The 57306-nt window shown below is 61.2% G+C and carries 54 protein-coding genes and 1 pseudogene (2 of these 55 running past the window's edge); 34 read left to right on the forward strand and 21 right to left on the reverse strand.

The annotated features are described in order from the left end of the window. Both AERO9A_RS19880 and AERO9A_RS19885 read right to left on the reverse strand, forming a co-directional pair. Positions 1-396, reverse strand: the 5' portion of a protein-coding gene (locus tag AERO9A_RS19880) for an O-antigen ligase (protein WP_159973632.1). 987 nt of this gene lie to the left of the window's left edge; the window shows 396 of its 1383 coding nt (coding positions 1-396); the start codon lies at positions 394-396; its stop codon lies beyond the left edge, outside the window. A gap of 113 nt (positions 397-509) precedes the next feature. After that, positions 510-956, reverse strand: coding sequence for a pilin (locus AERO9A_RS19885; protein WP_159973633.1), 447 nt, complete (start codon positions 954-956; stop codon positions 510-512). 222 nt (positions 957-1178) lie between these two features. On the opposite strand from AERO9A_RS19885, the gene pilB reads away from it, so the two are divergent. The 4 genes from pilB to lnt all read left to right on the forward strand — a co-directional run bounded on the left by pilB (position 1179) and on the right by lnt (position 6612). Next, positions 1179-2882, forward strand: coding sequence for a type IV-A pilus assembly ATPase PilB (gene pilB, locus AERO9A_RS19890; protein ID WP_159973634.1), 1704 nt, complete (start codon positions 1179-1181; stop codon positions 2880-2882). Positions 2883-2884: 2 nt separating this feature from the next. Beyond that, on the forward strand, positions 2885-4105 hold the full coding sequence (locus AERO9A_RS19895) for a type II secretion system F family protein (protein ID WP_159973635.1): 1221 nt from the start codon (positions 2885-2887) through the stop codon (positions 4103-4105). Next, positions 4106-4975, forward strand: coding sequence for an A24 family peptidase (locus AERO9A_RS19900; RefSeq protein WP_159973636.1), 870 nt, complete (start codon positions 4106-4108; stop codon positions 4973-4975). It abuts the gene before it with no gap. Positions 4976-5091: 116 nt separating this feature from the next. Next, positions 5092-6612, forward strand: a complete 1521-nt coding sequence (gene lnt / locus AERO9A_RS19905; protein ID WP_178111195.1) for an apolipoprotein N-acyltransferase — start codon at positions 5092-5094, stop codon at positions 6610-6612. Positions 6613-6687: 75 nt separating this feature from the next. On the opposite strand, the gene AERO9A_RS19910 is transcribed toward lnt, so the two are convergent. After that, positions 6688-7482: a YdcF family protein gene (locus AERO9A_RS19910; protein ID WP_159973638.1), complete on the reverse strand. Its 795-nt coding sequence runs from the start codon at positions 7480-7482 to the stop codon at positions 6688-6690. 24 nt (positions 7483-7506) lie between these two features. Further along, positions 7507-7935, reverse strand: a complete 429-nt coding sequence (locus AERO9A_RS19915; RefSeq protein ID WP_159973639.1) for a hypothetical protein — start codon at positions 7933-7935, stop codon at positions 7507-7509. Positions 7936-8113: 178 nt separating this feature from the next. Here AERO9A_RS19915 and leuS point away from each other — a divergent pair, with 178 nt between their 5' ends. The 6 genes and pseudogenes from leuS (at position 8114) to lipA (ending at position 15266) form a co-directional block, all read left to right on the forward strand. After that, positions 8114-10726 carry a leucine--tRNA ligase gene (leuS, locus tag AERO9A_RS19920; RefSeq protein WP_159973640.1) on the forward strand — a complete coding sequence of 871 codons (2613 nt, stop codon included), beginning with the start codon at positions 8114-8116 and terminating at the stop codon, positions 10724-10726. A gap of 55 nt (positions 10727-10781) precedes the next feature. After that, a complete protein-coding gene (gene lptE / locus AERO9A_RS19925) occupies positions 10782-11393 on the forward strand; it encodes an LPS assembly lipoprotein LptE (protein ID WP_159973641.1) in 612 nt (203 codons plus the stop codon). A 35-nt stretch (positions 11394-11428) separates the two neighbouring features. Next, complete coding sequence (gene holA, locus AERO9A_RS19930) at positions 11429-12463, forward strand: DNA polymerase III subunit delta (protein ID WP_159973642.1); 1035 nt, start codon at positions 11429-11431, stop codon at positions 12461-12463. A gap of 128 nt (positions 12464-12591) precedes the next feature. Continuing rightward, a pseudogene (gene arfA, locus AERO9A_RS19935) lies at positions 12592-12738 on the forward strand (alternative ribosome rescue factor ArfA); the annotation flags it as partial. An 81-nt stretch (positions 12739-12819) separates the two neighbouring features. Next, the gene (locus AERO9A_RS19940) at positions 12820-14079 is read left to right on the forward strand and encodes a lytic murein transglycosylase (RefSeq protein ID WP_159973644.1); all 1260 of its coding nucleotides are present in this window, start codon (positions 12820-12822) and stop codon (positions 14077-14079) included. 134 nt (positions 14080-14213) lie between these two features. After that, positions 14214-15266 carry a lipoyl synthase gene (gene lipA / locus AERO9A_RS19945; protein WP_159973645.1) on the forward strand — a complete coding sequence of 351 codons (1053 nt, stop codon included), beginning with the start codon at positions 14214-14216 and terminating at the stop codon, positions 15264-15266. 58 nt (positions 15267-15324) lie between these two features. Here lipA and lipB read toward each other — a convergent pair whose 3' ends face one another. The 11 genes from lipB to AERO9A_RS20000 all read right to left on the reverse strand — a co-directional run bounded on the left by lipB (position 15325) and on the right by AERO9A_RS20000 (position 25505). Then, positions 15325-15942, reverse strand: coding sequence for a lipoyl(octanoyl) transferase LipB (lipB, locus tag AERO9A_RS19950; RefSeq protein ID WP_159973646.1), 618 nt, complete (start codon positions 15940-15942; stop codon positions 15325-15327). Between the two features lie 5 nt (positions 15943-15947). Then, on the reverse strand, positions 15948-16226 hold the full coding sequence (locus AERO9A_RS19955) for a DUF493 domain-containing protein (RefSeq protein ID WP_159973647.1): 279 nt from the start codon (positions 16224-16226) through the stop codon (positions 15948-15950). Positions 16227-16289: 63 nt separating this feature from the next. Next, positions 16290-17465: a D-alanyl-D-alanine carboxypeptidase family protein gene (locus tag AERO9A_RS19960; protein WP_159973648.1), complete on the reverse strand. Its 1176-nt coding sequence runs from the start codon at positions 17463-17465 to the stop codon at positions 16290-16292. Between the two features lie 154 nt (positions 17466-17619). Beyond that, a complete protein-coding gene (locus AERO9A_RS19965; protein WP_159973649.1) occupies positions 17620-18633 on the reverse strand; it encodes a septal ring lytic transglycosylase RlpA family protein in 1014 nt (337 codons plus the stop codon). Beyond that, entirely contained in the window at positions 18630-19640 is a 1011-nt protein-coding gene (gene mltB / locus AERO9A_RS19970) for a lytic murein transglycosylase B (RefSeq protein WP_159973650.1), read from the reverse strand. Before mltB ends, AERO9A_RS19965 begins: the two co-directional genes overlap by 4 nt. Positions 19641-19658: 18 nt before the next feature. Continuing rightward, positions 19659-20762, reverse strand: a complete 1104-nt coding sequence (gene rodA / locus AERO9A_RS19975; RefSeq protein WP_178111196.1) for a rod shape-determining protein RodA — start codon at positions 20760-20762, stop codon at positions 19659-19661. Between the two features lie 38 nt (positions 20763-20800). Beyond that, the gene (mrdA, locus tag AERO9A_RS19980; RefSeq protein ID WP_159973652.1) at positions 20801-22690 is read right to left on the reverse strand and encodes a penicillin-binding protein 2; all 1890 of its coding nucleotides are present in this window, start codon (positions 22688-22690) and stop codon (positions 20801-20803) included. A 9-nt stretch (positions 22691-22699) separates the two neighbouring features. Further along, a complete protein-coding gene (gene rlmH / locus AERO9A_RS19985; protein WP_159973653.1) occupies positions 22700-23167 on the reverse strand; it encodes a 23S rRNA (pseudouridine(1915)-N(3))-methyltransferase RlmH in 468 nt (155 codons plus the stop codon). A 9-nt stretch (positions 23168-23176) separates the two neighbouring features. After that, positions 23177-23530 (reverse strand): ribosome silencing factor, encoded by a 354-nt coding sequence (rsfS, locus tag AERO9A_RS19990; RefSeq protein ID WP_256666034.1) that lies wholly within the window; start codon positions 23528-23530, stop codon positions 23177-23179. Between the two features lie 62 nt (positions 23531-23592). Next, complete coding sequence (gene nadD, locus AERO9A_RS19995; RefSeq protein ID WP_159973655.1) at positions 23593-24240, reverse strand: nicotinate-nucleotide adenylyltransferase; 648 nt, start codon at positions 24238-24240, stop codon at positions 23593-23595. Further along, entirely contained in the window at positions 24240-25505 is a 1266-nt protein-coding gene (locus AERO9A_RS20000) for a glutamate-5-semialdehyde dehydrogenase (protein ID WP_159973656.1), read from the reverse strand. The genes nadD and AERO9A_RS20000 overlap by 1 nt, the downstream gene beginning before the upstream one ends. 494 nt (positions 25506-25999) lie before the next feature. On the opposite strand from AERO9A_RS20000, the gene AERO9A_RS20005 reads away from it, so the two are divergent. From AERO9A_RS20005 to AERO9A_RS20015, 3 genes are all read left to right on the forward strand, one after another. Continuing rightward, entirely contained in the window at positions 26000-27619 is a 1620-nt protein-coding gene (locus AERO9A_RS20005; RefSeq protein ID WP_159973657.1) for a DUF4041 domain-containing protein, read from the forward strand. Positions 27620-27778: 159 nt separating this feature from the next. Next, positions 27779-28495 carry a DNA-3-methyladenine glycosylase gene (locus AERO9A_RS20010; RefSeq protein ID WP_159973658.1) on the forward strand — a complete coding sequence of 239 codons (717 nt, stop codon included), beginning with the start codon at positions 27779-27781 and terminating at the stop codon, positions 28493-28495. After that, a complete protein-coding gene (locus AERO9A_RS20015) occupies positions 28492-29808 on the forward strand; it encodes a bifunctional DedA family/phosphatase PAP2 family protein (protein WP_159973659.1) in 1317 nt (438 codons plus the stop codon). The genes AERO9A_RS20010 and AERO9A_RS20015 overlap by 4 nt, the downstream gene beginning before the upstream one ends. 2 nt (positions 29809-29810) lie before the next feature. Here the strand turns inward: AERO9A_RS20015 and AERO9A_RS20020 are convergent, their stop codons facing one another. The 3 genes from AERO9A_RS20020 to AERO9A_RS20030 all read right to left on the reverse strand — a co-directional run bounded on the left by AERO9A_RS20020 (position 29811) and on the right by AERO9A_RS20030 (position 31529). Beyond that, positions 29811-30395, reverse strand: a complete 585-nt coding sequence (locus AERO9A_RS20020) for an LON peptidase substrate-binding domain-containing protein (RefSeq protein WP_159973660.1) — start codon at positions 30393-30395, stop codon at positions 29811-29813. 61 nt (positions 30396-30456) lie between these two features. Then, a complete protein-coding gene (locus tag AERO9A_RS20025; protein ID WP_159973661.1) occupies positions 30457-31173 on the reverse strand; it encodes an LrgB family protein in 717 nt (238 codons plus the stop codon). Continuing rightward, positions 31170-31529, reverse strand: a complete 360-nt coding sequence (locus AERO9A_RS20030; RefSeq protein WP_159973662.1) for a CidA/LrgA family protein — start codon at positions 31527-31529, stop codon at positions 31170-31172. Before AERO9A_RS20030 ends, AERO9A_RS20025 begins: the two co-directional genes overlap by 4 nt. Positions 31530-31769: 240 nt before the next feature. Here AERO9A_RS20030 and AERO9A_RS20035 point away from each other — a divergent pair, with 240 nt between their 5' ends. The 5 genes from AERO9A_RS20035 (at position 31770) to AERO9A_RS20055 (ending at position 35823) form a co-directional block, all read left to right on the forward strand. Next, positions 31770-32225, forward strand: coding sequence for a MaoC family dehydratase (locus AERO9A_RS20035; RefSeq protein ID WP_159973663.1), 456 nt, complete (start codon positions 31770-31772; stop codon positions 32223-32225). A 111-nt stretch (positions 32226-32336) separates the two neighbouring features. After that, positions 32337-34061 (forward strand): C13 family peptidase, encoded by a 1725-nt coding sequence (locus AERO9A_RS20040; RefSeq protein ID WP_159973664.1) that lies wholly within the window; start codon positions 32337-32339, stop codon positions 34059-34061. Between the two features lie 30 nt (positions 34062-34091). Then, positions 34092-34733 (forward strand): oxidoreductase, encoded by a 642-nt coding sequence (locus AERO9A_RS20045; protein ID WP_159973665.1) that lies wholly within the window; start codon positions 34092-34094, stop codon positions 34731-34733. 4 nt (positions 34734-34737) lie between these two features. Then, positions 34738-35055, forward strand: a complete 318-nt coding sequence (locus tag AERO9A_RS20050; RefSeq protein ID WP_159973666.1) for a DUF5629 family protein — start codon at positions 34738-34740, stop codon at positions 35053-35055. Positions 35056-35343: 288 nt separating this feature from the next. Continuing rightward, the gene (locus AERO9A_RS20055; RefSeq protein ID WP_159973667.1) at positions 35344-35823 is read left to right on the forward strand and encodes a YbaK/EbsC family protein; all 480 of its coding nucleotides are present in this window, start codon (positions 35344-35346) and stop codon (positions 35821-35823) included. A gap of 85 nt (positions 35824-35908) precedes the next feature. Here AERO9A_RS20055 and AERO9A_RS20060 read toward each other — a convergent pair whose 3' ends face one another. The 3 genes from AERO9A_RS20060 to mpl all read right to left on the reverse strand — a co-directional run bounded on the left by AERO9A_RS20060 (position 35909) and on the right by mpl (position 38356). Next, positions 35909-36205, reverse strand: a complete 297-nt coding sequence (locus AERO9A_RS20060) for a YceK/YidQ family lipoprotein (protein ID WP_159973668.1) — start codon at positions 36203-36205, stop codon at positions 35909-35911. Next, positions 36198-36827, reverse strand: coding sequence for a flavin prenyltransferase UbiX (gene ubiX / locus AERO9A_RS20065; protein WP_159973669.1), 630 nt, complete (start codon positions 36825-36827; stop codon positions 36198-36200). Before ubiX ends, AERO9A_RS20060 begins: the two co-directional genes overlap by 8 nt. A gap of 176 nt (positions 36828-37003) precedes the next feature. After that, positions 37004-38356, reverse strand: coding sequence for a UDP-N-acetylmuramate:L-alanyl-gamma-D-glutamyl-meso-diaminopimelate ligase (gene mpl / locus AERO9A_RS20070; protein ID WP_159973670.1), 1353 nt, complete (start codon positions 38354-38356; stop codon positions 37004-37006). A gap of 211 nt (positions 38357-38567) precedes the next feature. Between mpl and AERO9A_RS20075 the strand changes: the two genes are divergently transcribed. The 16 genes from AERO9A_RS20075 to AERO9A_RS20150 all read left to right on the forward strand — a co-directional run. Further along, positions 38568-39023 carry a GNAT family N-acetyltransferase gene (locus AERO9A_RS20075; RefSeq protein ID WP_159973671.1) on the forward strand — a complete coding sequence of 152 codons (456 nt, stop codon included), beginning with the start codon at positions 38568-38570 and terminating at the stop codon, positions 39021-39023. Between the two features lie 79 nt (positions 39024-39102). Continuing rightward, the gene (locus tag AERO9A_RS20080; RefSeq protein ID WP_159973672.1) at positions 39103-39930 is read left to right on the forward strand and encodes a zinc-dependent peptidase; all 828 of its coding nucleotides are present in this window, start codon (positions 39103-39105) and stop codon (positions 39928-39930) included. A 77-nt stretch (positions 39931-40007) separates the two neighbouring features. Further along, positions 40008-40535: an inorganic diphosphatase gene (gene ppa, locus AERO9A_RS20085; protein ID WP_159973673.1), complete on the forward strand. Its 528-nt coding sequence runs from the start codon at positions 40008-40010 to the stop codon at positions 40533-40535. A 169-nt stretch (positions 40536-40704) separates the two neighbouring features. Then, positions 40705-43080: an EcoAI/FtnUII family type I restriction enzme subunit R gene (hsdR, locus tag AERO9A_RS20090; protein ID WP_159973674.1), complete on the forward strand. Its 2376-nt coding sequence runs from the start codon at positions 40705-40707 to the stop codon at positions 43078-43080. Continuing rightward, the gene (locus AERO9A_RS20095; RefSeq protein ID WP_159973675.1) at positions 43077-44492 is read left to right on the forward strand and encodes a radical SAM protein; all 1416 of its coding nucleotides are present in this window, start codon (positions 43077-43079) and stop codon (positions 44490-44492) included. The genes hsdR and AERO9A_RS20095 overlap by 4 nt, the downstream gene beginning before the upstream one ends. Positions 44493-44498: 6 nt before the next feature. Further along, a complete protein-coding gene (locus AERO9A_RS20100) occupies positions 44499-45962 on the forward strand; it encodes a class I SAM-dependent DNA methyltransferase (RefSeq protein WP_159973676.1) in 1464 nt (487 codons plus the stop codon). Between the two features lie 22 nt (positions 45963-45984). Beyond that, a complete protein-coding gene (gene rhuM, locus AERO9A_RS20105) occupies positions 45985-46956 on the forward strand; it encodes a Fic family protein (RefSeq protein ID WP_159973677.1) in 972 nt (323 codons plus the stop codon). Further along, on the forward strand, positions 46953-48596 hold the full coding sequence (locus AERO9A_RS20110; protein WP_159973678.1) for a restriction endonuclease subunit S: 1644 nt from the start codon (positions 46953-46955) through the stop codon (positions 48594-48596). The genes rhuM and AERO9A_RS20110 overlap by 4 nt, the downstream gene beginning before the upstream one ends. Beyond that, the gene (locus AERO9A_RS20115; RefSeq protein WP_178111162.1) at positions 48596-49591 is read left to right on the forward strand and encodes an Abi family protein; all 996 of its coding nucleotides are present in this window, start codon (positions 48596-48598) and stop codon (positions 49589-49591) included. Before AERO9A_RS20110 ends, AERO9A_RS20115 begins: the two co-directional genes overlap by 1 nt. A 375-nt stretch (positions 49592-49966) precedes the next feature. Next, a complete protein-coding gene (locus AERO9A_RS20120; RefSeq protein WP_159973679.1) occupies positions 49967-51598 on the forward strand; it encodes a methyl-accepting chemotaxis protein in 1632 nt (543 codons plus the stop codon). A 2-nt stretch (positions 51599-51600) separates the two neighbouring features. Beyond that, the gene (locus tag AERO9A_RS20125; RefSeq protein ID WP_159973680.1) at positions 51601-52092 is read left to right on the forward strand and encodes a chemotaxis protein CheW; all 492 of its coding nucleotides are present in this window, start codon (positions 51601-51603) and stop codon (positions 52090-52092) included. A 4-nt stretch (positions 52093-52096) separates the two neighbouring features. After that, positions 52097-53344: a protein-glutamate O-methyltransferase CheR gene (locus AERO9A_RS20130; RefSeq protein ID WP_159973681.1), complete on the forward strand. Its 1248-nt coding sequence runs from the start codon at positions 52097-52099 to the stop codon at positions 53342-53344. Positions 53345-53360: 16 nt separating this feature from the next. Beyond that, positions 53361-54008 carry a chemotaxis protein CheW gene (locus AERO9A_RS20135; RefSeq protein WP_178111197.1) on the forward strand — a complete coding sequence of 216 codons (648 nt, stop codon included), beginning with the start codon at positions 53361-53363 and terminating at the stop codon, positions 54006-54008. Beyond that, complete coding sequence (locus AERO9A_RS20140) at positions 54005-56242, forward strand: hybrid sensor histidine kinase/response regulator (protein ID WP_159973683.1); 2238 nt, start codon at positions 54005-54007, stop codon at positions 56240-56242. The genes AERO9A_RS20135 and AERO9A_RS20140 overlap by 4 nt, the downstream gene beginning before the upstream one ends. Then, entirely contained in the window at positions 56239-57234 is a 996-nt protein-coding gene (locus tag AERO9A_RS20145) for a chemotaxis response regulator protein-glutamate methylesterase (protein ID WP_159973684.1), read from the forward strand. Before AERO9A_RS20140 ends, AERO9A_RS20145 begins: the two co-directional genes overlap by 4 nt. A 29-nt stretch (positions 57235-57263) precedes the next feature. Then, a protein-coding gene (locus AERO9A_RS20150; protein WP_159973685.1) for a PleD family two-component system response regulator crosses the window boundary here: on the forward strand, positions 57264-57306 show its beginning. Its footprint extends 980 nt past the window's final position; only the first 43 of its 1023 coding nucleotides appear in the window; its start codon is at positions 57264-57266; its stop codon lies beyond the right edge, outside the window.

Here is a 57306-nt window from a genome sequence, read left to right on the forward strand (position 1 = left end):
CAGCACGCCTCCAACCACCGCAGCGATATACATAACTATCCACTGCTTTGACTCATCCGCGAGCAAGCGAGCAAGCAATAGTGAGAGGATGGCCAGACCAACCTGTAACGCCCACTCACGCGCAGCCCAGAGCGGAGTATCAGCCAATACAACCGACACCAGCCCCAGTAAAAATATGACCAATAGAGGCCTGATAAATGGCCCACCGATACATGACTTAGGGAGTAACGCAAAACAGCATGAGAGAATCAGCAAAAATAGCTGGGCAATACGCTGTTGGTCATGCCATGCGTAGCCCAATAACAAAAATACCGAGCTTGCAGAAAATAAAAAGAAGAAAACACAAAATAAAAAAACAAACCCCCGGAATAAACCAGACCCTTCACAATAACCCACCCCCAAATCACCCCCTCAAGCAACAAGCCAAAATAAAAATAAAACGCCCCGCACGAGCGAGGCGTTATAGGCTTCTGCCAAAAAACAGAAGCCACTCTCAAACAACCAGTCTATCAAGAACCAGAACGGCAGTTGGCAGGAAGTTGGGACTTATTAGAGTTGGTTCCAGTGCAAGCCCACTGAATAGCCTGTGTCGGAATAGTGCCAGCAGTAAGCGCAGCACCATTGGAGGTAGGGGTAAGAGTAATGCTGCCACCGCCAGCAGCCGCAGTGAGAGCAACCTGAATTGCACCAGCGTTGCTAATAGTAACGCCGTTAGCGGCAACGTTTGCAGTGGCTGCAGAGGTCGTCGGATAGCCTGTTGCGAAGGCTTGACCAGCAGCAGCATTTTCCGCAACAACGGTCTTAGCCGCAGAGGCAGCAACCAGCGCTTCACTAACTCGGGCGCGAACAGTGTAGTCCTGATAAGCAGGCAGAGCGATAGCAGCCAGAATACCAATGATCGCAACCACGATCATCAATTCGATCAGGGTAAAACCCTTTTGCATTTGAGCTTTCATACGTCTTCTCCGAAATTGAGTAGGCCCGTTGACCTACCATGGAGAAAGCACAGGGCGTGCCAACTCTTAAACCCCGCCCCAAAGCAGCGTTCAAGCAGCAACTCTCGCATAGAACCACACAACCCCCGACACTAACTGCCATTTTTTGTCACTCACCACAGCAGCGTTTGGCAGGCCGCCTGCAACTGGGCTATAAGGCTGAGATTGAGCGTGGAGCCCGCAATGAACGACAGCATTTCCCTTTCCGGCCTGGCCAGGCAATTGGCGCAAGCCGGGCTGATGGATGAAAAAGCCGCCCAGCAAGCCCAGCAGCAAGCCCAGCGCAACAAACTGTCGCTGGTGACCTACCTAGTGCAGAACAAACTGGTCAAAAGCCGCGCCCTGGCCGAGCTGGCTTCCGAGCAATTTGGCGTGTCCTTCTTCGACCTCAACACCATCGATAAAGAGAGCCAGCCGCGCGACTTGGTCAGCGAGAAACTGATACGCCAGCATCGTGTGATTCCCCTATGGCGGCGCGGTAACAAGCTCTTTGTCGGGCTCTCCGACCCGACCAACCATCAGGCCGTCACCGATATCCAGTTCAGCACCGGGCTCAATACCGAGGGCATTCTGGTCGAGGATGACAAGCTCGGTGATGCCATCGACAAGTTCTTCGAGTCAGCCAATAGTGGCATGGAGGATCTCGCCGATGTCGACCTCGACGGGCTGGATGTAGAAGCGGTCGACGATGACAAACCTGCAGGCGAAGCCGGAACCGATGCCGACGATGCGCCGGTGGTGCGCTTCGTCAATAAGATGCTGCTGGACGCCATCAAGGGCGGGTCTTCCGACCTGCACTTCGAGCCCTACGAGAAGACCTACCGTGTGCGCTTTCGTACCGATGGCATCCTCCATGAGGTGGCGCGCCCACCGATCCAATTGGCGCCGCGCATTTCCGCACGCCTCAAGGTGATGGCCGCACTGGATATTTCCGAGCGACGCAAGCCGCAGGATGGCCGGATCAAGATGCGCGTGTCGAAAAACAAAGCCATCGACTTTCGCGTCAACACCTTGCCCACCCTGTGGGGCGAGAAGATCGTGATGCGGATTCTCGACCCCACCAGCGCGCAAATGGGCATCGACGCCCTGGGCTATGAGGAAGCACAGAAAGAGCTCTATATGAACGCCCTCAAGCAACCGCAGGGCATGATTCTGGTCACCGGCCCCACCGGCTCGGGCAAGACGGTGTCGCTGTATACCGGCCTGAATATTCTCAATACGCCAGATGTGAATATTTCCACCGCCGAAGACCCGGTGGAGATCAACCTCGAAGGGATCAACCAGGTCAACGTCAACCCTAAGCAGGGCATGGACTTTACCCAGGCGCTACGCGCCTTCCTGCGTCAGGACCCGGACATCATCATGGTTGGCGAGATTCGCGATCTGGATACCGCCTCAATCGCCGTCAAGGCGGCGCAGACCGGCCATATGGTGATGTCGACCCTGCACACCAACAGCGCCGCCGAGACCCTGACGCGCCTGCGCAATATGGGCGTGCCGTCGTTCAACATCGCCACCTCGGTCAACCTGATCATCGCCCAGCGCCTAGCCCGCAAGCTGTGCAGCACCTGCAAGAAGGAAGTGGACGTACCGCGCGAGGTCCTGCTGGCCGAAGGTTTCCCCGAAGACAAGATCGGCACCTTCAAGATCTATGGCCCGGTTGGCTGCGATAACTGCAAAGACGGTTACAAAGGCCGTGTCGGTATTTATGAAGTGGTTAAAAACACGCCCAACCTGCAGCGCATTATCATGGAGGAAGGCAATTCAATCGATATCGCCGCACAGATGCGTAAAGACGGCTTTAATGATTTACGCACCTCCGCTTTGCTCAAGGCCATGCAAGGGGTTACCAGCCTTGAGGAAGTCAACCGCGTCACCAAGGATTAACCATGGCGGAAAAAGCTATCAAGAACAGCGCCTTCAAGTGGGAAGGCAAGGACAAGCGCGGCGCTGTGGTTTCCGGGGTTATCAACGGACAAAACCCCGCCCTTGTGAAGGCGCAACTGCGCAAGCAAGGCATCAACCCAACCAAGGTGCGCAAGCAGTCGAGTTTTTCCTTGGGCGGGGCTGGTAAAAAGATCAAGCCCATGGACATCGCCCTGTTTACCCGGCAGATGGCGACCATGATGAAGGCAGGCGTGCCCTTGCTGCAGTCGTTCGACATCATTGCCGAAGGCTTCGACAAACCCAATATGCGTAAGCTGGTCGACGAGGTAAAACAAGAGGTCGCCGCCGGTAACAGCTTCGCAGCCTCCCTGCGCAAGAAGCCGCAATATTTCGACGAGCTGTATTGCAACCTGGTGGAGTCCGGCGAACAGGCCGGTGCACTGGAGCACCTACTGGATCGGATTGCCACTTATAAGGAGAAAACCGAGGCACTCAAAGCCAAGATCAAGAAGGCGATGAATTACCCCATTGCCGTAATCGTGGTGGCAATCATCGTATCCGCTATTCTGCTGATCAAGGTGGTGCCGCAATTCGAAACCGTCTTTTCTAGCTTCGGTGCAGAACTGCCAGCCTTTACCTTGATGGTGATTGGTCTTTCCAATTTCCTGCAGGCCTGGTGGTTTATCTTCCTGATCGGAATGTTCGCGGCTGCCTTCGCCTTCAAGGAGGCAATGAAACGCTCGCAAAAATTCCGTGACTCAGTGGATCGTGCCGTCCTCAAACTGCCGATTGTGGGCGATATCCTCTACAAGTCCGCCGTCGCGCGTTTTGCCCGCACACTCTCGACCACTTTCGCTGCGGGTGTTCCGCTGGTCGATGCACTGGACTCCGTATCCGGGGCCACCGGCAACGTGGTGTTCAAGAACGCCACCAACAAGATCAAGGCCGACGTTTCCACAGGCATGCAGCTCAACTTTTCGATGAAAACCACCGGCACCTTCCCCTCCATGGCCGTGCAGATGACCGCCATCGGCGAGGAATCCGGCGCGCTGGATGAGATGCTGAGCAAAGTGGCCTCCTTCTATGAAGAGGAGGTGGACAATATGGTCGACGGCCTGACCAGCCTGATGGAACCCATGATCATGGCCGTATTGGGCGTGCTGGTTGGCGGCCTGATCATCGCCATGTACCTGCCGATCTTCCAACTGGGCGCCGTGGTTTAAATGCTCGCTCTAGACTTTCTGGCCAGCTCCCCGCTGGCCTTTGTTTTCTGTGCGCTATTGCTAGGCCTGCTGGTTGGCAGCTTTCTCAATGTCGTGGTCTATCGCCTCCCACTGATGCTCCAGCGTGACTGGCAAAGCCAGGCACGTGAAGTGCTGGAGCTGCCCGCCGAGCCCAAGCAGGCCACGTTCAACCTGATACTGCCCAATTCCAGTTGCCCTCACTGCGGCCACGAAATTCGTCCCTGGGAGAATATTCCGGTCGTCAGCTATCTGTTCCTGCGTGGCAAGTGCGCAAGCTGCAAGGCACCGATCAGCAAGCGCTATCCGTTGGTGGAACTGGCCTGTGGGCTGCTCTCGGGCTATATCGCCTGGCATTTCGGCTTCACCTGGCAGGCCGGTGCCATGTTGGTACTGAGCTGGGGGCTGCTGGCGATGAGCCAGATCGACGCCGATCATCAGATTCTGCCGGATGTGCTGGTACTGCCGCTCTTATGGCTGGGGCTGATCGTCAATGACTTCGGTGTGTTCACCAGCCTTGAAGAAGCCCTGTGGGGGGCGATTGCCGGTTACCTGAGCCTGTGGTCGGTGTACTGGCTGTTCAAGCTGATCACCGGCAAGGAGGGCATGGGGTATGGCGACTTCAAGTTATTGGCCATGCTCGGCGCCTGGGGTGGCTGGCAGGTATTGCCGCTGACCATTCTGCTGTCTTCGCTGGTGGGCGCCGTGCTCGGGGTCATTATGCTGCGCCTGCGTGGCAACGCTACCAGTACGCCAATTCCCTTCGGCCCCTATCTGGCCATCGCAGGCTGGATCGCCCTGCTCTGGGGTGATGCCATTACCTCTCGCTACCTGCAGTTCGCCGGGTTCTGATCGAGGTGGCTCGGGCTTGCCCGAGCCACCACTCAAGCAATAAACCCGCGCAGACTTTCCCCGCGCCGCGATCCGCTCTACCCTTGCGCCACTTCAATCCCCAGGATGCTTCCATGCTGCAATGGATAACCCGCCCGGGCTGGCCCGGCCATCTGCTCGCGATGGCGGGCGGTGCACTCACCACGCTGGCGCTGGCGCCCTTCGATATCTGGCCGCTGGCCGTTGTTTCCATCGCCCTGCTCTACTTCGGTCTGCGTGAACTACGCCCAGGCCAGGCTGCGCTGCGCGGCTGGAGTTATGGCTTTGGCCTGTTCGCCTCTGGCACCAGTTGGGTCTATGTCAGCATCCACGATTACGGCGCGGCATCGCCTGCGCTGGCTGGCGTGCTGACGCTGGGTTTCGTCGCAGGCCTTGGCCTGTTCTTCGCCCTGCCCGGCGCGCTCTGGGCACGCTGGTTCAGGCGCAGCGAGGCGCCGCTGCCGGATGCCCTGGCCTTCGCCGCATTGTGGGTGGCTCAGGAAGTCTTTCGAGGCTGGTTCCTGACCGGGTTTCCCTGGCTTTATGCCGGCTACAGCCAACTCAGCGGTCCACTGGCGGGCCTGGCACCTGTTGGCGGGGTCTGGCTGCTGTCGTTCGTGCTGGCGCTATCGGCAGCGTTGATCGTCAATCTCAACGCCCTGCGCCCGAAGAAGCCATTCTACGTCGCGGCTGTGATACTTCTGCTTGCACCCTGGGGGGCAGGTGTCACCCTGCAGGATCACGCTTGGACCCGCGCCAAAGACCAGCCACTGAAGGTTGCCGCCATTCAGGGCAACATCGCGCAGCATCTCAAATGGGATCCCACGCAACTCAATGCACAACTGGCGCTGTATCGTGACCTCAGCTTCAGCGCCAAACCCGTGGATATACTGGTCTGGCCAGAAACCGCCATTCCGATGCTGAAGGATCAAGCGCAAGGCTTTATCGGCGTGATGGATCGCTTCGCCCGCGAACGCAACTTGGCACTGATCACCGGTGTACCGGTGCGCCAACCCAACGCACGCGGCGAGATGCGTTACTACAACGCCATCACCAGCTTTGGTGAAGGCCAGGGCACCTACCTCAAGCAGAAACTAGTGCCCTTTGGCGAGTACGTGCCATTGCAGGAGGTGCTGCGTGGCTTGATCGCCTTCTTCGATCTGCCGATGTCCGACTTCGCCCCTGGCCCTTCGGATCAACCTCCGCTTTTGGCCAAGGGTTACCGTCTGGCGCCGCTGATCTGCTACGAGGTGGTGTACCCGGACTTCGCCGCGCAGTTCGCCGCACAGAGCGACATCCTGCTGACGGTGAGCAACGATACCTGGTTCGGCACCTCCATCGGCCCCTTGCAGCATTTGCAGATGGCGCAGATGCGGGCGCTGGAGGCCGGCCGCTGGATGATCCGCGCCACCAATAACGGCGTGACCGTGCTGATCGACCCACACGGCCGCGTAACGGAGTGGCTGCCACAGTTCGAACAGGCCGTGCTCTATGGTGAAGTGCAAGCCATGCAAGGGCTTACGCCTTATCTGCAATGGCGCAACTGGCCGCTGGCCATCCTGTGTGCATTGCTGCTGGGTTGGGCGCTGCTGGCCAGTCGCATGGCCAAGACGCTGTAAGAGCGACTGCAGTGCCCGTGTCACTCAGTGCAATCCGGGGAGTCGCCGTGCCATGACTCCCGGATTGCATCCGGGCTACTCGTTTTTACTGGCTACTTGAGGCTGTGGGCCATAGACGATGGGGTACGCCAGTAAGCCGATGACCTCATTGAGCAGCATACTGCTCTGCCAAATCGCCCTCGACTCCGGTAACCAGCCGCCCAACGGGCGTTCATAACTGGCGCTGAAATACCCCATAGGCGCCGTGACAACTTCGAACCCCGCCTGCTCGAAACTCCAGCGTGCCCGAGGCATATGCCAAGCCTGAGTCACCAGCACCACCCGGCGGATCCCTTGCGGCTGCAAGAGCTTGGCGCTGAATTGCCCATTCTCCCAGGTGGTTCGACTCTCCTCCTCCAGCCAGCGAATAGGCAGGCCGTAGTCACGCCCCATGCTGTCTGCCATCAGCGCAGCCTCGCTCGGCGGCTGCCCATAATGCAAACCGCCCGTAGCCGCCAAAGGCAGCCCAGAAGCACGGGCCAAGCGTGCGGCATAACGCAAGCGCTCCAGCGCCCAGATGCCGGGCTGATCCACGCTGCCCCAGCCAGGATCATTTTGCTCCCGCCCTGCCCCCAGGATGACGATGGCATCGGCCCGCTGCGCCAGCGTCGACCACTGCGACTCGGCCAATGCAGGCTCGCGCTCCAGCCATTGCGCACCCCACTGAGTCAACGCGGGCAAGCTCATCAAGCAGAGGCCGCCCAGCCCGGTAAAAAAGCACACGGCGGACACACGAGGGAAACGGCGACGCAGCCACCAACCTAAAAGGATCAGTAACAGCAGCACGCCAGGCGGCATCAACAATTGTTTGAGAATGTAGCGAATGGGCATCAGGCACCTCCAAGGTGCCCAAGCCTATCGGGGATTGCCGCTACGGAACAGCTTCGAGCCACAGGCCAGGCAGGCCTGCGCATCCTGCCCACGGTGCCAACTCACCGCCGTGCCGCATAACGCACAGCACAGCGCCTGACGGCGCTTGATCAAAGGCTTTGGCTTGGTAACACGTACGCCGCCGACAGGCTTGGCAGCACGCAACGGTTGCCTCTGAATCAGCGCCAGTTCCTCAGCCGCCGCGTGCCAGCCCCGTAACCACTGCAGATCATGATTGAGATAGGCGTGGATCAACTCCAGCTCGGCTGTACTCAAGCCATCAAGCTCAAGATCATGCCGTGGCTCGGCATGTAGTCGGCTGGCGGTTTCAGCCTCTTCAAGCGCCAGAGCAAGGCGCTGCAGCAGCCGCTCATAAAGACTGCTGGCGCGCTGCGCTTGTTGTGTATCGACCATCGAACACCTCTCCAGCCGCTGTAGCGCGGGGTATTGAATAAAGCGTAGTGGAGGCACTGCAAGCGGCCTGCCAGCGCGACAAACGGCGGGAGCAGCACAATCTGGGTTTCCCTCGATAGACGGCGCTCATGTATGCTACGACGTTTTCCGCAAGCCCCATTCCTTCAGCGCCAGAGCCATGCACGAACAGTACTCGCCCCGTGAAATAGAAGCCGCCGCGCAGTCCCACTGGGACGCGCAGAATTCCTTCGTCGTCAGCGAACAGCCCGGCAAGGACACCTTCTACTGCCTGTCGATGTTCCCCTACCCCAGCGGCAAGCTACACATGGGGCACGTGCGCAACTACACCATCGGCGACGTGATCGCGCGCTACCAGCGCATGCAGGGCAAGAACGTGCTGCAGCCGATGGGTTGGGACGCCTTCGGCATGCCGGCGGAAAACGCGGCGATGAAGAACCAGGTGGCGCCGGCCAAGTGGACGTACGAGAACATCGCCTACATGAAGTCCCAGCTCAAATCGCTGGGTTTGGCCGTCGACTGGACGCGTGAAGTCACCACCTGCAAGCCGGATTACTACCGCTGGGAACAGTGGCTGTTCACCCGCCTGTTCGAGAAGGGCGTGATCTACCGCAAGAACGGCACCGTCAACTGGGACCCGGTGGACCAGACCGTACTGGCCAACGAGCAGGTCATCGACGGCCGTGGCTGGCGTTCGGGCGCGCTGATCGAGAAGCGCGAAATCCCGATGTATTACTTCAAGATCACCGCTTACGCCGAAGAGCTGCTGAGCAGCCTGGATGAGCTCGATGGTTGGCCCGAGCAGGTCAAGACCATGCAGCGCAACTGGATCGGCAAGAGCTTCGGTGCCGATATCGTGTTCGACTACGACGTCGCCAGTATCGGCATCGACGGCCAGCTCAAAGTCTACTCGACCCGCCCCGACACCCTGATGGGCGCGACCTACGTTGCCGTGGCCGCCGAGCACCCGCTGGCCCAACGCGCCGCCGAAGCCAACCCAGCCATCGCCGCCTTTATCGCCGAGTGCAAGGCTGGATCGGTTGCGGAAGCCGACATGGCCACCATGGAGAAAAAGGGCCTGGCCACCGGCCAGTTCGTCATCCATCCGCTGACCGGCGACAAGCTGCCGGTATTCGTCGCCAACTACGTGCTGTGGGGCTACGGCGAAGGCGCGGTGATGGCCGTGCCGGCGCATGACGAGCGCGACTTCGAATTCGCCAACAAATACGATCTGCCGATCAAGCAGGTCTACACCGGCGAAAGCAAGGACTACGACGCCAGCACCTGGCAGGACTGGTACGGCGACAAGGCCGGGCTGACCAGCATCAACTCCGGCAAGTACGACGGCCTGGACTTCAGCGCTGCCTTCGACGCCATCGTCGGCGACCTCGAAGCCAGCGCGCACGGCGCCCGCAAGACCCAGTTCCGCCTGCGCGACTGGGGCATCAGCCGCCAGCGCTACTGGGGCTGCCCCATTCCGATCATCCACTGCGACACCTGCGGCGACGTGCCGGTGCCGGAAGACCAACTGCCGGTCGTGCTGCCCGAAGACGTGGTGCCGGACGGCGCTGGTAGCCCACTGGCGAAAATGCCCGAATTCTACGAGTGCACCTGCCCGAAATGCGGCGCACCGGCCAAGCGCGAAACCGACACCATGGACACCTTCGTGGAAAGCTCCTGGTACTTCGCCCGCTACGCCAGCCCGAACTACGACAAGGGTATGGTCGACCCGGCTGTGGCCAATCATTGGCTGCCGGTGGATCAGTACATCGGTGGCATCGAGCACGCCATCCTGCACCTTTTGTACGCGCGCTTCTTCCACAAGCTGATGCGCGACGAAGGTTTGGTGTCATCGAATGAGCCGTTCAAGAACCTGCTGACCCAGGGCATGGTGGTCGCCGAGACCTATTACCGCACCCTGGAAAACGGCGGCAAAGACTGGTTCAACCCGGCCGACGTGGAAGTCGAGCGTGACGCCAAGGCCAAGGTCATCGGCGCCAAGCTCAAGAGCGACGGCTTGGCCGTGGAAATCGGCGGCACCGAGAAGATGTCCAAGTCGAAGAACAACGGCGTCGACCCACAGGACATGATCGACGCTTACGGCGCCGACACCTGCCGCCTGTTCATGATGTTCGCCTCGCCGCCCGACCAGAGCTGCGAATGGTCGGATGCCGGTGTCGAAGGCGCCAACCGCTTCCTGCGCCGCGTCTGGCGCCTGGCTCACGGCCATGTCGCCGCGGGCCTGCCGGGCAAGCTGGATGTCAGCAGCCTCAACGACGAGCAGAAGGCCGTGCGCCGCGCCATCCACCTGGCGATCAAGCAGGCCAGCAACGATATCGGCCAGCACCACAAGTTCAACACTGCCGTCGCCCAGGTGATGACGCTGATGAACGTGCTGGAAAAGGCTGCCACTGCGACCGAACAGGATCGCGCGCTTCTGCACGAAGGCCTGCAAGTCGTCACCCTGCTGCTGGCACCGATCACCCCGCATATCAGCCACGAGCTGTGGCAGCGTTTGGGTCACAGCGATGCGGTGATCGACGCAAAATGGCCGCAGGTCGATGAAGCCGCACTGGTGCAGGACAGCCTGACCCTGGTGGTGCAGGTCAACGGCAAGCTGCGCGGCCAAATCGAGGTAGCCGCCAGCGCCAGCCGCGAAGAAGTGGAAGCCATGGCCCGCGCCAACGAGAACGTGCTGCGCTTCACCGAAGGGCTGAGCATCCGCAAGGTCATCGTGGTGCCGGGCAAGCTGGTCAACATCGTCGCCAACTGATTAAGCTCGGCGCCAGACTTCGGCTGGCGCCGTGATCCGCCAAGGGGATATGAGAATGATGAAACGGAATCTGCTGGTCATCGGCCTGGCCGTACTGCTCAGCGCCTGTGGTTTTCAACTGCGCGGTACGGGCACCACCCAGTTCGCCTTGACCGAGTTGAGCGTCAGCGGGCGCAATGCCTATGGCGAAAACGTCAAGCAACTGATCGAAGCGCTGGAAAACAACGGCGTCAAGGTATACCCCGGTGCCCCGTACAAGCTGGTATTGAGTCGTGAAGACGAGAATCGTCGCTCCGCCAGCTACACCAGCAACGGCCGTAATGCCGAGTACGAGCTGAGCATGACGGTCGAGTACGAAATCCGTGGCGCGAAGAACCTGCTCCTAACCAGCAACGAGATCGAAGTTCAGAACTACTACCAGCAGGACAGTAGCAACCTGATCGGCTCAGACCAACAAGCAGGGCAACTGCGTGGCGAACTGCGCCGCGAACTGATTCAGCAACTGGTACAGCGCCTGAGCATGATTACCCCGGAGCAGCTCGACCAACTTCAGCAAACCGCCGAGGCCCGCGCCAAGGCCGAAGCCGAGGCCGAAGAAGCCGCGCGTAAGGTACGTGCAGCGCAAGTCGCACCGCAGCAGTCGCCTATCGAACTGCCACGTCAGTGATGCCTGCGGGCCGTTTAAAGCGGCCCGATTCCCCCATGAAGCTTTCTCCCGCCCAGCTCGCCAAGCATCTGCAAGGTACGCTTGCGCCCATTTACGTCATCAGCGGTGACGAACCCCTGCTGTGCCAGGAGGCCGCTGATGCCGTGCGTAGTGCCTGCCGCCAACAGGGTTTCGCCGAACGTCAGGTATTTAACGCCGAAGCCAATTTCGACTGGGGCAACCTGCTGCAAGCCGGTGCCAGCCTCTCGCTGTTCGCCGAAAAACGCCTGCTGGAATTGCGCCTGCCCTCAGGTAAACCCGGCGACAAAGGTGCCGCGGCCCTGCTCGAATACCTTGGCCGCCCGCCGGAAGACACCGTACTGCTGCTCAGCCTGCCCAAGCTCGATGGCAGCACGCAGAAGAGCAAGTGGGCCAAGGCCTTGATCGACGGAGCCCACTCGCAGTTCATCCAGATCTGGCCGATCGATGCCCACCAGTTACCGCAATGGATTCGCCAGCGACTTGCCCAGGCGGGGCTTAGCGCCAGCCCTGATGCAGTGGAGATGATCGCCGCACGCGTCGAGGGCAACCTGCTGGCCGCCGCCCAGGAAGTGGAAAAACTCAAGCTCTTGGCAGAAGGCAACCAGGTGGATGCCGAGACCGTTCAGGCGGCGGTGGCCGACAGTGCGCGCTTCGATGTCTTCGGCCTGATCGATGCGGCCCTCAACGGCGAAGCCGCGCACGCCCTGCGCATGCTCGAAGGGCTGCGTGGCGAGGGCGTGGAAACGCCAGTAATCCTCTGGGCGCTGGCGCGGGAGATTCGCCTGCTGGCCAGCATCGCCCATCAGAAGAGCCAAGGCATCCCCCTCGACAAGGCCTTCGCCAGTGCCCGCCCGCCCGTCTGGGACAAGCGCCGCCCGCTCGTGTCCAAAGCGCTGCAGCGCCACAGCAGCAAACGCTGGGGCCAGTTGCTGCAACAGGCACAACTGATCGATGCGCAAATCAAGGGCCAGGCTGCTGGCAACCCTTGGGGTGAACTGGCCCTACTGACCCTGCAACTGGCCGGGCAACGCCTGCGCCTTTCTTCGTAGGGCGGGTGCAACCCGCCATTAACCAGACGGCGGGTTACACCCGCCCTACAGGCCTGGACATTTTCTGTACAGCGGCGCATAGTCCGCGCCGCCTGCATCAGTGCAGGCAGCCTACATGAGGACATGCCATGAGCAAGAAAACCGGCAAACGGCCGAACAAGGCCAAATCCATCGTCGCCCAACCACTGTTCCGCTGCCGCCAGGAGCGACCACAGAAAGGCAAAGGCAGCTACCGCCGCGAAGCCTCCCACAACTGGGAGGCTTCTTGCTTTATGCGCCCTGCGATTTCGCTGATGGCCCTGTACCAGGCGAGAGCATGCTAAGGTAGCCACCTGCTTAGATGCCCTGAGATAGACATGCCATCCCAGCTTTCCCGTTCGCCCCTGGCCCTGCTCCCACTTCTGCTGCTGGCCGCCTGCGCCAAAGCGCCCGCCGAGAACCTGCCGCTCACGAGCAGCGCACCAACAACGCAGATCAGCAGCGTCCCGGCCCTTCTTAGCTTCGCCGATTGGCGCCAAGCCCTACGCGCCGAGGCACTGAGCAAAGGCATCGACGCGGCGGTGTTCGACCACGCATTCAGCGGCATCATCCCCGACCCAGCAGTGATGAAGGCCGACAGTAGCCAACCGGAGTTCACCCGCCCGGTGTGGGAATATCTCGATGGCGCTGTGTCAGCCAGCCGTATAGGCCGAGGACGCGTCCTGCTCGCCCAACACAATCTAATGCTGCGCGAGATCGAACAGCGTTATGGCGTCGATGCACCCGTTCTGGTCGCGGTCTGGGGCCTGGAAAGCAATTTCGGCAACAACATCGGCAGCAACAGCGTGATCCGTTCGCTCGCCACACTGGCGTATGAAGGACGCCGCCAGGGTTTCTGGCGCAACCAATTGCTGGCCGCGCTGCAAATTCTGCAGCACGGCGATATCCCCAGTGAACGCATGATCGGCTCCTGGGCTGGAGCCATGGGCCAGACCCAGTTCATGCCCACCACTTACAACGAACACGCAGTGGACTTCGACGGTGACGGCAAGCGTGACCTATGGACGTCCTCCGGCGATGCTCTGGCTTCGGCTGCCCATTATCTACAAACCTCCGGCTGGCAACGCGGCCAGCCTTGGGGCTTCGAAGTACGCCTGCCCAAGCAGTTCGATTACTTCCATGCCGACCCGGAGCAACGCCGCACCCTGGCCGAATGGCAAGCGCTCGGCGTAGTGCCTGTTGGCGGCGGCAAGAGCGTGAGCCCAGACAGCCGCGCCACTTTGGTACTACCGGCGGGTCACCGTGGCCCGGCGTTCCTGCTGCTGGACAACTTCCGCAGCATCCTCAGATACAACAACTCCACCTCCTACGCCCTGGCCATCGGTCTACTCGCGGACAACTTCCTCAAACCCAGCGAAATCCAAGCCAGTTGGCCACGCGATGAGCGCCAACTGGGCCGCAGTGAACGCATCGAGCTACAGGAACTGCTGGCCAAGAACGGCTTCGACCCTGGCCCGGCCGACGGCATCATCGGCGCCAATACGCGTAAAGCGATCCGTCTGCTGCAACTGCAACAGGGTGAACCCGCTGACGGCTATCCGAACCTGGAATTGCTGGAACTGCTGCGCACGCGCTGAGCCTCCCTGCCACACACCCTGCGATGCATTGCGGCGACGATCAGCCGACATCGGCCACCCTGCCGCTGTGATAGACTGCGCGGCGGCCAAAAGCCGCTCGCCCTACGGAGCCTCTACCGGAGCCCTGATTTCCGATGTCCGACACCTCCTCGTCCAAAACCGTCGCCAGCGGCGAAAAATTCCGCACCGCCCAAGGCATCACCGCGATCAAGGATGGCCAGAAGCGCCGCGCTTCAGCCGAACCACAGGTCTTCGAACCCAAGCCCAAATGGCTGCGGGTCAAGGCGCCGGGCGGCAGCCGTTTCGAAGCGGTCAAGCGTAACGTCGGCGAGCATCGCCTGAGCACTGTGTGCCAGGAGTCGCACTGCCCGAACATGGGTGAATGTTGGTCCAACGGCACGGCAACCATCATGCTGATGGGCTCGGTATGCACCCGCGCCTGCCGCTTCTGCGCTGTGGACACCGGCAACCCCAATGGTTGGCTGGATCTGGAAGAGCCGCAGAACACCGCCAAGTCGGTGGAGCTGATGGCCCTGCGTTATATCGTGCTGACCTCGGTGGACCGCGATGATCTGGACGACGGCGGCGCCAGCCATTACGCGGCGTGCGTGCGCGCGATCAAGGAGAACACGCCACAGGTGGTGGTCGAGGCGCTGACCCCGGACTTCGACGGTGACCATCAGGCCATCGAGCGCGTGGTGGACTCTGGCCTGGAAGTGTTCGCGCAGAACGTCGAAACGGTCAAACGCCTGACTCACGTAGTGCGTGACCCGCGTGCAGGCTATGAGAAGACCCTCAAGGTACTCGAACACGCCAAGAAGCATCGCCCGGACGTGCTAACCAAGACCAGCCTGATGCTCGGCCTCGGTGAAACCGACGAGGAAATCCTGGAAACCATGGATGACCTGCGCGCCATCGGCGTGGACATCCTCACCCTCGGCCAGTACCTGCAACCCACGCGCAACCACCTCAAGGTGCAGCGCTGGGTCAGCCCTGAAGAGTTCAATCGCTTGCGTGACATCGGCCTGGAGAAAGGCTTCATGGAAGTCGCAGCAGGCCCACTGGTGCGCTCCAGCTACCGCGCCGACCGGGTGTTCGAGAAGAACAACCTGGGCCTTGCCGCACCGGTTCCGGTGCCAGGGCAAGAAGTTAACGCCAGCCTGATTCCGGCACTGAATCTGAACTGACGACTATCGCTGGATAAACGAAAGGGGCGTCCATGACGCCCCTTTGCGTTTCTGCTGCTCAGCGATATCCCAACCTGCCGCGCAGCGCCTGTTCCAACCGTTGTGCCACCTGATCGAACACTGGCGGCGCTGGCAGCAGATCGCGCATCTGCACCATCTTCAGCCCAGCATAGCCGCAGGGGTTGATGCGCTGAAAAGGCATCATATCCATGTCGACGTTGAGCGCCAGGCCATGGAAAGAACAGCCACGGCTGACGCGCAACCCCAAGGACGCGATCTTGTCACCGGCCACGTATACGCCCGGTGCATCGGCCTTGGGCGCCGCCTCGATGCCATAGCTGGCCAGCAGCTCGACCAAACTCTGCTCCATGGCCGTGACCAGCTCACGCACGCCCAGATCGAGACGACGCAAATCGAGCATCAGGTAGGCCACCAGTTGCCCCGGCCCGTGATACGTCACCTGGCCGCCACGCTCGACCTGCACCACTGGGATATTGCCCGGCGCCAGCAGGTGCTCGGCCTTGCCAGCCTGGCCCTGAGTAAACACCTGGGGATGCTGCAGCAGCCAGATTTCATCCGGCGACTGCCCATCGCGCTCACGCGTTAGCTGACGCATAGCCTCCAGCGTCGGCTGATACTCAACCAAACCCAAGTGGCGTACAACGAGTTCGGCCATGGCCGTCACAGCACCATGTGCACGCGGCCAGTGGCGCGCAGGTCGACATGAATGGCCTGTAGCTGCTCAACGCTGGTGGCGGTAATCAGCACCTGCACGGAGAGGAAGTTGCCGTTGCGGCTATCGCGTAGTACCAGCGTCGAGGCATCCAGATCCGGCGCATGGCGCTGGATCACCTCGATCACCAGATCAGAGAAACCCTCGCCCGCAGTCCCGATGACCTTGATCGGATAGCGCTCGCAGGGAAATTCGATTTTTGGGGCTTGAACGTCAGTATCGGTCATGGCGTCAGCGGGCTTGAAGCCCGTCCATAAAGAAGGCCGCCCCTGATGGGGCGGCCGAAGGGATCAGTTGAAGAAGCTGAAGAAGAACAGGCGGATGCTGTCCCACAGACGACGCAGGAAACCACCCTCCTCGACCGACTCCAGAGCGACCAGGTCGGCGCTGTGCACCACTTCGTCACCCAGCTTGACCTCAACCTTACCGATCACGTCACCCTGAGCAATGGGAGCCATCAGTTGCGGATTGAGCGTCATGCTAGCCTGCAGCTTGTCCAGTTGGCCCTTAGGCATGGTCAGCGCCAGATCCTGTGCCAAGCCAGCCTTGACCTGGCTCGACTGGCCTTTCCAGACCGCCGCCTGAGCCAGTTCGCTGCCCTTCTGGTAGAAGGTGCGGCTCTCGAAGAAGCGGAAGCCATAAGTCAGCAGCTTCTGCGTTTCAGCGGCACGAGCTTGCTCGCTATTGGTGCCGAACACAGCGGTGATCATGCGCGCGCCGTCACGCACGGCAGAGGCCACCAGGCAGTAACCGGCTTCCTGGGTGTGGCCGGTCTTCAGACCGTCAACGGTCTTGTCGCGCCACAGCAGCAGGTTGCGGTTAGGCTGCTTGATGTTGTTCCAGAGGAAGTCCTTCTGCGAGTAGATGGCGTAGTGGTCGGCATCTTCGTTGATGATTGCGCGCGCCAGGATGGCCATGTCATGAGCACTGGAGTAGTGCTGCGGATCCGGCAGGCCGGTGGCGTTCATGAAGTGGGTGTTCTTCATGCCCAGGCGCTCGGCAGTCGAATTCATCATGTCGGCGAAAGCATCTTCACTGCCGGCGATGTATTCGGCCAAGGCGATACTGGCATCGTTGCCGGACTGAATGATCACACCGTGCAGCAGGTCGCCAACGCTGGCCTGGCTGTTGACCGGCAGAAACATGGTCGAGCCGCCCGAACCAGCACCGCCGGTGCGCCAGGCGTGCTCGCTGATGGTGACCATGTCCTTCTCGCCGATCTTGCCGGTTTGAATTTCCAGCGTGGCGATGTAGGCCGTCATCAGTTTGGTCAGGCTGGCGGGCGGCAAGCGCTCGTCGCCGTTCTCACCCACCAGCACCTGGCCGGTGGCGGCGTCCATCAGCACGTAGGCGGTAGCCGCCAGTTGCGGCGGTGCCGGTACGACCTGAGGGGTGGCCCAGACCAGTGGCGAAGCCAACAGGGTCAGGAAGAGGAAGGCACGTTGCGCGAAGCTGGTGATATTCATCCGTCTCTCGAAAGTCGTTGCGTGGATTGTGAAGCGGCTCCGAGGGAGCCTTACCCGGCCACCAATCATGGTGACCCGTGGGTTAGTCCGGCCTGTGCCGGTTTAGTGCCATCACCCCTGAGAAGAAACCTTCATCAGAGCGGGCATGCTCGGGTCAGTCTGCACGCACCAGCGTCGGCTGCCCAAGGTTGGCGAGGCGCACATTGCTTTGCAACTGCTCAGCCTCACCCTGACTGCTGATCGGCCCAAGACGCACGCGATGCAGTATCTGCTGGTCGCGCACCACTGAGCTGATGAACACCGGCACACGCGTCGTCTGGCTCAGTTTGTCCTTCAACAGCTCCGCAGCGTCCGGATTGGCGAAGGCTCCCACTTGGAGATACAGGCCAGAAGCTGCGAGTGAATCGTTTTTTTTTGCGTCGATCTGCACCGGCACCACGGCCGCGGCATGCTGCTCTGGCGGCGGCGAATACTGCTCGACCGCCTGCGGCATGGCCTGAGCCACAGGCTGCGCAACAATGGCCTTGGCCGGCTGGTTGTTGGCCAGCACCAGCGGCACCGGACGGCCCTGCTGCGCCCACCATTCGTGCGGATCAATCCCTTCGACCTTGACCCGCGCCGTGCCCTTCTCGGCATAACCGAGCTTCTTCGCCGCAGCGAAGGACAGGTCGATGATGCGATCGGAATAGAACGGCCCGCGGTCGTTGACCCGCAGAATCACGCTCTTGCCGTTTTCCAGATTGGTCACCCGCACGTAGCTGGGCAGCGGCAGGGTCTTGTGCGCGGCGGTCATGCCGTAAAGGTCGTAGGTCTCGCCATTGGCCGTGGCCTGACCGTGGAATTTGGTGCCGTACCAAGAGGCCGGGCCGACCGCCGAGTAGCGGCGCGCATCCTGAATCGGGAAATACTGCTTGCCCAGCACGGTGTAGGGCGCAGCCTTGACCGGGCCATAGTGCGGCATTGGGATGGCATCGTGGATCTTCGACACATCGACATCCCACCAGGGCGCGCCATCGCGGTGTGGGCGGTCGTAATCATTCGGCCCGGAAAGACCGGCCTGGCCCGAGTTGGCCACTGGCTGGGAAGAGCGATTGGACGAGCAACTGGCCACCAGCAGCGCGGCAGCGATGCACGCGCCCAACGACAGTAGCTTCCTGGAACGGCTCATTGTTTACCCCGCGCTTGCACCAGCAGTTCGGCCAATTGATTAACGGCCATGGCGTACATCACGCTGCGATTGTAGCGGGTGATGACGTAAAAGTTGGGCAGCCCCAACCAATACTCGTCACCTTCGGCACCTTCCAGACGAAACGCAGTGACCGGCACGTCATCAGCCAACGCATCGTCGCTGCGCCAGCCAAGGGCGCGCAGCTCACCGACGTTCTTTACCGGATCAAGACCTTCGGTCAGCCCCTCATCGGAACGCTCACCACTGACCTGAGCACGGCTGGCCACCTGGCCGTCGGCCTGCCAGCCATGACGCTGGAAGTAGCTGGCAACGCTGCCAATGGCATCGGTCGGGTTGGTCCAGATATTGATATGGCCGTCGCCATCGAAATCCACGGCATAGGCGCGGAAGCTGCTCGGCATGAACTGCGGCAGGCCCATGGCACCGGCATAAGAGCCCTTGAGCGACAGCGGATCGACCTGCTCTTCGCGGGTCAACATAAGGAACTCGCGCAGCTCCTTGCGGAAGAACGGCGCACGCGGCGGGTAGTCGAAGGCCAGCGTCGACAGCGCATCCATCACCCGGTAGCTGCCAGTATTGCCGCCGTAGAAGGTTTCCACGCCGATGATGGCAACGATGAACTGTGCCGGTACACCGTAATCGGCCTCAGCCTTCTGCAGCGCCGCCTGGTTCTTCCGCCAGAAGTCCACACCCTGGGCGATACGCTTGTCGGTAATGAAGATCGGTCGGTATTCCTTCCACGGCTTGACCCGTTCGGCCGGCCGCGAAATGGCGTCGAGGATCGCCTGCTTGCGCTGCACCTCGGCGAACAGGCTGACCAGTTGCTCGCTGGCAAAACCATAGTCGCGGGTCATTTGCGCGATGAACTCGGAAACCTGCGGCGAACCCTCATAGTCGGCGGCCGACACCTGAGCGCCGCTGCCGAGCAGACCGGTCAGGCCGATTCCCATGAACGTCCTGACCGCCCAGTTACGCAATGCGTGCATTAACTCAAAACTCCCAAATCAAACCTGAGCGATCCACTTCCTGTGGGTGTGAATCGCCATCAATATCCCGAAGCCTGACAACAGCGTCACCAAATGGGTTCCGCCGTAACTAATGAACGGCAAAGGCACCCCCACTACCGGGAGCAAGCCACTGACCATGCCGATGTTAACGAAGACATAAACGAAGAAGGTCATGGTCAAGGCGCCAGCGAGCAATTTGCCGAACAGTGTCTGCGCTTGTGCGGTGATAACCAAGCCGCGTGCGATCAACAGCAGGTACAACAGCAGCAACAGGCAGACGCCCACCAGACCGAACTCCTCGGCGAGCACGGCAATGATAAAGTCCGTGTGGCTTTCCGGCAAAAAATCCAGGTGCGACTGGGTGCCCAGCAGCCAGCCTTTACCGAGCACGCCACCCGAACCAATGGCAGCCTTGGACTGGATGATGTTCCAGCCCGAGCCCAGCGGATCGCTCTCCGGGTTGAGGAAGGTCAGCACGCGCTGCTTCTGATAATCGTGCATCACGAAAAACCACATACCCACAGCAATCGGCCCGATAGCCGCTACCGCGCCGACAATCCAGCGCCACTGCAAGCCAGCCATGAACAGCACGAAGGCGCCGGAGGCGAGAATCAGCAACGAGGTGCCCAGATCCGGCTGTTTGAGAATCAACACAAAGGGCACGCCGATCATCGCCAGGCTGATCAACAAATGCTTGGGCCGAGGCGGCAAACTGCGCGTAGACAGGTACCAGGCGATAGTCATGGGCATGATGATCTTCATGAACTCCGCCGGCTGAAACCGAATCACCCCCGGAATGTTGATCCAGCGCGTGGCGCCCATCGCGGTATGGCCCATCACCTCCACCACAGTCAACAAGCCAACGCCAATCAGATAACCGAGCGGCACCCAGCGCGCCATGAAACGCGGATCGAACTGCGCAATGGCGATTACCGCAACGATGCCGATGCCAAAGGACGACGCCTGCTTGATCAGCAGATCGACATTCTTGCCACTGGCCGAATAGAGCACGAACAGGCTGCCTGCGCCGAGCAACAGCAACAGCAATAACAGCCAGCCGTCGATGTGCATGCGCTGCAGCAAGGTGGCACGCCGACGCAGCACATCCTCATCGGACAGGGTTCTGTCGAAATTACCCTTCATCGCTGGCTGACCTCGGTGTTCTCGGGTGCGGCGTACTCGGCCTTGAGCTGGCCGTTCTCGTCCAGCAGCCAGGCATCCATCACCTCCTTGACCACTGGCGCCGCGACACCAGAGCCGGATTCGCCGTTCTCCACCATCACCGACACGGCAATCTGCGGGTTGTCGACCGGAGCGAAGCCGATGAACAAGGCATGGTCACGATGGCGCTCCTGCAGTTTTTCACGGTTGTATTTCTCGCCCTGGCGGATCGCCACCACCTGCGCGGTACCGCTCTTGCCGGCGATGCGATAGACCGCACTGGCGCCCACTTTGCGCGCAGTGCCACGTGGGCCATTAACCACCTGTTCCATACCGTGGATACCGTAATCCCAGTATTTCGGATCACGTAGCACGATGTCCGGCATCGGGCTGGGATCGACCGGCGACTGCCCATCGATGGTTTTGGCCAAGTGTGGGCGAATCCACTTGCCATGAGTTGCCATCAGCGTGGTGGCCTGCGCGAGCTGCAACGGCGTGGTCTGCATGTAGCCCTGGCCGATACCCAGAATCAGAGTTTCGCCGGGATACCAAGGTTGGCGATAGCGAGCCCGCTTCCAATCGCGCGAGGGCATCAGCCCCGCCGTCTCTTCGAACATGTCCAGCGCCACGCGCTGGCCGAAGCCGAAGCGGCTCATGTAGGCATGCAGCCGATCAATGCCCATCTTGTGCGCCAGATCGTAGAAATAGGTGTCATTGGAGCGGGCGATGGCCAGATCAAGGTCAACCCAACCATCGCCGGTACGGTTCCAGTTACGGTACTTGTGGCTGTTATTCGGCAATTGATAGAAGCCGGGGTCGAACACCCGCGTCTGCGGCGTGACCACACCGCTATCGAGGCCGGATACCGCCACCATCGGTTTGACCGTCGAGCCCGGAGGATACAGGCCGCGCAGCACGCGGTTGTACAGCGGCTGGTCGATAGAATCACGCAGCTCGCCATAAGCCTTGAAGCTGATGCCGGTCACGAAGGGGTTGGGGTCAAAGCTAGGCTGGCTAACCATCGCCAGCACCTCACCGGTCTTGGGCTGAATCGCCACCACCGCACCACGGCGCCCGCCGAGCGCCTTCTCCGCGGCCTCCTGCAAACGCGCATCGAGGGTCAGGATAATGTCCTTGCCGGGTTTGGGATCGATGCGATTGAGCACGCGCAACACACGACCACGCGCATTGGTCTCGACCTCCTCGTAGCCCACCTCGCCGTGCAGCTCCTCTTCGTAGAAGCGCTCGATACCGGTCTTCCCGATATGGTGCGTGCCCGCGTACTCGGTCGGGTCGAGGCGCTTGAGCTCCTGCTCGTTGATGCGCCCGACATAACCGACCGAATGCGCGAAGTGCTCCTTTTGCGGGTAATGCCGCACCAGTTGCGCGGCCACCTCGACGCCGGGCAGGCGGAACTGGTTCACCGCCACACGAGCGATCTGCTCCTCGGACAGTTCGAACAGAATCGGCACCGGCTCGAACGGACGGCGCCCCTGGCGCACGCGCCGCTCGAAGAGTTCGCGGTCCTCGCTGGTCAGCTCCAGCACCTCGACCACGGTATCGAGTACCTGCTGCCAGTCACCGGCACGCTCACGCGTCACGGTCAGGCTGAAGCTGGGGCGGTTGTCGGCGATGATCACGCCATTGCGGTCATAGATCAGCCCACGCGTGGGCGGTATCGGCTGCACATGGATGCGGTTGTTCTCCGCCAGCGTCGAGTGATACTCGAACTGCACCACCTGCAGGTAATACATACGCGCGATCAGCACACAGGTCAGCAGCAGCACTGTCACGCCGCCGACGATCACCCGGCGCTTGACCAGGCGCGCGTCCTTTTCGTGATCCTTGAGGCGAATCGGCTCGGGCATGGAGGCTACTTACTTGTGGTACGGATGGCCGGACAACACAGTCCAGGCGCGATAGATCTGTTCGCCGATAAGGATACGCACCAGCGGATGCGGCAACGTCAACGGCGACAACGACCAGCGCTGCTCACTGCGCGCACACACCTCAGGTGCCAGCCCTTCCGGGCCGCCAACCATGAGGTTGACGGTACGCGCGTCCAGACGCCAGCGATCGAGCTCAGCCGCCAACTGCTCGGTGCTCCATGGCTTGCCATGGACTTCCAGAGTGACGATACGTTCCCCCGGCTGCACCTTGGCCAACATCGCCTCGCCCTCCTGACGGATCAGGCGGTTAACGTCGGCGTTCTTGCCACGGGTACTCAGCGGGATCTCGACCAGATCCAGCGGCAGCTCGGCAGGCAGGCGTTTGACGTACTCCTGCCAGCCCTCCTCGACCCAGCGCGGCATGCGCGAACCGACGGCAATCAGCTTGATCCGCATACAGCCAGCTTACTCGCCGCCGTGCTGGGCGCGGCTCTGCTCGGCGCCCTGCCAGAGGCGTTCGAGGTCGTAGAACTGACGTGCGGTCGGCAGCATGACATGGACGACGATATCGCCCAGATCGAGCAGCGCCCACTCGCCGCTGTCCAGACCTTCGCTGCCGATGGCACGCACGCCATGCTCCTTGACCTTCTCCAGCACGTTGTCCACCAGCGCCTTGACCTGACGGCTGGAGCTGCCGCTGGCAATCACCATGAAATCGGTGATGCTGGTTTTTTCCTTGACGTCGATGACGGTAATGTCGGCGGCCTTGATCTCTTCCAGCGCGGCGACAGTGATCTTGACCAGCTCTTCGCTGGGCATGTTCTGATTCTTCATAGGTGACTCGTTTGCCTCATGTAATGGATGCACGCTCGCGCGACATCTCAAGCGTTCGGCGCACCATAAAGCTGGTGCGCCTGGATATAGGCCAGTACCGCGTCCGGCAGCAGATAACGCGCCGATTGACCGCTGGCCAGCAATTGCCGGATCTGCGTGGCAGACACCGCCAGTGGCGTCTGCCAGATGAAACTGATTTGCCCACTGGCCCCGGTCAGGCTCAGCGGATCGCTGACGTTGCGTGCGGCCAGCAGATCGCGCAACGCCTCGGGTGCCTCACTGTCGGCATCCGGCCGTTGCAGCACCAACAGGTGGCAATGCGTCAGCAGTTCCTGCCAGCGGTGCCAGCTTGGCAGGCTGCAGAAGGCATCCCAGCCGACCAGGAGAAACAACTGATCGTCCGCCGCCAGTTCACCGCGTACCGACTCCAAGGTCTCGACCGTGTAAGACGGACGATCCCGGCGCAGCTCGCGGTCATCGACCGACAGCCTTGGCTCGCCCGCCACGGCCAGCTCGACCATGGCCAGACGCTGCTCGGCGCTGACCTGTGGCGCTTCCCGGTGGGGCGGACGTGCACTGGGCAGCAACCGCAACTCGTCAAGCGCCATGAACTCGGCCACTTCCAGCGCCGCACGCAAGTGGCCGATATGCACCGGGTTGAACGTGCCCCCCAGCAGGCCTATGCGTCGGGCCATCAGGTGCGGATATGCCCGTCGCCGAAGACCACATACTTCTGACTGGTCAGCCCGTCCAGCCCCACCGGGCCACGCGCGTGCAACTTGTCGGTGGAAATACCGATCTCCGCGCCCAGGCCATACTCGAAACCATCGGCGAAACGCGTCGAGGCATTGACCATCACCGACGCGGAATCCACCTCGGTGAGGAAGCGCCGCGCGTCCGTGAAGTTCTCGGTGATGATCGAATCGGTGTGCTGCGAGCCGTAGTGGTTGATGTGCTCGATGGCAGCGTCCAGCGAATCGACGATACGAATGGCCAGGATCGGCGCGTTGTACTCGGCGAACCAGTCATCCTCGCTCGCTTGCAGCACATCACTGCCAAGCAGTTCGCGGGTGGCGGCATCACCGCGCAGCTCGACACCCTTGTCGCGGTAGATGGCGGCCAGCGGCGGCAACACACGCGCGGCAATGGCTGCATGCACCAACAGGGTTTCCATGGCATTGCACGGCGAATAACGCTGGGTCTTGGCGTTGTCGCAGACACGGATGGCCTTGTCGAGATCGGCAGCAACGTCGACATAGACGTGGCAGACACCGTCCAGATGCTTGATCACCGGCACCTTGGCATCGCGGCTGATACGCTCGATCAGACCCTTGCCGCCACGCGGCACGATCACGTCGACGAACTCCGGCATGGTAATCAGCGCGCCAACGGCAGCGCGGTCGGTGGTTTCCACCACCTGCACGGCGGCGGCAGGCAGATCGGCTTCGGCCAACCCCTGCTGGATGCAACGAGCAATCGCCTGGTTGGAGTGAATCGCCTCGGAGCCACCGCGCAGGATGGTGGCGTTGCCGGACTTCAGGCACAGACTGGCGGCATCGATGGTCACGTTCGGCCGCGACTCATAAATGATGCCGATAACACCCAGCGGCACACGCATCTTGCCCACCTGAATGCCAGACGGCAGGTAACGCATACCTTCGATCTCGCCGATGGGGTCAGGCAGCGTGGCGACCTGACGCAAGCCCTCGATCATCGAGTCGATGACCTTCGGCGTCAGCGCCAGACGGTCGACCATGGCTGGTTCCAAGCCGCTGGCGCGCGCGGCGGCCAGATCCAATTCATTGGCGGCGGCAAGTTCAACGCGAGCGGCGTCGAGGGCATTGGCGGCGGCCTGCAAGGCGCGATTCTTCTGCGCGGTGCTGGCCCGAGCGAGCACCCGCGAGGCCTGGCGGGCAGCCTGGCCCAGGCGGGTCATATAGTCGTGCACGGACTCGGTCATGGCGGCGGAGGTCTGGCAGTTGAAAAAAGGGGCTGATTATAGCGGGCCTGGGCCTCGCCGCACAGCCACGCCCGGCAAGCGGTCGTGATATGCGCTTTGCAAGCCCGTTGGATTGGCAACGCCAGGGCGGCAACCACTCCACATGGGCAAGCAACCGAATAATCTACGACACCTGTATGCACTTAGAGCCGACAAGCAGGACAGGCCTAGGCCGAAACGCTCAGACAACCAGGCTTTGCTGCTGACGCGGCCTATCAGTCACTGACGACCGATGTAGCAAGGCGCCTGCAAGAACTCAGCGAGCAATAGCCTGGCATACCAGCCACGCAGCAGAGCGAACCACCTTTTCTAACGACTGAACGCAATCGAAACCGCATGTTAGGAACGCCGGATTTAAGATCATTGGTTAGAAACCCTGAAGATGGCACCATGACATCATTCGCTCGCCCCACGCTCAATCTCAACTGCCAGTCGCACACAAGGAACCACATTAGATGGAACTTCTCCTCCTCGGCGCCGTTGCGGCGCTGATTTATTTCGTTATCCAAAGCACCAAACACCAGAAAGCCAGAGCTGCGCTTCTGCTTGAGCGGAGCTATCTGCAAGACAACATTAAGCAGCTCAACGAGCTTACGGAAGCACAACGGCGTGAAATCGAGGCATTGCTTGATGAGGCACGAGTAGCTGCTCAGCGCTACATCGAGCAAGGCAACAGACTGGCGACTCTCCAGGCACAGCTAGAGCGCTACCAGGCTCTTACTGATGTGGAGGCTGAGGTTGCCCGACTGGATAAGGAAATCAAATCGCAGAAAGACGAGATGCTCAAGGTCACTCGCCAGCGCCTGGAGCAAGCGGAAGCAAGACTTTCGAGCGCGCTGCTTGAGGCCGAGCAAATTGTCGACTCTGCACATGCAAAAGCAGAAGAGATTGCAGGGGAGGCCTATGCTGCCGCAGGACGTTTGAAGGAATTGACAGAGGCGGCAGCCGCGATCAAGAACAAGATCGAAGGTTACGGCGATGCGTACATCATCCCGATTTATCACTTGCTAGATAACCTTGCTGAAGAAATTGGGTATACCGAGGCAGGCCAGAAGCTCAAGGATGCTCGCGAGCTATCAAAGCTTATGGTGAAGAATGGGCAGGCTGCCATCTGTGACTATGCCGAGGCAAACCGTCGCACTACGGCGATCCGATTTGTCACGGACGCCTTCAATGGCAAGGTGGATTCAATCCTTTCTCGGGTCAAATCGGACAACCACGGGACGCTTGAAAAAGAAATCAGAGACTCGTTCGCCTTGGTCAATATCAACGGTGCATCATTTCGTAACGCCAGAGTCACTGAAACCTACCTGCAGGCTCGCCTGGAGGAGTTGCGCTGGGCCGCAACGGCTCAAGCAATACGTGATCAAGAGCGCGCAGAACAACGAAGATTGCGTGAGCAGATTCGCGAAGAAGAGAAGGCTCGCCGAGAATACGAGCGAGCTATCAAAGAAGCGGCCAAAGAAGAGCAAAACCTACGCAAGGCTATGGACAAGGTCGAAGCGCAGGTTGCTGCAGCATCTGAGGCACAGCGCGCAGAGTTCGAAGCCAAGCTAGCAGCCCTTCAGGAGCAGTTGCGCCAAGCAGAGGAAAAGAACCAGCGGGCCCTCTCGATGGCCCAGCAAACCCGCACAGGCCATGTCTATGTCATCTCGAACATAGGCTCATTCGGTGAGGACGTATTCAAGATCGGCATGACTCGTCGTCTGGAGCCTAATGATCGAATTCGTGAGCTGGGTGATGCCAGCGTGCCCTTTGAATTTGACGTGCATGCCATGATCTTCAGTGAGGACGCTCCTGGCCTGGAGAAACAGTTGCATCGCCACTTCCTGCGGCAGCAGGTCAACAAGGTCAATCCGCGTAAAGAGTTCTTCCGCTTAGGGATTACCAACATCAAGCAGGAACTCGAAGTACTGGGCGTGCAGACGCAATGGACCATGGCTGCTCAGGCTCGTGAGTACCGTGAAACATTGCAGATCGAACAACAGATTCTGGAAAACCCGGCCGTTGCTGCGGAATGGACGCGCCACCAAATGGAGTATGAAGAGGTGGAGGATGAGGCCGTCATCGATTGATGCCTCTTTTGGGGACAATGTCAGCAACTCATGGGTGCAGTCACGGTCAGAACCCTGCATGTTAGACCTTAAGAAACGCGTGGATATCGCCTTATTCAGGCATTTTTAAGGTGCTTATTGCTATGCTCGCGCTCCCTGATGCGGACACTGCGAGCCTGTATGCCCGACGCCATGCCCCTTGCTCTGCCCTGGCACGAAGCCAAGCCGCTGGCCGATGCCTTCTTTGATCGTGATGCGCAGCGGGTCGCGCAGAACCTGCTGGGCAAGGTGATTCGCCATCGGGTCGGCGACCTCTGGCTCAGCGCGCGAATCATCGAAACCGAGGCCTATTACCTGACCGACAAAGGCAGCCATGCCTCACTCGGCTACACGGAAAAACGCAAGGCGCTGTTCGCAGATGGCGGGCACATTTACATGTACTACGCGCGCGGGGGTGATTCGCTCAACTTCAGCGCTCAGGGCCCTGGCAACGCGGTACTGATCAAATCCGGGCACCCGTGGATCGACGCCATCAGCGGGGCCGAGTCCCTTGCCGCTATGCAACGCAATAATCCAGACAGTCAGGGCCGGGCACGCCCAGCAGAACGCCTATGCGCAGGGCAGACGCTGCTGTGCAAGGCCATGGCCCTGAAAGTGCCGGACTGGGACGCGCAGCGCTTCGACCTGACGCGCTTGTTTGTCGAAGATGTCGGCGAACAGCCGCAGCAGATTATCCAATGCGCGCGCCTGGGCATTGCCCACGGGCGCGACGAACATTTGCCCTACCGTTTCGTCGATGCGGCCTATGCACGCTACTGCACGCGCAACCCAATGCGCCGTGGCCAGGTCGAAGGACGCGACTATCAACTGTTGGTGCCGGAGTACGCCCCATCATGATGCAGTGGTTCGACAATCTATCCACCTGGCTGCAAGGCAGCCCACACTGGCTGGCGCTGGCCATTTTTATAGTCGCGACCCTGGAATGCCTGGCCGTGGCCGGGATCATCATTCCCGGTACCGTGGTGCTATTCAGTCTCGCGGTGCTGGCTGGCAGTGGCGCCCTGGAGCTGTGGCAAACCTTGCTGCTGGCCTACGTCGGCGGCCTGCTCGGGGACGCCATTTCCTACGCGCTGGGCCGGCGCTTTCACCAAGGCATCAGAGGCCTTCCCGTATTGCGCGATCACCCTCAGTGGCTCAGCGGAGCAGAAGGCTACTTCCAGCGCTACGGCGTCATCAGTCTACTGATCGGCCGCTACATCGGCCCGCTACGCCCGATGCTGCCACTGGTAGCCGGCATGCTGGACATGCCTGTGGTGCGCTTCATCTTGGTCAGCATGATCGCCGCCGCTGGTTGGGCCGTCGCTTATATGCTGCCCGGATGGGCGACCGGCGCGGCTCTTCGCTTGCCTTTGCCGGAGGGCTTTTGGAGCGCTGCCGGTATCGTCAGCGCCTGCCTGGCGGTGATGCTGTTGCTGATCATGCAGGCCAGCCTGCGTGAGCAACGCTGGAGCAGCCTGCTCGCGGCAGTTCTGAGCGCCATCGCGGCGGCGGCCATCCTGATTGGGTTCACCCATCTGGACAGCCTTGATCGCGGTCTGATGACCTTGGTGCAGAGCGAGCGCAGCGCCGCACTCGATCCGTTCGTGGTGCTGATCACTCGGTTCGGCGACTTTCACATACAACTTGCCGCCGGCATCGTGCTCGTACTCTTGCTGCTGATTGTGCGGCGCTGGCAAGCCGGGCTGTTCGTCGCCTGCAGCCTGCTGCTCAACTCCGTCACCACCACGGGGCTCAAGCATCTACTGGAGCGCGCGCGACCGGATGTGCTGCTGCAGCCGCTGGACACTTACAGCCTGCCCAGCGGGCACAGTTCAGGAGCCTTCGCCTTTTTTCTCACCCTGGGCGTACTGGCTGGCCGTGGCGGCCCGGCACGCACGCGCCTGACCTGGCTACTGGTCGCCAGCCTGCCAGCCTTGGCCGTTGCCTTGTCGCGGGTTTATCTGGGCGTACACTGGCCCAGCGACATCATCGCCGGTGCCCTGGTCGCAGCGACGTGCTGCGCCTTGAGTCTGACCCTGACCCAGCGCACAACACTGCTGCAGCCGTTACCGCCGAGGGTATGGTGGCTGGTGCTGAGCATATGCGCAGCGCTGTTCGGTGCCATGGTCACCTGGCAGCTCTCCGCCACCCTGTTGCGCTACAGCTACTGAAACTAAGCGTCGCCCTGCAGGCGCTCCAACAGCACCTGCAGGCGCTCCAGACGCAGTGTCGGGTCGCCCTGCTGCAGCAGTTCCAGCTTCTGCGCGGGTTCCAGCGGCAACAAGTAGGCTAGCTGGTTGGCCAGTTGCTGCTGGCCATCGACCAAACTAGCCATACCGAGACCGGAGACCAGTGGATGCTCGGCCAGCGCCGTGAGCAGCGCGGCCAGATCGGCATGCTCGGGCAGCAGCGGGTAATCGCTCTGCTCGTCCAGCCAGTGCACGTCGGCGATGGTCAACTGATCTGGCAGAACCTGGGCCCGCTCGACGCGAAAACGCCGGCCACCCTCGACACGGATACCCAGCAGGCCATTGGGGCGCTGCTGGAAGTCGCGCACCAGCGCTTCGCAGCCGATGGCGGCGAACTGACTGGCCGCCTCGCCGGCCTCCTGCCCCTCGACGATGCACACCACGCCGAAGCCGCTACCCTGCTTCATACAGCGGCTGATCATGTCCAGATAACGCGCCTCGAATATCTGCAAATCGAGCATGCAAGCAGGAAACAGCACGGTATTGAGCGGAAATAAAGGCAGGTTCATCGGTAGGCGGCCTTGCGCAACGTATCGGTGCTGCGCAGTGTGCCAGAGACGAACGGCCAACTCACACTAGCAGCGCGACGCCCAGAGGCAGCAAGACGGCGGTAATCACCCCCATCAGGCTCATGGCCAGCGCAGCGAAGGCGCCACTTTCATCGCTGTCCTGCAGAGCCCGCGCCGTGCCCACGGCATGCGCGGTGATGCCCAGCGCCAAGCCCTGGGCAGCCGGATGATGCACGCGGCACAGACGCAAGATGGTAGGCCCGACAATGGCGCCAATGACCCCGGTGATCATCACGAACACCGCCGCCAGAGCGGCGATACCGCCGATTTGGTCAGCCACCAGCATGGCTATCGGCGAGGTCACTGACTTCGGCGCCATACTCATCAGCATGACCGGCTCGGCACCGAACACCCAGGCCAGGCCCACCCCCATGACGGTGGCAAAAGTACCGGCCAGCGCCAGAGTCAGGATGATCGGCCAGAACAATTGGCGAATACGCCGCAGATTCAGATACAGCGGCACAGCCAGCGCCACCGTCGCAGGGCCCAGCAACAGGGTCAGCGCGGCCACGCTGTTCTTGTATTCGGCAAAGCTCAGGCCGCTGAGCAAGAGGATGGTGATGACTGTCAGCATGGACACCAGCACCGGCTGCAGGAAGACCCAGCGCGTGCGTTCATAGGCGGCCATGGCCAACTGATAGGCCCCCAGGGTGATGCCGATACCGAACAACGGGTGATGCGTCAGCGCCAGCCAGGCGCCCTGCCAATCGGGACTCATGCGTCCTCCCGGCGTTGCTGGCGCTCGATCAGTTTTTGCATCAACCAACCGGCGAAAGCTACCGACAGTAGCAGTGAAAGCAACAAGGCACCGGCTACCGACCAGAAGTCAGCGGCGATATCACTGGCATAAGCCATCACCCCCACAGCAGGGGGCACCAGAATCAACGGCAGGTATTTGAGCAGACTGCTGGAGGCGACACTGAGCGGCTCGCCCACTTCGCCACGCAGCATGAGAAACACGAACAGCAGCAGCATGCCGATGATCGGCCCCGGCAGCATGGGCAGTAACAACACATTGAGGGCAGTACCGAGTAGCTGGCACAACACCAGCCAGGACAAGCCGCGAAGCAGCATGAATCTATTCTCCGAACGACAGACGATAACCGGCAGCGGCCTGAACACAGGCGTGCGCTCATCCTTGATGAGATGGCGGCCATTATAGGCCCGATGCTGCGGTATCGGCCCCGCTCTTGCTTATGCAGGCTGGCCTATGCCGCGTCATTCAGTCCACCTAGGCACACTTGACCGGCTGCCGCCCCCATGCTGATCTAGGCTGCAGCAGTTTCACGACACCTGCGTCCTCAAGGAGGAATCATGCCCTTAGTACCCGTAGCAGAACTGAAGGATCACATCGGCAAGGAGCTCGGCAAGTCCGACTGGCTGACCATCGACCAACAACGCATCAACCAGTTCGCCGAGTGTACCGGCGACCACCAGTTCATCCACGTCGACCCGGAAAAGGCCAAGCACACCCCGTTTGGCAGCACCATCGCCCACGGTTTTCTCTCGCTGTCGCTGATCCCCATGCTGATGGAAAACATCATGGTGCTGCCGCAAGGCCTGAAAATGGCCGTCAACTACGGCATGGACAGCGTGCGCTTCATCCAGCCGGTGAAGGTGGATTCGCGCGTGCGCCTAGTCGTGACCCTGACCGACGCCAACGAAAAAAACCCTGGCCAATGGTTGCTCAAGGCCCGCGCCGTACTGGAGATCGAAGGCCAGGAGAAACCGGCCTATATCGCCGAACCGCTGACCCTCTGCTTCGTCTGATCCGCTGCGGCGGGCCTGCCTGGCCCGCCGCCTCAATCGTGCTCGGCTAGAGCAAGAACGCCCATGCATGGGGCATACTGCGTGTCGTTGCTTTCGACTCGGATGTCCACCATGTTCTCAACGCCCCTGCGCCTTGCGCCCCTTTGCCTGAGCTTGCTGCTCGTCGCCTGCGACGACGTGCGCCAGGTGCTGCCGCCCAATGCCGTGCTACCAGACGGCGGACAGTACCGAGGGCAAGTGGTGAACGGCCTGCTACAAGGCCCAGGTCGACTCGACTACCGCAACGGGAGTTGGTTCGTCGGCCAGTTCAAGGACGGCCTGCTGGAAGGCACCGGCGAATGGCAAGGGCCAGGTGGCGAGCATTACCAGGGCGAGTTTCACGAAGGCATGTTTCACGGCCAGGGTACGCTCACCTACAGCGACGGCAGCCGCTACGAAGGCGCCTTCGCGCGCAACCGATTCCATGGCGAAGGCGTGCTGGAACAGGCCGGGCAGCGTTACCAGGGGGAATTTAGCAACGACCGATTCAACGGCTTGGGTACGCTAACACTCAGCGACGGCAGCAGCTTCCAGGGCCAGTTCGTCAACGGCCAACCCGAGGGCCAGGGCGTACGCAAAGATGGCTACGGCAACCAGTACAGTGGCCAGTTCAGCCAGGGGCAGCTCAACGGCCAGGGCAGCTACACCAGCGGCGACGGCGACACCTACAGCGGCGGTTTCCAGAACAGCCAATTCCACGGCAAGGGACGCTATCAAAGCGGCAACGGCGAGGTCTGGGCAGGCGAGTTCGTCGACGGCTCGATGCAAGGCTCTGGCGAATATATCGGTGCCGACGGCAGCCGCTACCTGGGCCAGTTCGAGGACTGGCGCTACGAAGGTGAAGGTCTCCTGACGCTGGCTGATGGCAGCGTCTACCAGGGCCACTTCTCGGCAGGTCAATACAGTGGCGAGGGCCGCCTGGATCAGGCCGATGGCACGCGCCTGGCGGGCACCTGGCAACGCGGCCGCCTGATCCGCGACGCCGAGGGCCACCTACTGCCAGACAGCCTCGAACAAGGCCTGCTCAACCAAGGCCGCCTGCTCGATACCGCCATCGCGGCGCTGCCAAATTCGACACCACAGCGCGAACTTTACGCCCTGACCCTCGCTGGCGACGGCAAACAGAGCGTGTTCATGCGTGAAGCCGACTATGTCGCCCGCCTGCTACGCGAACGCTTCGGTGCCTACGGCAACATCACCCTGGTCAACCACCGCGACCACCTCGCCGACCGCCCACTGGCCACGCGCGAGAACCTCGCCCGCGCAGTCAAAGCCATCGCCGAGCGTAGCGGCCCCGAAGACCTGGTGTTCATCTACCTGACCAGCCACGGCTCCCGTCACCACGAGCTAAATCTCGACCAACCCCGCCTGCAGCTCGCCGACCTGCCAGCCAGCGAACTGGCCGCCGTGCTCGCACCGCTGAAAGATCGCGACAAAGTGGTGGTGATCTCCGCCTGCTACTCCGGCGGTTTCATCCCGCCATTGAAGGATGACAGAACCCTGATCATGACCGCCGCACGGGCCGACCGAGTGTCCTTCGGCTGCAGTGAGGATAACGACTTCACCTACTTTGGCCGCGCCCTATTCGCCGAAGCCCTCGGCGAAACAGACAACCTCGAACGCGCCTTCGAACTGGCCAAGGAACGCGTCGCCGAGCGCGAGCAGAGCGACGGCTTCGAACCTTCCGAACCGCAGATCTGGGCGCCTCGCGAAGTGCTCCAGCAATGGCGCAACCTGCGTCAGAGTCAAGCCGAACGCGCCTTGAGCGCCGTGGCCAGCACACCTGCAAACGACTAAGCTCAGCGCTAACGGACAAGAGAGACTCGAATGCATCTGACCCCACAGCACATCATGATCGCAGGGGCCACTGGCCTCACCGGCGAATACCTGCTCGATCGCCTGCTCAGCGAACCCACGGTCGCCCGCGTCCTGGCGCCGACGCGCCGTCCGCTGGCCAGCCATCCGCACCTGGAAAATCCCCTCGGCGACCTCGACCAGTTACTGAGCACCCTCAGCGGCCCCGTGGACACCGCCTTCTGCTGCCTGGGCAGCACCCTCAAACAAGCGGGCTCGCAAGAGGCCTTCCGCGCCGTCGACCACGATCTGGTGCTGGCCTTCGCCCGCCGCGCACGCGAACTGGGCGCGCGCCACCTGGTGGTGATCAGCGCACTCGGCGCCGACCCGCAATCCTCGGTGTTCTACAACCGCGTCAAAGGTGAAACCGAAGGCGCGCTAAAAGCCATGGACTGGCCACAACTGACCATCGCCCGCCCCTCCCTGCTGCTCGGCGCACGCCGCGAGTTTCGCCTGGGCGAACGCCTGGCCGCACCGCTGCTGCGCTGGCTGCCGGGCAAATACCGCGGCATCGACGCCAGCGTTCTGGCCCGCGCCCTCTGGCGCCTGGCGCTGGAAGAAGAGAACGGCACGCGCGTGATCGAATCCGCCGACTTACGCCGCCTGGGACGCTGACGCCATGAGCAATCTGATCGACGCACTGCAAAACGCCGACATGCTGGAAATCGACGGTCTGCACGCCTGGCAGTTCGAGCTGGACGATGAGCTGTCGCAAAAAACCGACGCCGATGCCGAGCAGCCCGTGCTGTGGATCGAATGCATCGACGGTCGCACCACACGTCGCTGGCAATTCAGCCTGAGCGCTGTGCGCGCCGCCACGCACGATGCACAAAACGACATCTGGACGCTCACTGATACCAACGGCAGCCACCCGCTCAAGTGCTTTGCCGCCTTCCGCGGCGATAACCTTGATGAGGATGGCGACGAAGCGCCATAAACCAGAGCAAGCCACCCGTGAAGGTCGAGCGCCTAGCGAACGCTGAGCCATGAAAACGCCGCATAGCGTTAACTGCGACGAAAAACCGCATTATGGGGCGGATGAGGTCATGAAAATAGCGCATCTGTCTGTAACCCGACCGTAACGCCCCTTGACGCAGAGCGCGCCTCACGCGCAGCATGGCCGCTTCATAAGCCGTGGTCACGACCACAACGGTGCTCCAGGATGGGCTGCGCCAGGGCAGCGGGAAGCTGACTGCGGCCACGACAGTCACTGGGGAACCGTTTCATGAGCCTGGCTTCTGTTCGCGCCTTCTTCGCCGCCAAGGCGCCCGACATCGCGATCATCGAACTGCAATCCAGCACCGCCACGGTGGCCCTGGCCGCCGAGGCACATGGCGTGCAACCGGGGCAGATCGCCAAGACCCTAGCCTTTTGCATCGCACAGCGTGACGTGCTAATCGTCACCCGTGGTGACGCCCGCATCGACAACGGCAAGATGAAGGAATGCTTCGGCGCCAAGGCACGCATGCTCGATGCACAGACAGTGATCGAGCTGACCAGCCACCCGGTCGGGGGCGTCTGCCCGTTCGGCCTGGCCACTCCCTTGAGCGTGTACTGCGACCGCTCGCTACTGGCCTTTGACGAAGTGCTGCCCGCCGCCGGCGCCACTCACAGCGCCGTGCGTATCGCCCCGCAACGCATGGCCGAACTGGTAGATGCCGAGTGGATCGATGTATGCCAGGAAGTGGAAACCGAAGCCCACTAAAGCCAGATGGCCGCTCAACTCCTAGCCCGAGTGCTATCGGGGGACAGCGCGCCAAACCTCACCATTTGCCCCCCGCAGATCCGCGTTACAGCCCACCACTGACACCCAGGTTCACACCCAGCGCCGCAGCCAACGACAAAGGCAGCAACAGGGTATCGAGCAGCGCACTACCCGGTAGATCCAACCCCGGATAAATCGGCGCCTCGGCACCAAAACGATCCATCGGGCAGCAGCCGCCCTTGATCGCGTACCAGTCCAGACGAGTACCGGCGTACACCACCGGCGCACCAGGTTTGGCCGCATCCAGGGTGCGTACGGTGGCGCAGCCCGTCAGGCTCAACAACGCCATTGCACAGGCAGCCAGACGCATGGCGTTAGTCATCGGACACCATATGATGCTCACCCCAGCGTGGCAGCATGTCCTGGGGAATGCCCAGGCAGTTGAGGATGCGCGCAACGACGAAATCCACCAGATCATCGAGCGTCTGCGGCTGGTGATAGAAACCAGGCGAGGCCGGCAGAATGGTCACGCCAAGGTTCGACAGTTTGAGCATGTTCTCCAGATGAATGCTCGAATACGGCGCCTCACGCGGCACCACAATCAACTGACGACGCTCCTTCAGCGCCACATCGGCGGCGCGTTCGATCAGGTTGTTGCAAGCCCCCGTGGCTATCGCCGACAGAGTGCCGGTGCTGCATGGCACCACCACCATCGCGGTCGGCGCGCCGGAACCGGAGGCGGCGGGCGCCATCCAGTCTTCCTTGCCGTAGACGCGAATCTGCCCCGGCGCGGCGCCGGTGTATTCGGTGAGAAACTGCGCCATGGCCTGCGGTTTGGCTGGCAGGGCCACATCGGTTTCGGTGGCCATCACCAATTGCGCGGCCTTGGAGATCAGGAAGTGCACCTCGCGCTCCTCCTGCACCAGGCAATCGAGCAGACGCAGCCCATATTGCGCGCCGGAAGCGCCCGTCATGGCCAAAGTAATACGTTCGGGACCGCTCATCGATGCTCCGTTGGGCGGGGACAACCCGCCGTTTTTCCACACTTGGCGGGTTTCACCCGCCCTACAACCCAGCTAGCCGCTCAGACCAGGGCCTTGGCCCAGCCCGTAGGGCGGGTGTAACCCGCCGACTTGCCACACTTGGCGGGCTTCACCCGCCCTACAACCTAGCTAGCCGCTCAGGCCAGGGCCTTGGCCAGTTTGCCGTGCAACCCACCGAAACCGCCGTTGCTCATGATCACCACCTGGGTGCCAGGCCGCACCAGGGCCTTTACGCCATCGATGATCGATTCCAGCGAATCGCACACCTGCGTCGGGTTAGATGCCTGCGCCACAGTGGCGGCCAGGTCCCAACCAAGATTAGGTGGCGCGTACCAGAACACCGCATCGGCCTGCGCGGCAGATTCGGCCAGGCCGTCGCGGTGGGCGCCGAGCTTCATCGAATTGGAGCGTGGCTCGATCACCGCAATCACCTGAGTATCGTCGCCGACGCGTTTGCGCAGGCCATCGAGCGTGGTGGCAATCGCCGTCGGATGGTGGGCGAAGTCGTCGAAAACCGTCACGCCATTCACCTCAGCGACCTTTTCCATACGCCGCTTGGCGTTGACGAACAAACCCAGCGCCTCGATGCCCAACGCCGGCACCACGCCGACATGCCGGGCGGCAGCGAGCACGGCCAGGGCGTTGGCGACATTGTGCTGACCGGTCAGATTCCACTGCACGGTGCCTTCGACCTTACCGTCGAAGCTCACCTCGAAGCGCGAGCCGTCAGCGCTGAGCAAGCGCGCTTGCCACTGACCGCCCTCACCGGTGGTCTGCACCGGCGTCCAGCAGCCCATCTCAATCACCCGCGCCAGCGCGGTTTCGCTGGCTGGATGAATCACCAGCCCCTGGCCTGGAATGGTACGCACCAGATGGTGGAACTGCCGCTCGATTGCCGCCAGATCGGGGAAGATATCTGCGTGATCGAACTCAAGATTATTGAGGATCGCCGTACGCGGGCGGTAGTGAACGAACTTGCTGCGCTTGTCGAAGAAGGCGCTGTCGTACTCGTCAGCCTCGACCACGAAGAATGGCGTACCACCCAGCCGTGCGGAAATGCCGAAGTTCTGCGGCACGCCGCCAATCAGAAAGCCAGGGCTCATCCCGGCATGCTCCAGCACCCAAGCCAGCATGCTCGAACTGCTGGTCTTGCCGTGAGTGCCAGCCACCGCCAGCACCCAACGCCCCTGCAATACGTGATCGGCCAGCCACTGCGGGCCGGACACATAAGGCAAGCCCTGGTTCAGCACGTATTCCACCGCTGGGTTGCCACGGCTCATGGCATTGCCCACCACCACCAGATCGGGCGCCGGTTGCAGGTGCGCCGGATCATAGCCCTGCATCAGCTCGATGCCCTGGGCTTCGAGCTGGGTGCTCATGGGGGGGTAAACATTGGCATCAGAGCCGGTGACACGATGGCCGAGTTCCTTGGCCAGAACGGCCAGCGACCCCATGAAGGTGCCGCAGATACCGAGAATGTGGATGTGCATGGATGTCCTCGAAAACCGCCCGCACGGGGCCTTGAAACAATCGCCGCAGGTTAGCACAGCGCTACGGCTCTGCTCTCTGACACAGGCGAGTTCGGCAAGTTGCCAGCGAGAAATTCAAACGCTCGCTTGGATTGCGCTTTCAATCCGCTTTGAGGCAGCATCGAAACGCCCGCTGGATCGACACATACCATTACAGAAGCCGAGGCCCGCCATGCGTATCGTCCAAGCCACCCTGGAGCACCTGGACCTGTTGACCCCGCTGTTCGTCAAATACCGCGAGTTCTACAACGAACTGCCCTACCCGGAGTCGTCGCGCAAATTCCTCGAAAAGCGCCTGCGCCGCAAGGAATCGGTGATCTACCTGGCCATGCCCGACGACGAAGACAAGCTGCTCGGCTTCTGCCAGCTCTACCCCAGCTACTCCTCGCTCTCGCTCAAGCGCGTGTGGATCCTCAATGACATCTATGTCGCCGAAGAGGCCCGCCGCCAATTGGTCGCCGACCGCCTGCTGCATACCGCCAAACAGATGGCCAAGGAAACCAACGCTGTACGCATGCGCGTGGCCACCAGCCGTGATAACGAGGTGGCGCAGAAGGTTTACGAGTCCATCGGCTTTCGCGAAGACGAGCAATTCAAGAACTACGTCCTGCCCATCAGCGAAGACTGAGATGCCTGCCGGGCGCTGGCTTGCCGCAAGCAGCCAACGCCCTTAATGTGGCCGGGTTTTCCAGCGCGAAGCACTCCCCATGTGGTCACTCAAGGCCTGGCGCCGTCGCCGCACCCTCGAACGCAACCCTGTCACGCCCGAGCAGTGGGCCGCAGTGCGCCAGCGCCTGCCGATTCTCGACGGCCTGGACGAAACCGAACTGCAACACCTGCGTGAACGCGCCGTGCTGTTTCTGCACGACAAACACCTCACCGCCCTGCCTGGTGTCGAACTCGGCCCGGTCGAACGCCTGCTGCTGGCAGTGCAGGCGCAACTGCCGCTGCTGCACCTGGGCGATCTGGACTGGTATCAGGGCTTTCACGAAATCGTCCTCTACCCCGGCGACTTCCTCAGCCCGCAGCGCCACCGCGACGCTGCCGGTATCGAACACGAATGGGACGATGAGCGTAGCGGCGAAGCCTGGCAGCAAGGCCCGGTGATCCTCGCCTGGCCCGGCGTCGAAAGCAGCGGCGGCTGGGAAGGCTACAACCTGGTGATCCACGAACTGGCGCACAAGCTGGACATGCTCGAAGGCGGCGCCAATGGCCTGCCGCCGCTACACGGCAACATGCGCGTGCAGGATTGGGCGCAGGCAATGCAAAGCGCCTATGACGTTCTCAACGCCGAACTGGATGCCGCCCCCGACGCCGAGACCGCCATCGATCCCTACGCCGCCGAAGACCCTGCGGAGTTCTTCGCCGTAACCAGCGAATACTTCTTCAGCGCACCGGATCTGCTGGCAGACGCCTTCCCCGAGGTTTATCGGCAACTGGCGCTGTTCTACCGCCAGGACAGCCTGGCGCGCTTACAGCGATTGCAGGTGGAACACCCTGACTATCAAAAGGTCGAAACCGCGACCAATGGCTGAGCAGGCTGACGTAGTAACGCATTACGAATATGCCTATAATGCGCCCCACTTTTTTGGCCCTCCCTGGGAGTTCCCCCATGAGCTACAGCAAGATCCCGGCTGGCAAAGACCTGCCGAACGACATCTACGTTGCCATCGAAATCCCGGCCAACCACGCGCCGATCAAATACGAAATTGACCATGACAGCGATTGCCTGATGGTCGATCGTTTCATGGCCACCCCGATGTTCTACCCGGCCAACTACGGCTTCATCCCGCACACCCTGGCCGACGACGGTGACCCCCTCGACGTGCTGGTCGTGACCCCTTACCCGGTTGCGCCAGGCTCGGTAATCCGCGCCCGTCCGGTTGGCGTCCTGCACATGAGCGATGAAGCCGGCGGCGATGCCAAACTGGTTGCCGTACCGCACGACAAACTGACCGTTCTCTACAAAGACGTTCAGGAATACACCGACCTGCCCGCGCTGCTGATCGAACAGATCAAGCATTTCTTCGAGAACTACAAGGATCTGGAGAAGGGCAAGTGGGTAAAAGTAGAAGGCTGGGGCGGCGCTGAAGACGCTCGTAGCCTGATCAACAAGGCAGTCGCGGCTTACCAGAAGTAAGCCCTGACACCTCCTAAAAGCCGGCCACAAGCCGGCTTTTTTATGCCTGTTTTCCGCCAACATTCGCCCCCAGCTTCAACCATGAGACCGCCTCGCAGAGTGATACTGGCGCCATGCCTGCATTCGGCTCTGGTAAAGTCCACGGCACGCCATAAGGACGTAGCAGGTCATGGACAAAAAATCGCTTTCCGAGCGCGACATCTGCAGCAAATACATCACCCCCGCCATCACCGCTGCGGGCTGGGATCTGCACAAACAAGTGCGCGAAGAAGTCAGCTTCACCAAGGGCCGCATCATCGTGCGCGGCAAGCTGCACAGCCGTGGCGAAGCACGCCGCGCCGACTACATCCTCTATCACCAACCCAACCTGCCCATCGCCGTCATCGAAGCCAAGGACAACAAGCACTCCCTGGGCTCCGGTATGCAGCAGGCGCTCGGTTATGCCGAATCACTCGACGTGCCCTTCGTGTTCTCCAGCAACGGCGATGGCTTTCTCTTCCATGACCGCAGCGGCACCGGCAGCCAAGTGGAAACCGCGCTGAGCCTCGACCAATTCCCCAGCCCGGACGAACTCTGGCAACGCTATTGCCAGTGGAAGGGCCTCGATGCCCCGGCCCGGCAGAAGGCTCAGGCGCCGTACTACGACGACGGCTCGGGCCATACGCCGCGTTATTACCAGATGAACGCCATCAACCGCACGGTCGAGGCCGTCGCACGCGGGCAGGATCGCATCTTGCTGGTGATGGCCACCGGCACCGGCAAGACCTACACCGCCTTCCAGATCATCTGGCGCCTGTGGAAGTCCGGGCAGAAGAAACGCATCCTCTTTCTCGCCGACCGCAACATCCTGGTCGACCAGACCAAGACCAAGGACTTCAAACCCTTCGGCCCGGCGATGACCAAGATCGCCAAGCGACAGATCGACAAGTCCTACGAGATCTACCTGTCGCTGTACCAGGCCGTCACAGGCGCCGAAGAAGACAAGAACATCTACAAGCAGTTCTCGCCCGAGTTCTTCGACCTCATCATCATCGACGAATGCCATCGCGGCAGCGCCGCTGCCGACTCTGCCTGGCGCGAGATACTCGACTACTTCTCCAGCGCCACCCACATCGGCCTCACCGCCACGCCCAAGGAAACCAAGGAGGTTTCCAGCAGCACCTACTTCGGCGAGCCGGTGTACAGCTACAGCCTCAAGCAAGGCATCGAAGACGGCTTCCTCGCGCCCTACAAGGTGGTACGCATCGACTTCGACAAAGACCTGCAAGGCTGGCGCCCGCCCAAAGGCATGCGTGACAAGAACGGCGAACTGATCGAAGACCGCATCTACGACCTCAAGGACATGGATCGCCACCTGGTCATCGAAGCACGCACCTGGACAGTGGCGGCCAAGGTCACCGAGTTCCTCAAGGCCACTGACCCGTACCAGAAGACCATCATCTTCTGCGATGACATCGACCATGCCGAACGCATGCGCTCAGCGCTGTTCAACCTCAACCCCGAGCGCATCGCCGAAAACCGCAAGTACGTCATGCGCATCACCGGCGATGACCAGGAAGGCAAGGCCGAGCTGGACAACTTCATCAACCCCGAACAGCGCTACCCAGTAATCGCCACCACCAGCAAGCTGCTGACTACCGGCGTGGATGCCCAGACCTGCAAGCTGATCGTGCTCGACCAGCACATCAAGTCCATGACCGAGTTCAAACAAATCATCGGCCGTGGCACGCGCATCAACGAGGATTACGGCAAGTACTGGTTCACCATCATGGACTTCAAGAAAGCCACCGAACTGTTCGCCGACCCCGCCTTCGATGGCGAGCCGGTGGTGATCTACAACCCCGAAGGTAACGCAACGCCCGTGCCGCCAGACAGCCCGCTGGACGATGAAGACGGCATCGTCGACGGTGGCGATTGGCTGCCCGATGAAGGCGAAACCGACGACGGCGACGAGAGCGGTAAAAAGCGCATCAAGTACGTGATCGACAGCGTACCGATCTACGTCATCGCCGAGCGCGTGCAGTACTACGGGCCGGACGGCAAGCTAATCACCGAATCGCTGCGCGACTACACCCGCACCTGCGTGCAGAAGCAGTTCGCCTCGCTCGATGACTTTCTGCGCCTGTGGAGCAGTGCCGAGCAGAAGAAAGCCATCATCGACGAACTCGCCGCCCAGGGCGTGATGTGGGAAGCACTGGCCGAAGAAGTCGAGGCCAAGCGCGGCCAGGCCCTCGACCCCTTCGACCTGATCTGCCACATCGCCTTCGACCAGCCGCCGCTGACCCGCAAGGAGCGCGCCGAGCAGGTGAAGAAGCGCAACTACTTCGCCAGATACTCCGGCGCCGCCCGCCAGGTGCTGGAAGCCTTGCTCGACAAATACGCCGACACCGGCATCGAGCACATCGAAGACATCCGCATTCTCCAACTCGACCCGTTCCGGCAAATCGGAGCGCCGATGGAGCTGGTCAGGGCGTTTGGAGGGAGGTCATCTTTCAAGGCGGCGGTATACGACCTGGAGCAAGCCATCTATGAGCGTGCTCAATGAGTCGAGTGTTTTGCATCAGTGCGGGGCAGCTACAAGTCAAAAAAGCAGATACCCCCATCAACCGCCGCCATCAATATCTGAACTACGGTTTGCTTTCTCTGGCGACGGTTCTGCATCGCCATGGCTTCGACCCGGTAGTGCTTCACGGGCATTTCGATCGGCCAGAGGCGCTGTTTCTGGAGGCTGAGCGCCTGGGGTTGAACGACTCGTTACCGGTGCTCATCTCGCTGCCCAGCTTCTATGCAGTAGAGTGGGCCAACCTTTTCATGCAACAGGCTAAAGCACGTTATCCCTTGATACGCTTCATTGTCGGGGGACGCTGGGTTGTGGGTGATAACCCAGAGCGCCTCAAAACCCTACTACTACTAGCAGACCGTGTGATATCTGGCTTGGCTGAGAGTCAGATCGTCGAGTTATTGGGCGGCGCGCGAAATGCAGCCGGACTGCTATTAGGGAGTCCGGCGCCACAAAGCTCGACACTGGATTATCGGCTGCTACATCAACGCGAGCTCTACCAGCCCAGCATCGAAGTTTCACGCGGCTGCGGCATGGGCTGTAATTTCTGCCAGGAACGTAGCGAGCGCCTTCAGCCACTCAAACCTGCCAGGCAAGTAGTGGAGGAGCTTACAGCGACCTTGCTGCATGACAACCTGATCGAAATGACACCGTATTTTGAAGCCTCGATGTTTGTCCCCACACGGCCTTGGGTCGATGATTTTTCCAAGGTACTCACCGAGACTGGGCTGAAGCTGCGCTGGCGAAGTGAGGGACGTGTCGACAATATCCGCCCGGAGCTGATGCCACATCTTGCAGCCACAGGCCTGACGATTCTTGATCTGGGGCTGGAGAGTGCCAGCCCTCAACAGTTGCAGCGGATGCAGAAAAGTAAGAAGCCACAAGGCTACTTGGACAGAGCCTCCCGCTTACTGGAGGCTTGTGCCGCCAATGGCATCAAGGTCAAAGTGAATCTGCTGCTGTTCGCCGGCGAGACCGATGACACCGTGGCTGAAACGCTCCACTGGCTGGATGCCCGCAGAGATCAGTTCTATGGCGTCTCAGTTGGGCCGGTCATCGCTTATGGCTGGCCCGAGGAGAGCGCAAGTTATCTGAGTGAACTCGCCGCTTTTGGCGCCTCGCTCAGCCACTCGCCTTGCCTGGGCGTGAACCACCTTGATCTCAGCCCACAGATGAATCACGAACGCGCTTTGGCGGTCTCACGCGAAATCAGCCAGCGCTACATGAGTGCGGAACGCTATTACCGGCTCAAGTCTTTTTCCTACTTCGCACGTGACTACCGCTACCAAAACTTTCTCGAAGATGTGGCCAACACAAACGTGCCGCTGAGCTTTGATACCTCCCGTCTTACTTTGCCGCCCCGCAAAGATTGCCATTCCCCTGAATTAGTTGTGTAAGCCACCATGTCTATCTCCAGCACCATCAAATCCATCCAGGACATCATGCGCAAGGACGTCGGCGTCGACGGCGACGCGCAGCGCATTGGCCAGCTCGTGTGGATGCTGTTTCTCAAGATCTTCGATGACCGCGAGTTGGAATGGGAACTGATGAATGGCGACTACCGCTCGCCGCTGCCCGACAGTTGCCGCTGGCGCACCTGGGCAGCCAACCCGGAAGGCATCACTGGCGATGAGCTCAAGCACTTCATCGACAACAACCTGTTCCCGCAACTGCAGAACCTCCACGAATACAGCACCACCCCGGCGGCCTACGTGGTGCGCGGCGTGTTCGAGGATGCCTACAACTACATGAAGTCCGGCCAACTCATCCGCCAAGTGATCAACAAGATCCAGGAAGGCGTGGACTACAACAAGGCGCAGGAGCGTCACGCCTTCGGCGACATGTACGAGCAACTGCTGCGCGACCTGCAGAACGCCGGCAATGCCGGCGAGTTCTACACCCCACGCCCGGTCACCGAGTTCATGGTGCGTATGGTCGACCCCAAGTTGCACGAGAAGGTCATGGATCCGGCATGCGGCACTGGCGGCTTCCTCACCTGCGCCATCGAGCACAAGCGCAATCGCTACGCCAATACCGCCGACGACGAGCGCGTGCTGCAAGCCAGCATCTTCGGCGTGGAGAAAAAGCCGCTGCCGCACCTGCTTGCTACCACCAACATGATCCTGCACGGCATCGAAGTGCCCAGCCAGATCAAGCACGACAACACCCTGGGCCGCCCCTTGATCAGTTGGGGGCCGAGCGAACGGGTCGATTGCATCGTCGCCAACCCGCCGTTCGGCGGCATGGAAGAAGACGGCATCGAGAGCAACTTCCCCGCGGCCTTCCGCACCCGCGAAACCGCCGACCTGTTTCTGGTGCTGATCATGCACCTGCTCAAGGACGGCGGCCGCGCCGCCGTGGTGCTGCCCGATGGCTTTCTGTTCGGTGAAGGCATCAAGAGCCGCATCAAGGAAAAACTGCTGACCGAATGCAACCTGCACAGCATCGTTCGCCTGCCCAATGGCGTGTTCAACCCCTACACCGGCATCAAGACCAACCTGCTGTTCTTCACCAAGGGCACGCCCACCAAAAACGTGTGGTTCTACGAGCACCAGTACCCGGCAGGCGTTAAGAACTACTCCAAGACCAAGCCCATGCGCCTTGAAGAGTTCGCCGTCGAAGAAGCATGGTGGGGCAACGAGGCCGATGGCTTTGCCGCACGGGTGGAGAACGAGTTCGCCTGGAAGGTCAGCCTGGACGAGATCAAGGCGCGCAACTGGAACCTGGACTGCAAGAACCCGCATATCGGCGAGCAGATCAACCACGACCCGGACGAGCTGCTGCGTAACTACGCCGCCCTGCAAGGCGAGATTGGCGAGCTGCGTGACCAGATCAAGGCCGTGCTGGCCGAAGCGCTGGAACGCTAGTGAACACCTGGGGAGCACGAGCATGAACAGCGAAATTGCGATCTATGAAAGCGCCAACGGCCAGATCGCCGTCACCGTCGAGCACGACAGTGTCTGGCTGAGACAGGAACAACTGGCCGTGCTGTTTGGTCGTGACCGTACAGTGATCGGCCGGCATATTCGCAATGTATTCGCCGAGGGCGAGCTGGAGCGTGAAAGCAATGTGCAAAATCTGCACATTGCCGGCTCCGACAAGCCTGTAGCCTTTTACAACCTCGACGTGATCATCTCGCTGGGCTACCGGGTCAAATCGCGCGAGGGCACACGCTTCAGGCAATGGGCCAATCAAGTACTCAAGCAACACCTGACCCAAGGCTACACCCTCAACCGCGAACGCTTCGAGGCCAACGCCCGCGAGCTGGAAGCGGCGCTGGAACTGGTGCGCAAGACGGCACGCGCGCCCGAGCTGGATAGCGAGGGTGGCCGTGGGCTGGTGGAAATCGTCAGCCGCTACACCCAGACCTTTCTCTGGCTGCAGCGTTATGACGAAGGCCTGCTCAGCGAACCCGCCGGCAGTCCCGGTGGTGAATTGCCCAGCCTGGCCAGCGCGCGCCAGCACCTGCAGGGGCTGAAAGCCCAGTTGATGGCCCGCAGCGAAGCCAGCGACCTGTTCGCCCGCGAACGCGGCGACGGCCTCGCCGCGCTGCTCGGCAACCTGCAGCAAAGCGTATTCGGCGAACCGGCCTACCCCAGCCTGGAAAGCAAGGCCGCGCACCTGCTGTATTTCGTGGTCAAGAACCACCCCTTCGCCGATGGCAACAAACGCAGCGGCGCCTACCTGTTCGTCGACTTCCTGCACCGTAACGGTCGCCTGCTCGATGCCCAGGGCAACCCGCTGATCAACGACACCGGCCTGGCCGCGCTGACCCTGCTGGTCGCCGAGTCCGCCCCGGCACAGAAAGACACCCTTATTCGCCTGATCATGAACATGCTCGCCCCGGAACCTCGCCCATGACCGCTTTGCTCACCGACAACCTGCCACTGCTGGCCGGCGCGCCCAATGGCATCAAAAAGCTGCGCGAGCTGATTCTGGAACTGGCGGTGCGCGGCAAGCTGGTGCCGCAAGATCCGAATGATGAGCCAGCCAGTGAGCTGCTCAAGCGGATTGCCGAGGAAAAGGCGCGCCTGGTGGCTGAGGGGAAGATCAAGAAGCAGAAGCTGCTGCCTGAGATTACAGACGAAGAAAAGCCATTTCAGCTCCCGACTGGCTGGGAGTGGGTACGCCTTGACTCTTTGCTGAAGAAAATTGGGGCCGGAAGTACGCCATTGGGCGGGAAGCAGGCCTACGTCGCAAATGGAGTCAAATTTCTTCGGTCTCAGAACGTATGGAATGAAGGACTTCGGCTCAATGAGGTCGCTTTCATTCCAGAAGAAACCCACCAAAAAATGTCGGGCACACATGTTGAGGCAGGCGACTTACTGTTCAACATCACAGGGGCATCTATTGGTAGATGCGCTGCAGTCCCAACTGACTTTGATACGGGTAACGTAAGTCAGCACGTGACCATTATTCGCCCAGTTTCGGGGGCAACCCAGACGTTCCTTCACATAGCGCTTATCTCACAACTGGTTCAGCAAACCGTAATGGATGTGCAGGTAGGTGTTTCGCGTGAAGGGCTCAGCATTGGGAAGTTGGCCCAATTCTTAATTCCGTTCCCTCCTGAAGTCGAACAACACCGCATCGTTGCCAAAGTCGATGGGCTGATGGCCCTGTGCGACCGGCTGGAAGCCCGGCAGACCGATGCCGACAGCGCCCATGTCCAACTGATGCAGACGCTGCTGGACAGCCTGACCCAGGCCCGCGATGCCGAGGACTTTGCGCAAAGCTGGCAGCGCCTGGCCGAACACTTCCACACCCTGTTCACTACCGAATCCAGTATCGACGCCCTCAAGCAAAACCTGCTGCAACTAGCGGTGATGGGCAAACTGGTGCCGCAAGATCCCAACGATGAATCAGCAATGTCGTTCCTGAAAGTGAACGGTATCGAGGGCAAGCCTTACACATTGCATGGATGGGCCAAGGCTCAATTGGGACAACTAGGTGAGGTTTTGGGCGGCTCAACGCCTAGCAAAGCAAATAGCCAGTTTTGGGACGGGAATATCCCTTGGGTCTCGCCCAAAGATATGAAGCGTCCAGTGATTCATGACTCCGAAGATCACGTATCGCCCAAAGCGCTAGAGGAAACCTCACTAAAGGCCATTCCTCCAAACAGTCTGCTTATGGTTGTGCGAGGCATGATCCTGGCGCACTCCTTTCCCGTCGCCATCACAGCTCGTGAAGTAACTATCAACCAAGATATGAAGGCGCTAGTGCCACCTAGAGAAGTCAGCAGCTATTTGTTGATGTACTTGCAAGCAGTGAAATCAGTAATGGTTGGTCTTGTTGATCGGTCAAGTCACGGTACATGCAAGCTAGTCTCTGAAAAGCTGTGGGCTCATACCGTGCTTCTACCACCACTTGCCGAACAACACCGCATCGTCGCTAAAGTCGATCAACTGATGACGCTCTGCGACCAACTCAAATCCCGCCTTGACCAGGCCCGCCAGGTGCACGAGCAACTGGCCAATGCCCTGGTCGAGCAGGCGTTAGCGTGATGGCTTACGACAGGCCGTGGAAGTCCTTCGCCGAGCAATTGGCGTTGCTCAAGTCACGCGGGATGCAGGTGACCGACGAGGCAGCCGCCCTGCGTTATCTGGAGCGCATCGGCTATTACCGGCTGACGGCTTACTGGTATCCGTTGCGAGTCTTCCAACTGGAGCAAGACCCGCTCAGTAAAACCATTCGTACCGTGCGTAGCGATCAATTCGTGGCCGATACCCAGTTCGTCGATGCCGTCGAGCTCTATCTGTTCGACAAAAAACTGCGGCTGCTGGTGATGGACGCCTTGGAGCGTATAGAGATTACCTTGCGTGTCGACATTGCCTACCTGCTGGGTCAGCGCAACACCTTCGCTCATCTGGATGCCAAGGAGCTGCATCCATCCTTTGCCGGTAAGGTCGACAAGCGTACGGGCAAAACCACCTTCGCGATCTGGCAGGAGAAGTACAACGGGCTGCTGGCGCGCTCCAAAGAGGACTTCGTCAAACACTACCGCGCCAAACACGGCCCCAACTTACCACTCTGGGTAGCGGTCGAGGTCTGGGACTTTGGCGCGGTGTCTCAGTTGCTGGCCATGATGAAGGTGGCCGATCAGCAACGTATCGCCAGCAAATACGGTGTCAACGATTGGAAGGTGTTCCAGAGCTGGGTGCGCTCACTCAGCTATTTGCGCAACCTCGCGGCGCACCATAGTCGCCTGTGGAATCGCAACGTGACGGATCAACCCAGCCTGCCAGGCCAGGGCGAAGTGGCCTGGTGCGATGCATTCATCGGTAAGGCCGATCTGATTGCCAAGCCCTTCCTGCTGCTGGCCATCGCTCGCCATATGGTCAGGGTTGTGTGCCCAGGCACCGAATGGCATGTGCGCCTGATGCAGCATTTACAGAACTTTCCGACACTGCACTCACAACACAAGCTGTCCATCACTGACATGGGCACACCGGCTGACTGGGAAAGCTGGTGGGCCGGAGAGATTCAAGCCGGAAAATAAAAACCCCCGCGTAAGTTCACTAGGAACCAAGAGGCGGGGGCCGTGTTACGAGCAATGATAGGCGCCATGCGCAAAAGCGGCAAGCATGGCGCATCCCCACAAAAGCGAGGGGCCTACGCCTGTAAACGCTACGTTGAGGACACGTACGCAGCGCAACCCGCAGGCATCGGCGCAAGCTCGCCTAACAACGGCTACGGTTTTGAATCGCTATAGGTTGAAAACCACCTGCCTGATCAGTCAGAAAATCCGCCGTAATGCGCTTTTCCATTGGCATCTTTGCCCACCGTCCGGCACAGTCGCCTGCGCCATGCCAGCGGTCTTTGCCGCTATGCTTTAATCGACTTCCCGCAAGGATCAGCCTGGGCAACGAGAATTATGATGACCCTCACCGTACGCAATCGCATCATCGCCAGTTTCACGCTGATCATCGCCATTCTGGCTCTTCTGGCTGCGGCCTCCTTTTTGCGCCTCAAGCAGATCGAGGGCGGTACGCAAAGCATGCTCACGGATTCCGTGCCGGGCTCTTACTACATCAGCAAGGCGCAGAACGAGTGGGCACGGCACATGCTGGAAACCCGTCGTGCGTTGATCGAAGCGGTCAACGGCCGCAATGTCGGCAACATTGCAAGCCATGTCGAAGCCTTCACCCAGATCGAGGAGAGTCTCAGAGAACTGCTCGATCAGTATGCGCGCACCATACACCAGGAAGACGACAAGGCGCTGTTCGAGCGCTTCGAGCAGCAGCACAAGTTGTATATGAGCAAGCATGCACAGTTGCGTGATCTGCTGAGCCGCAACCTGCCTGGTGAAGCCAGTGAGTTCAGTTTCCAGAATGTGTTTCCCGCCTGGGATGCGGGGCAGAAGGCGCTGGACGAGCTAACCGAAAGCAATCGTCTGCAATCAGACCGCGCTACGCAGAGTATCCGTGATGAAGTGCTCGGTCTGGAGGTCGATCTGCTGCTGGCCATTTTGTTCGCTGTGGTAGCAGCAGGTGTGTCCGGTTGGCTGCTGATGCGCGCCATCACTCGTCCCGTGCAAAGTATCGTTGGCGCGCTCAAGGAGCTGGAAAACGGCGACTTGTCGGCCAAGCTCAATCTGCAGCGCCGTGACGAGTTCGGCGCCATCGAGCAAGGCTTCAATACCATGGTCGCCGAGCTCAAAGCGCTGGTTGGCAATACGCAGCGCTCGGCGGTGCAGATGACCACCTCGGTCACGGAGATTGCCGCCACCTCGCGCCAGCAGCAAGCCACCGCCACGGAAACCGCCGCCACCACCACCGAAATTGGCGCCACCTCGCGGGAGATTGCCGCCACCTCGCGCGACTTGGTGCGTACCCTGAGCGAGGTGTCCGATACCGCTGATCAGACCTCCATCCTTGCTGGCACCGGCCAGCTTGGCCTGGCGCGCATGGAAGAGATCATGCATCAGGTGATGGGCGCCGCCGATGTGGTCAACGGCAAGCTGTCGATCCTCAACGAGAAGGCCGGCAATATCACTCAGGTGGTGACCACCATCGTCAAGGTGGCCGATCAGACCAACCTGCTGTCACTCAACGCCGCCATCGAGGCGGAGAAGGCCGGTGAATACGGCAAGGGCTTCGCGGTGGTGGCCGTGGAGGTGCGCCGCCTGGCCGATCAGACCGCCGTGGCCACTTACGATATCGAACAGATGGTGCGCGAGATTCAGTCGGCCGTATCGGCGGGCGTGATGGGCATGGACAAGTTCTCCGAAGAAGTGCGCCGTGGTATCGGCGAGATGACTCAGATGGGCGATCAGCTCAGCCAGATCATCCAGCAGGTGCAGGCGCTGGCGCCGCGTATTCAGATGGTCAACGAGGGTATGCAGGCGCAGTCCACCGGCGCCGAGCAGATCAATCAGGCACTGGTGCAACTGAGCGAGGCCAGCAGCCAGACGGTTGATTCGCTGCGCCAGGCGGGCATGGCCATCGATGAGTTGAATCAGGTGGCCAACAACCTGCGTGTTGGCGTCAATCGCTTCAAGGTCTGAACATGCAGACCTCCAGCAAACCGTCGGCAGGCGAACTGTATCTACAGTTCCAGCTCGGTGAGGATCGCTATGCACTCGCCGCCCGTGAGGTGGTCGAGGTATTGCCACGGCGGCGCCTCAAGCAGATTCCCGAGGCGCCGGATTGGGTTGCCGGCTTGCTCGCACATCGTGGCCAGATGATTCCGGTGCTCGACCTCAGCCGCCGCGTGCTCGGTCGCCCGGCCCTGGCGCGCAGCAGTACACGCCTGGTACTGGTGCATTTCGCGGCGGCCGCCGAGGAGGCTGCCGTGCTGGGGCTGCTGCTGGAGCAGGCCACGCATACGCTGCGCCTGCCTGATGAAGCCTTTCAGTCGAGCGGCCTGGAAGCAGGCCAGCCGGACTATCTGGGCCCGGTACAGGGCAAAGGGGCGGAGCTGATCCAGCGTATTAAGGTCAGCGGTTTGCTCGATGACACCATGCGCGCCTTGCTGTTCCAGACGCAGGGCAGGGGCTGACGGCATGATCGAACACATCGAACGCCTGCTCAAAAGCCGCATCGGGCTGGATGCCGAGTCCATCGGTCGCAGCGTGATCGAGCGCGCCGTACGCCAACGCATGAACGCCATCGGCCAACCGGCAATCGAGCATTACTGGACGACGCTCAGTGGTTCGCCGCGTGAGCAGCAGGCGCTGGTCGAAGCCGTGGTGGTGCCGGAAACCTGGTTCTTTCGCTACCCCGAATCATTCAACGCGCTGGCCGGCCTTGCGCTCGAACGTCTGGCCCAACTCGGCGGCAGTCGCCCGCTGCGTCTGATCAGCCTGCCCTGCTCCAGCGGCGAGGAGCCCTATTCCATCGCCATGGCCTTGCTTGATGCCGGTCTTGCGCCTTCGCAGTTTCACATCGACGCCCTCGACGTCAGCGACAAGGTGCTGGAGCTGGCACGCCGGGGCCTGTACGGGCGCAATTCGTTCCGTGGCCAACCGCTCGACTTTCGCCAACGCCACTTCCACGAGCAGGCCGGTGGTTTTTTGCTCGATGCGCGCGTGCGGGCGTGCGTCAGCCTACGCACCGGCAATTTGCTCGACCCTGGCCTGTTCGCAGGCCAGGCACCTTACGACTTCATCTTCTGCCGCAACCTGCTGATTTATTTCGACCGCCCCACCCAGGTGCGCGTGCTGGAGTCGCTCAAGCGCCAGTTGCACAAGGGCGGCACCCTGTTCATCGGCCCGGCAGAAGCCAGCCTGGCCAGTCAAAGCGGCTTGCAGGCTATCGGTCGCCAGCAGACCTTCGCCTTCTGCCTGGCGCCAGCGCGGCCAGTGCCGCCCCAAGCGCCGCAACCCAGTGCCCCACGCCTGCGCCCGCCGCCTGTGGCGCGGCCCATTGCACCTGCGCGGCCACGGTCACAGCCCAGCGCCATTGCGCCCGTGGTGCCGGTGGTGCCAGCCACACGCGCCGATGACGCCTGGCAGACCGTCGCCGAGTTGGCCAACGCTGGGCGCACCGAACAAGCCTGGCAACGCTGCCAAGAGCATCTACAAACGCACGGCCCCAGCGCCGAAGCCTACTACTGGCTGGGCCTGCTCAGTGACGTGCAGAACAACGTCGAACAGGCCTGCGCCTATTACCGCAAGGCCATCTATCTCGACCCGCAGCACCGTGAGGCGCTCACCCACCTGGCCGCGCACCTGCAAGCCCAGGGCGACCCGAACGCCGCCCAGCGCCTGTACCGGCGCGCGCAGACCCCGGAGGTAGGCAAGCGTGACTGAGATCCCGCTGGTACACATGCAGCTAGATGACTGCTGGAACCGCATCGGCGTGTTCGGCGACAAGAGCTGCCCACACGTAGAGCGCCACATCCATTGCCGCAATTGCGACGTCTATGGTGCCGCCGCCATCGCCCTGCTCGACCGCTACGGCAACCTGCAGGACGAGGCCGCCGAGGCTCAGCCAGAAGTCACAGCGGATTTGCTGGGGGAACAGCGTTCGCTGCTGATCTTCCGTCTTGGCGAGCAATGGTTCGCCATTGCCACCCGGCGTCTGGCCGAAGTGATGCCGGTGTCACCCATTCACGTGTTGCCACATCGCACGGATCAGGGCCTGCTCGGCGTTACCAATGTGCGTGGCACGCTGGTCGCCTGCCTGTCGCTGGCGGCCATGCTCGGCCTACCAAGCCAGGCCGCCGCGCGTGACAACCAGCGGGTGATTCCGCGCATGCTGATTCTGGAAAGCGAAAGCGGCCCGCTGGTCACCCCCGTGGATGAGGTCAGCGGTACTCAACGCATCCCCCTGGCGCGGATTGCTAGCGCACACGATGAGGACAGCCGCGCCATCAGTCGCTTCACCACAGGCGTGCTGCAATGGCAGGAACGCAGCATCACCGTGCTCGATGACGAGGCACTGTTACAGCACATGATCAGGAGCCTCGCGTGACACCGGATCAGATGAGGGATGCATCGCTACTCGAACTGTTTCGCATGGAGGCCGAGGCGCAGAAGCAGGTGCTCGACACCGGCTTGCTGATTCTTGAGCGCGACCCAACCAATGCCGCGCAACTGGAAGCCTGCATGCGCGCGGCCCACTCGCTCAAAGGCGCCGCGCGCATCGTCGGCCTGGATAACGGCGTGCAGGTCGCTCACGTCATGGAAGACCTGTTGGTGGCCGCCCAGGAGCACCAGCTACGCCTGTCGCCGGAGCATATCGATGCCCTGCTGCAAGGCTCCGATCTGCTCCTGCGTATTGGTCAGGCTGACGAAGCCCTCGATGCCCAGGTGCTCAGCCTGACTTCGCGCTTGCAGACACTATTCGGCAACCCGCCCGCCGCGCCCTCGAACACCGCCGTACCCGTCGAACCCCGCACGCCAAGCGCAGCACCCAGCGCCAGCAGTGCAGCCCCCGTCGAGGTTCAGGCAGACGAACGCAACGCACGCGTACTGCGCGTATCGGCCGAACGCTTCGATCACCTGATCGACCTCTCAGGCAAGTCGCTGGTGGAGTTCCAGCGCACCAAACCCTTGAGCGATGCACTGCACCGCCTCAAGCGCCAGCAGGAAGCGGCACGGCGCACGCTGGAATCGCTGCGCGAACATCTGCTCGGCACAGCGCTGGACGCCACCGCCCAGGCGCTGTTCAAAGAAAGCCGCAACCTGCTCAACGAATGCCAACAACAGTTGCAGGCCCACCAGGAACTGTTCGACGACTTCGTCTGGCATGGCGGCCAGCGTACCCAGCAACTCTATGATCTGGCCCTGGCCTCGCGCATGCGCCCCTTCGCCGACGTACTGGCCGGGCAAACGCGCATGCTGCGTGACCTTGGCCGCTCGCTGGACAAGCAGGTACGCCTGGAAATCGAAGGCGAGAACACTCAGGTCGACCGTGACGTCCTGCAACGCCTGGAAGCGCCGTTGACCCATCTGCTGCGCAATGCCGTCGATCACGGCATCGAGGCGCCCGCCGAGCGCCTGCGCAAGGGCAAGGCCGAGGAAGGTCTAGTGCTCTTACGCGCCCGTCACCATGCGGGGATGCTGGTGCTGGAAGTCAGTGATGACGGCGCCGGTATCGACCTCGAACGCGTCGCCAATGCCGTCGTGAGCAGGCAGTTCGCCAGCGCCGAGCAGGCCGAGCAGATGACCGAAGAAGAGTTGCTGGCCTTCCTCTTCCTGCCCGGTTTCAGCCTGAGCCAGCAGATCACCGAAGTCTCCGGGCGCGGCGTCGGCCTGGATGTGGTGCAGCACGAGATTCGCCGGATGCGCGGCAACGTGCGCCTGCTGCGCAACCCGCAAGGAGGCTGCCTGTTCCACCTCGAACTGCCGCTGACCCTGTCGGTGGTGCGCGCCCTGGTCGTGACCATCGGCGGCGAAGCCTACGCCTTCCCGCTGGCGCAGATCGAACGCATGCTGCGCCTGCCACGCAGCGCCATCGTCCAGCTCGAAGGGCGCCAGCAATTCTGGCTGGAGGACGAACACGTCGGCCTGATCTCAGCCGCCCAACTGCTGCAGCGGCCAGAAGCACAGGCCGAACAAGACGACATCCCCATCGTGCTGATCCGCGATCGCGAGCGCTACCATGGCCTGGCCGTGGAGGCCTTTGTCGGCGAGTACACCCTGGTGCTGATGCCGCTCGATGCACGCCTGGGCAAAGTACGCGATGTAGCGGCAGGCGCCTTGCTACACGATGGAACGCCCGTGCTGATCCTCGATGTCGACGACCTGCTCAACTCGGTCGGCAAGCTGCTCGGCACTGGCCATCTGCAACACATCGACCACAGCAGTGTGACAAGCCAGGCGCAGAGCAAACGCGTGCTGGTGGTCGACGACTCGCTGACCGTGCGCGAGCTGGAACGCAAACTGCTGCTCAGCCGTGGCTATCAGGTGGACGTGGCCGTGGACGGCATGGACGGCTGGAACGCCCTGCGCGCAGGCAGTTTCGATCTGCTGATCACCGATATCGACATGCCACGCATGGACGGCATCGAATTGGTCAGCCATGTCCGCCAGGATTCGCGCCTGCGCTCGCTACCGGTCATGGTGGTGTCCTACAAGGATCGCGAAGAAGATCGCCGCCGAGGCCTGGAAGCTGGCGCCGATTACTACCTGGCCAAGGCGAGCTTCCACGACGAAGCCCTGCTCGATGCCGTGCAAACCCTGATCGGAGAAGCGCGCGAATGAGGATAGCCATTGCCAACGACATGCCGCTGGCTGTCGAAGCCCTGCGCCGCGCCCTGGCCAGCGAGCCCCAGCATGAGTTGATCTGGGTCGCTGCCGACGGTGAAGAGGCCGTGCAGCGCTGCCAGGAAGTACTTCCCGATCTGTTGCTGATGGACATGCTGATGCCCGGCATGGATGGCGTGGAAGCAACCCGACGGATCATGCAGGACACGCCCTGCGCCATTCTCATCGTCACCTCGGACGTCGAGCGCAACATGACCCAGGTGTTCAACGCCATGGGCGCAGGCGCACTGGACGTGGTCGCGGTACCCTCTTTGAACCCGCAGTGCGGCAGCGACTCGGCGGCGCTGCTGCGCAAGATTCAGAACATCGCCTGGATGATCGGCCACAAGACCGCGCGCCCCCCCTGCACACGCAGAACCAAAAACAGCGGCAAGCAGTTGGTGGCCATCGGTGCCTCTGCTGGCGGCCCGGCCTCGCTAGTGGAACTGCTCAAAGACATCCCCGCCGAGTTTGCCGCCAGCATCGTGCTGGTTCAGCACGTCGATGAAGTATTCGCCGCCGGCATGGCGCAATGGCTGGCCAGTGAATCACGCCTGCCAGTGCGCCTGGCCCGCGACGGCGAAGTGCTGCAGCCTGGCGCGGTACTGCTGGCAGGCACCAACAACCATCTGTACCTGACCCAACAAGGGCATCTGGAATATCGCCGCGAACCGCTCGACCAGATCTATCGCCCCTCTATCGACGTATTCTTCGAGAGTGTGGCCAAGCACTGGCAGGGCGACGCAACCGGCGTTCTGCTAACCGGCATGGGCCGTGATGGCGCGCAAGGCCTGAAGCAAATGCGCGAACGAGGCTTCCACACCATCGCGCAGGATCAAGCGAGCAGCGCGGTGTATGGCATGCCCAAAGCCGCCGTGGCACTGGATGCGGCAGTCGAGGTCCTGCCACTACAGCGGATCGCGGCACGTCTGGTCGAACGACTAGGCTGAACTTATTCAAATATCGCTGGAGACACACAATGCATCGGCCCCAAGGGAGCTCACACGATAAACAGGGACTAC

Source organism: Pseudomonas sp. 8Z, from assembly GCF_902506535.1.
GTDB lineage: Bacteria > Pseudomonadota > Gammaproteobacteria > Pseudomonadales > Pseudomonadaceae > Aquipseudomonas.

Excerpts from the sequence above, each read along its gene's own strand:
- AERO9A_RS19885 (WP_159973633.1), bottom strand. The coding sequence starts at position 956 with ATGAAAGCTCAAATGCAAAAGGGTTTTACCCTGATCGAATTGATGATC.
- pilB (WP_159973634.1), top strand. The coding sequence starts at position 1,179 with ATGAACGACAGCATTTCCCTTTCCGGCCTGGCCAGGCAATTGGCGCAA.
- AERO9A_RS19895 (WP_159973635.1), top strand. The coding sequence starts at position 2,885 with ATGGCGGAAAAAGCTATCAAGAACAGCGCCTTCAAGTGGGAAGGCAAG.
- AERO9A_RS19900 (WP_159973636.1), top strand. The coding sequence starts at position 4,106 with ATGCTCGCTCTAGACTTTCTGGCCAGCTCCCCGCTGGCCTTTGTTTTC.
- AERO9A_RS19910 (WP_159973638.1), bottom strand. The coding sequence starts at position 7,482 with ATGCCCATTCGCTACATTCTCAAACAATTGTTGATGCCGCCTGGCGTG.
- AERO9A_RS19915 (WP_159973639.1), bottom strand. The coding sequence starts at position 7,935 with ATGGTCGATACACAACAAGCGCAGCGCGCCAGCAGTCTTTATGAGCGG.
- leuS (WP_159973640.1), top strand. The coding sequence starts at position 8,114 with ATGCACGAACAGTACTCGCCCCGTGAAATAGAAGCCGCCGCGCAGTCC.
- lptE (WP_159973641.1), top strand. The coding sequence starts at position 10,782 with ATGATGAAACGGAATCTGCTGGTCATCGGCCTGGCCGTACTGCTCAGC.
- holA (WP_159973642.1), top strand. The coding sequence starts at position 11,429 with ATGAAGCTTTCTCCCGCCCAGCTCGCCAAGCATCTGCAAGGTACGCTT.
- AERO9A_RS19940 (WP_159973644.1), top strand. The coding sequence starts at position 12,820 with ATGCCATCCCAGCTTTCCCGTTCGCCCCTGGCCCTGCTCCCACTTCTG.
- lipA (WP_159973645.1), top strand. The coding sequence starts at position 14,214 with ATGTCCGACACCTCCTCGTCCAAAACCGTCGCCAGCGGCGAAAAATTC.
- lipB (WP_159973646.1), bottom strand. The coding sequence starts at position 15,942 with ATGGCCGAACTCGTTGTACGCCACTTGGGTTTGGTTGAGTATCAGCCG.
- AERO9A_RS19955 (WP_159973647.1), bottom strand. The coding sequence starts at position 16,226 with ATGACCGATACTGACGTTCAAGCCCCAAAAATCGAATTTCCCTGCGAG.
- AERO9A_RS19960 (WP_159973648.1), bottom strand. The coding sequence starts at position 17,465 with ATGAATATCACCAGCTTCGCGCAACGTGCCTTCCTCTTCCTGACCCTG.
- AERO9A_RS19965 (WP_159973649.1), bottom strand. The coding sequence starts at position 18,633 with ATGAGCCGTTCCAGGAAGCTACTGTCGTTGGGCGCGTGCATCGCTGCC.
- mltB (WP_159973650.1), bottom strand. The coding sequence starts at position 19,640 with ATGCACGCATTGCGTAACTGGGCGGTCAGGACGTTCATGGGAATCGGC.
- mrdA (WP_159973652.1), bottom strand. The coding sequence starts at position 22,690 with ATGCCCGAGCCGATTCGCCTCAAGGATCACGAAAAGGACGCGCGCCTG.
- rlmH (WP_159973653.1), bottom strand. The coding sequence starts at position 23,167 with ATGCGGATCAAGCTGATTGCCGTCGGTTCGCGCATGCCGCGCTGGGTC.
- rsfS (WP_256666034.1), bottom strand. The coding sequence starts at position 23,530 with ATGCCCAGCGAAGAGCTGGTCAAGATCACTGTCGCCGCGCTGGAAGAG.
- nadD (WP_159973655.1), bottom strand. The coding sequence starts at position 24,240 with ATGGCCCGACGCATAGGCCTGCTGGGGGGCACGTTCAACCCGGTGCAT.
- AERO9A_RS20000 (WP_159973656.1), bottom strand. The coding sequence starts at position 25,505 with ATGACCGAGTCCGTGCACGACTATATGACCCGCCTGGGCCAGGCTGCC.
- AERO9A_RS20005 (WP_159973657.1), top strand. The coding sequence starts at position 26,000 with ATGGAACTTCTCCTCCTCGGCGCCGTTGCGGCGCTGATTTATTTCGTT.
- AERO9A_RS20010 (WP_159973658.1), top strand. The coding sequence starts at position 27,779 with ATGCCCGACGCCATGCCCCTTGCTCTGCCCTGGCACGAAGCCAAGCCG.
- AERO9A_RS20015 (WP_159973659.1), top strand. The coding sequence starts at position 28,492 with ATGATGCAGTGGTTCGACAATCTATCCACCTGGCTGCAAGGCAGCCCA.
- AERO9A_RS20020 (WP_159973660.1), bottom strand. The coding sequence starts at position 30,395 with ATGAACCTGCCTTTATTTCCGCTCAATACCGTGCTGTTTCCTGCTTGC.
- AERO9A_RS20025 (WP_159973661.1), bottom strand. The coding sequence starts at position 31,173 with ATGAGTCCCGATTGGCAGGGCGCCTGGCTGGCGCTGACGCATCACCCG.
- AERO9A_RS20030 (WP_159973662.1), bottom strand. The coding sequence starts at position 31,529 with ATGCTGCTTCGCGGCTTGTCCTGGCTGGTGTTGTGCCAGCTACTCGGT.
- AERO9A_RS20035 (WP_159973663.1), top strand. The coding sequence starts at position 31,770 with ATGCCCTTAGTACCCGTAGCAGAACTGAAGGATCACATCGGCAAGGAG.
- AERO9A_RS20040 (WP_159973664.1), top strand. The coding sequence starts at position 32,337 with ATGTTCTCAACGCCCCTGCGCCTTGCGCCCCTTTGCCTGAGCTTGCTG.
- AERO9A_RS20045 (WP_159973665.1), top strand. The coding sequence starts at position 34,092 with ATGCATCTGACCCCACAGCACATCATGATCGCAGGGGCCACTGGCCTC.
- AERO9A_RS20050 (WP_159973666.1), top strand. The coding sequence starts at position 34,738 with ATGAGCAATCTGATCGACGCACTGCAAAACGCCGACATGCTGGAAATC.
- AERO9A_RS20055 (WP_159973667.1), top strand. The coding sequence starts at position 35,344 with ATGAGCCTGGCTTCTGTTCGCGCCTTCTTCGCCGCCAAGGCGCCCGAC.
- AERO9A_RS20060 (WP_159973668.1), bottom strand. The coding sequence starts at position 36,205 with ATGACTAACGCCATGCGTCTGGCTGCCTGTGCAATGGCGTTGTTGAGC.
- ubiX (WP_159973669.1), bottom strand. The coding sequence starts at position 36,827 with ATGAGCGGTCCCGAACGTATTACTTTGGCCATGACGGGCGCTTCCGGC.
- mpl (WP_159973670.1), bottom strand. The coding sequence starts at position 38,356 with ATGCACATCCACATTCTCGGTATCTGCGGCACCTTCATGGGGTCGCTG.
- AERO9A_RS20075 (WP_159973671.1), top strand. The coding sequence starts at position 38,568 with ATGCGTATCGTCCAAGCCACCCTGGAGCACCTGGACCTGTTGACCCCG.
- AERO9A_RS20080 (WP_159973672.1), top strand. The coding sequence starts at position 39,103 with ATGTGGTCACTCAAGGCCTGGCGCCGTCGCCGCACCCTCGAACGCAAC.
- ppa (WP_159973673.1), top strand. The coding sequence starts at position 40,008 with ATGAGCTACAGCAAGATCCCGGCTGGCAAAGACCTGCCGAACGACATC.
- hsdR (WP_159973674.1), top strand. The coding sequence starts at position 40,705 with ATGGACAAAAAATCGCTTTCCGAGCGCGACATCTGCAGCAAATACATC.
- AERO9A_RS20095 (WP_159973675.1), top strand. The coding sequence starts at position 43,077 with ATGAGTCGAGTGTTTTGCATCAGTGCGGGGCAGCTACAAGTCAAAAAA.
- AERO9A_RS20100 (WP_159973676.1), top strand. The coding sequence starts at position 44,499 with ATGTCTATCTCCAGCACCATCAAATCCATCCAGGACATCATGCGCAAG.
- rhuM (WP_159973677.1), top strand. The coding sequence starts at position 45,985 with ATGAACAGCGAAATTGCGATCTATGAAAGCGCCAACGGCCAGATCGCC.
- AERO9A_RS20110 (WP_159973678.1), top strand. The coding sequence starts at position 46,953 with ATGACCGCTTTGCTCACCGACAACCTGCCACTGCTGGCCGGCGCGCCC.
- AERO9A_RS20115 (WP_178111162.1), top strand. The coding sequence starts at position 48,596 with ATGGCTTACGACAGGCCGTGGAAGTCCTTCGCCGAGCAATTGGCGTTG.
- AERO9A_RS20120 (WP_159973679.1), top strand. The coding sequence starts at position 49,967 with ATGATGACCCTCACCGTACGCAATCGCATCATCGCCAGTTTCACGCTG.
- AERO9A_RS20125 (WP_159973680.1), top strand. The coding sequence starts at position 51,601 with ATGCAGACCTCCAGCAAACCGTCGGCAGGCGAACTGTATCTACAGTTC.
- AERO9A_RS20130 (WP_159973681.1), top strand. The coding sequence starts at position 52,097 with ATGATCGAACACATCGAACGCCTGCTCAAAAGCCGCATCGGGCTGGAT.
- AERO9A_RS20135 (WP_178111197.1), top strand. The coding sequence starts at position 53,361 with ATGCAGCTAGATGACTGCTGGAACCGCATCGGCGTGTTCGGCGACAAG.
- AERO9A_RS20145 (WP_159973684.1), top strand. The coding sequence starts at position 56,239 with ATGAGGATAGCCATTGCCAACGACATGCCGCTGGCTGTCGAAGCCCTG.